Genomic DNA, 54,765 nt, shown 5'->3' with positions numbered 1-54,765 from the left:
TTCCAAGGTCAGCGAATACTGGATTTCCGATCCCCGTCGCACCTTCGAGGCGCAGACCCAGCTGATGTCCTCGTTCTTCGGCATCTGGATGCGCTCGATGCAGCGCGTGCAGGGCGAACCCCTGCCGCCCGAGCCCGACACCCGCAAGGACAAGCGCTTTTCGGACGAGGATTGGCAGAAAAATCCGTTCTTCGATTTCCTCCGCCAGGTCTATTTCGTCACGAGCGACTGGGTGGACAAGCTAGTGTCGGAGACCGACGGCCTCGACGAGCATACCAAGCACAAGGCTGGATTCTACGTGAAGCAGATCACGGCAGCCCTTTCGCCGAGCAACTTCATCGCTACCAACCCGCAGCTTTACCGCGAGACGATCGCAAGCAACGGCGAAAACCTGGTGCGCGGCATGAAGATGCTCGCCGAGGACATCGCTGCGGGCAACGGCGAGCTTCGCCTTCGACAGACCGACATGACAAAATTCGCTGTCGGCCGCGACATGGCGCTGACACCGGGCAAAGTCATCGCCCAGAATGATATCTGCCAGATCATCCAGTACGAAGCCTCGACCGAAACAGTTCTGAAGCGGCCGCTGCTGATCTGCCCGCCCTGGATCAACAAATTCTATATTCTTGACCTCAACCCGCAGAAATCCTTCATCAAATGGTGCGTGGACCAGGGCCAGACCGTCTTCGTCATATCCTGGGTCAACCCGGATGCGCGTCACGCCGAGAAGGACTGGGGGGCCTACGCCCGCGAGGGCGTCGATTTCGCGCTCGATACGATCGAGAAGGCGACCGGCGAGAAGGACGTCAACGCCGTCGGCTACTGCGTCGGCGGCACGCTGCTGGCGGCAACCTTGGCGCTGCACGCCAAGGAGAAAAACCGGCGCATCAAGACCGCCACGCTCTTCACAACGCAGGTTGATTTCACCCATGCCGGCGATCTCAAGGTCTTCGTCGACGAGGAGCAGCTTGCCGCGCTCGAAGAGCATATGAAGGCGGCCGGCTATCTCGACGGCACGAAGATGTCGATGGCCTTCAACATGCTGCGCGCTTCCGAGCTGATCTGGCCTTATTTCGTCAACAGCTACCTCAAGGGTCAGGAGCCCCTGCCCTTCGACCTGTTGTTCTGGAACGCCGATTCGACCCGCATGGCGGCGGCAAACCACGCCTTCTACCTGCGAAACTGCTATCTCCGCAATGCGTTGACGCAGAACGAGATGATCCTCGACGGCAAGCGCGTATCGCTGAAGGATGTGAAGATCCCGATCTATAATCTCGCCACGCGCGAGGACCACATCGCGCCTGCAAAATCGGTCTTCCTCGGCAGTCAGTTCTTCGGCGGCAAGGTGGAATTCGTCCTCACCGGCTCGGGACATATCGCTGGCGTCGTCAACCCGCCCGACAAGAAGAAATACCAGTTCTGGACGGGTGGCCCGGCCAAGGGCGACTACGAGACCTGGCTCGAGCGGGCCACCGAGACGGCGGGGTCGTGGTGGCCGCATTGGCAAGCCTGGATCGAGACGCAAGACGGCAGACGCGTTGCGGCCCGCAAACCCGGCGGCGATGCGCTGAACGCGATCGAAGAAGCACCGGGAAGTTATGTGATGGAACGCACCTGAGACGCCGGCAGGCATCTCTTTTTGAGACATCCCAAGAAACAGCGATATCGCGTAAACAAATTAGAAACCATAATTCGTCATCCTCGCGAAACAGTCGGAAGTCGCAAGCGGCCTAAATTCGGCCCCTTTGCGCCCTTACCGGCCCCGGCGAAGTTTTAGTCAGTCAGTGCCGCCGGCCTGCGTAGCGAGTTTGAAAGACGAGTGTAGTATGGCGTTTGCGGTAGGGACGTTGGATAACGTCGCCCCTCTTGGCGGATCTGCTTTGCGTTCGCACAGATCTCGCGGTTTTCTTTACGGTGTCATCGGCGCCGGGCTTTTAACCTCAACATGGCTGATCGCGACCTTGGCAACGATGCATTCGGTCGCGGCGCCCTTTTCTCCAGCCGATAGCCTGGCACAGATCCGGGCCGCCTCGAAGGCGGCGCCGTCAACTCGCCTTGAGAGGTTGATCCATGTCGGCAAGGGTGACCGGCTGACCGCCTTCAACGCGAAGCCGAAGATGCCGCTGACGGCAAGCCTCATCCAGTCTCACGCCGAAAAGACTGCCGCTGCCGCAACGGCATTGGCGGCTCTTACGAAGAACAATCGGCTCGTCATGGCTGCCGAGCAACCGGTCGTCGCCGCGATTTCCGACAGTGCCAAGTTCCGCAAGGATGATGCGATCGCGCCGCCGCCGGTCGAACTCGCCTCGGCAGAGATTGAAGAAGACGACGGCAACCGGATCATCGTTCCGTCAAAGGAGGCCGTCGCCGCGGCCCAACTCCAGGCAATGCTCGCGCTTGCTGATGCCGACCCCCGGCAGATCGCGCCCGCCCTGATCGAGCCGGCCGCCTCTCATGTCAGGACCGCCTCGGTTCCTGCAACAGAATCCGCACCGGTGGAGGTCGCAGCGGCGGAGGATCAACCCTTCGATCTCGTCCTGTCGCCCGATGCAGGTTCCGTGCCGTTGCCGATGGCGCGTCCGGACGGACTCGTGGGCAAACCGGCGCCGGCCGTCAAGGGTGCACAGCGCTCTGCCGGGCCTGTCCTGGCCTATGCCCAGCCGAACTCGCCGATCGAGGACGATGAGGACGATGCCGTGCCGCGCTACGACAAGCCGGTCTTCTCGCCAAAACTGCGGGCAGGTGTCGCGATCTACGACATCGAAAACAGCACCGTCTATCTGCCGAACGGCGAACGGCTGGAGGCTCATTCCGGTCTCGGCAAGATGCGCGACAATCCGCGTTACGTGGACAAGAAGATGCGCGGACCGACGCCGCCGCATACCTATGTCCTCACGATGCGCGAGGCCCTCTTTCACGGTGTCGAAGCGCTGCGCTTGACACCGGTGGAAGGCTCGGATGCCATCTATGACCGCGTCGGCCTGCTTGCCCACACCTATATGCTCGGCAAGAACGGCGATTCCAATGGCTGCGTTTCCTTCAAGGATTACAAACGCTTCCTGGCCGCCTACAAACGCGGCGAGATCAAGCAGCTCGTGGTGGTGCCGCGGCTGAACAACAAGCCCGCCTCGACCCTCGCCTCGCTGTTTTCGTCGCGTAGCTAATTTAAGGAGCAGGAGGCAAGCAGCCGCCTGCCCCGCAGCCCTACTTCAGCCAGACTGCTATCCGCTCCACCGCTTCGGCGATCTCTCCTTGCGAACCCGCATAGGAGAGACGCAGGGTTCGGTGTCCCTCCAGAGGATCGAAATCCAGGCCCGGCGTCGCCGCGACGTTGATTTCGGCCAACATGCGTTTGGCAAAGCCCATGCTGTCATTGGTGAAGCGCGAGACATCGACATAGGCGTAGAAGGCGCCGTCCATCGGCGAAGCGGGCGCAAGGCCGATCCTGGGCAGGCGGTCGAGCAGCAGCGCGCGGTTTGCGGCATAGCTCGCCCTGACATGATCGAGCTCTTCGCTTGCGCCAAGCGCAGCCACCGCTGCGATCTGGGAGAGCTCGGGCGGCGAGATATAGAGGCTCTGCGCCACCCGCTCGATCGGCCGCACCAGCCGTTCCGGTAGCACCATCCAGCCGATTCGCCAGCCGGTCATGCAGTAATATTTGGAGAAGGAGTTGATGACGATCGCCTCGTCCGTCAGCTCGAGCGCGCTCGCCTCCTCTCCCGCGAAGGTCAGCCCATGATAGATCTCATCGGAGATGAAGGCGATGGATTGGGCCGCGCAGTAATCCGCAAGCGCCTTCAACCCGTCACGGCCGGTCACGGTGCCGGTCGGATTGGCGGGGCTTGCAAGCAGCACACCTTTGAGCCTGACGCCGCTTTGCTGCTGCACCGCCTCGAGGCTCTCGGGTGTCAGGGTGAAGTGGGTCTCGGCCGTCACCGGCACTTCGAGAACCTTCAGCCCCAGCGCGCCGAGAATGTTGCGATAAGCGGGATAACCCGGTCTTGCGATCGCCACGGCATCGCCGGCATCAAAAAGCGTGAGGAAGGCGAGATTGAACCCTGCCGAGGAGCCTGTGGTTATGGCGATGCGCTTGGGATCGATCTCCAAGCCGTGACGGTCCCTGTAGTGCCAGGCCAGTGCGGATTTCAGCCGCGCCGTCCCCAGCGCATCCGTATAACCGATCCGGCCTTCGACAAGGGCGGCGCGTGCCGCTTGGAGCGCAGCTTGAGGCGCGGGATGCGAGGGCTGGCCGACCGCCATCGAGATGACGGCGTGGCCGGCTGCCCGCCGCTTCGTCGCCTCCGCCAACACGTCCATGGCATGAAAAGGCTCGACTTCGCTGCGTTTCGATATGGAAAACAAGATCGCTTCTCGCTCGGCTTCTTCGCTATTGGCCAGACAATTGCCGCATTAATCGGCTCATCACAATCCCGCGAGGGCGGCGCAGGGATGAAAATTCCTGTTTGAACAGAACTCGACACCCCGTACCTTGACGCGACGCGTTCAAGTCCATAACCCGGCGACGGTTTTCTCGACCAAGACCACATCGCCGATGACGAGGATATCATGGCCTTCTTCTCAAAAAGCTTCACCGCACTGGCGCTCGCCGCATCGATCGCGCTCCCGTTTCCGGCGGCAGCGCTCGACGATCAGCAGAAGAAGGAGTTCGGCGAATTCATCAAGCAATATCTGATCGAAAACCCGGAGATCATGCTCGACGTCCAGGACGCGCTGCAGAAGAAGCAGGAAGCCGCGCGGCTGGTGAAGGCCAATATGGCGATCGAGGAGAACACCGCGAACATCTTCAATTCAAAGGATGACGTCACGCTCGGCAATCCCAAGGGCGATGTGACCGTCGTCGAATTCTTCGATTACAATTGCACCTACTGCCGCCACGCGCTTCCCGACATGCAGGCGATGCTGAAGAAGGACACGAACGTCCGCTTCGTCCTCAAGGAATTCCCGATCCTCGGGCCGGATTCGGTTGCCGCCCACAAAGTGGCCGACGCCTTCCGCAGGCTGGCGCCTGCCAAATATGCCGATTTCCATGTCGCCCTTCTCAGCAGCGAAGGCCGCGCCTCGGAAGACAGTGCGATCGCTGTCGCAGGCTCTCTCGGCGTCAGCGAAGACAAGATTCGCGCCGAGATGGCGAAGAGCCCGAACGATGGGATCGTTCAGGCGACCTATCAGCTTGCCTCCAGCCTCGGCATCAGCGGCACGCCCTCTTATGTGATCGGCAACGAGCTGGTCCCGGGCGCCGTCGGGCTCGACGATCTCGAAGCCAAGGTGAAGAACATGCGCAGCTGCGGTAAGACCGCCTGCTGAGGAATCAGGCAGCCGACCGGCCGCTCATCAAATCGCCAGAATCGAAGCGTTTCAGCCATGTGGACAAATGTGGCGCGATTCCTGTCGGCCAACCCTTAAGGGCTTTCATTCAGCCCTCGCGGAGTCTATAGGTTGCCGTCGTGCATTTACGGAACATTCGATGACGCAAACGATTTTTGTCCTGAACGGCCCAAACCTGAACATGCTGGGTAAACGAGAGCCCGGCATTTATGGCGGCAAGACGCTCAAGGACATCGAGGCAGACTGCAAGGCAGCCGGGCGCGTACTCGGCTTTGATATCGACTTCCGTCAAAGCAACCACGAAGGCACGCTTGTGGACTGGTTCCACGAGGCCGACGAAAAGGCTGCCGGCGTCGCCATCAATGCAGGCGCCTATACGCATACGTCAGTCGCGCTGCACGACGCGATCCGCGCTATATCAATTCCCGTCATCGAACTCCACATATCCAACGTCCATGCACGGGAAGAATTTCGCCACAAGTCGATGATCGCGCCGGCATGCAAGGGCGTGATCTGCGGCTTCGGGCCTCACAGCTACATCCTGGCGCTGCATGCGCTGAAGAACATCACGGCATAAGAAGAAGACAGGGCAACACCATGGCTGAAAAGAAATCGGGTATCGATCAGGCACTGATCCGCGATCTCGCCAATATTCTCAACGAGACGGATCTGACGGAGATCGAGGTCGAGCAGGACGACTTGCGCATCCGCGTTTCGCGCGGCGGCACGCCGCAATACGTCCAGGCGCCGATTGCTGCACCGGCCTTTGCCGCCCCGGCCGCAGCCGCCGCTCCCGCAGCCGCCGCTGCCGCGCCCGCCGCAGCACCCGGCCGCAACCCGGCGAATGTCGTCAATGCGCCGATGGTCGGCACCGTCTACATGGCGCCGGCTCCGGGCGCACGTCCCTTCATCGAAATCGGCGCCACCGTCAAGGAAGGCCAGACGCTTATCATCATCGAAGCGATGAAGACGATGAACCAAATTCCTTCGCCAAAGTCAGGCAAGGTGACCGAGATCCTCGTCGACGACGGACATCCCGTCGAATACGGCCAAGCCCTCGTCGTCATCGAATAGGCCCAAGCCCATGATTTCGAAAATCCTCATCGCCAATCGCGGGGAAATCGCCCTTCGCGTGCTTAGGGCCTGCAAGGAGCTCGGCATTGCCTGCGTCGTGGTGCATTCCACCGCCGACGCCGATGCCATGCATGTGCGCCTTGCCGACGAAAGCGTCTGCATCGGTCCGCCCTCCTCGCGCGAGAGCTATCTCAATATCCACCAGATCGTCGCCGCCTGCGAGATCACCGGCGCCGACGCCGTGCATCCGGGCTATGGCTTCCTCTCCGAGAATGCCAAGTTCGCCGATATTCTCGACGCCCATGGCATCACCTTCATCGGGCCGACGGCGGATCACATCCGCATCATGGGCGACAAGATCACCGCCAAGACGACGGCGCTGGAACTCGGCATTCCCGTTGTTCCTGGCTCGGATGGCGAAGTGAAGACCGAAGAGGATGCGCTGCGGACAGCGGCCGAAATCGGCTATCCCGTGCTGATAAAGGCAACGGCCGGCGGCGGTGGGCGCGGCATGAAGGTCGCCAAGAGCGAGGCCGATCTGATCGAGGCCTGGTCGACGGCGCGCACGGAGGCGGCAGCCGCCTTCGGCAACGATGCCGTCTACATGGAAAAATATCTCGGCAAGCCGCGCCACATCGAAATCCAGGTCTTCGGTGACGGTGAAGGCAATGCCATCCATCTCGGCGAACGCGACTGCTCGCTGCAGCGCCGCCACCAGAAAGTCTGGGAAGAGGCGAATTCGCCGGCGCTCAACGTCGAGCAGCGCATGAAGATCGGCCAGATCTGCGCCGATGCCATGAAGAAGCTGAAATATCGCGGCGCCGGCACGATCGAATTCCTCTACGAGAACGGCGAGTTCTATTTCATCGAAATGAACACCCGCCTGCAGGTGGAACATCCGATCACCGAAGCGATCACCGGCATCGACCTGGTGCACGAGCAGATCCGCGTCGCCTCCGGCGGCGGTCTTTCCGTGACGCAGGACGAGGTGCATTTTTCCGGCCATGCGATCGAATGCCGGATCAATGCCGAGGACGCGCGCACCTTCGTGCCCTCCCCCGGCACGATCACGCATTTCCATGCGCCGGGCGGCCTTGGCGTGCGCATCGATTCCGGCGCCTATCAGGGTTATAAGATTCCGCCCTATTACGACAGCTTGATCGGCAAGCTGATCGTGCACGGCCGCACCCGTGTCGAATGCATGATGCGCCTGCGCCGCGCGCTCGACGAATTCGTCGTCGACGGCATCAAGACGACGCTGCCGTTGTTCCAGGATCTCGTCTCCAACCAGGATATCGCCAACGGCGACTACGATATCCACTGGCTGGAACATTACCTCGCCAACACGCCGGCGGCATAGGACAGGAATGGCAGGATCGCGCAGGAAGTCACCAGGCATAACCCCTGACATCCTCCTGCGCGCCTATTCCATCGGCCTCTTTCCGATGGCCGAGTCCGCCGATGACCCGGAGATCTTCTGGGTCGAACCGGAATTGCGCGGCGTCCTGCCGCTCGATGATTTCCATATCTCGAAAAGCCTCGCAAAAACGGTGCGCAGGAAACCGTTCGAAATCCGCTTCGATCACGATTTCGACCAGGTGATCGCGGCTTGCGCGGAGGAAACATCGGGACGCCCGAGCACCTGGATCAACCAGACGATCCGATCGCTTTATTCCACGCTGTTCGAAATCGGTCATGCCCATACCGTCGAAGCCTGGGACGGCGATCAACTGGTCGGCGGCCTCTACGGCGTCTCGCTTGGCTCGGCCTTCTTCGGCGAAAGCATGTTTTCACGCCGGACGGACGCCTCGAAAATCTGCCTTGTACACCTGGTCGACCGGCTGAGGGAAAAGGGCTTCACGCTGCTCGATACGCAATTTACCACCGAGCACCTGAAGACGTTCGGAGCGATCGACGTGCCGAAGACCGAATATGCGTTGTTGCTTGCCAACGCGATGGAATCGCCACACCTGAAGTTTTAAATGTGATCGTTTCATCCTTGCGTTGATTTTCAGGCCGATTTGAATAGGCTCGGCCATGCAACGGGGGATAGAATTTTGAAACGATATTTTGCGGCCGCAATCCTTTTCGCCTTGTTCACGGGTCAAGCCGGGGCACGCCCTTACCAGGAGATGTTCCCTGCCAGGGCTTTTTCGGACGCAGAAAAACCACTGCTGCAAAAGCTCGATTTTCAACAGGGTGCAATCAAGCTGCCTGCTGCAAAGGCAATGCTGAACGTGCCCGAAGGCTTCTACTATCTCAATTCCGCAGATACGAAGAAGGTGCTGGTCGATATCTGGGGAAATCCGCCGCAGGCTGCTGAGGGAACGATGGGGATGATCTTCCCGGCGAAATACGCGCCGACCGATATCGCGGCCTGGGGTTCCATTGTCGAATACAGCGCCGACGGCTATGTCTCAGACGCCGATGCCGCCACGACCGATTACGATGAACTGCTGCAGAACATCAAGGATTCCATTCGGGAAAACAACGTCGAGCGCGAAAAGCAGGGTTTTCAAAAGATCACGCTTGTCGGCTGGGCCTCGACGCCGCATTACGACAAATCTGCGCATGCGATGCATTGGGCGCGCGATCTGCTTTTCGGTGATGATGCGCAAGCCCCACATACGCTTAACTACTCCGTGCGCGTTCTTGGTCGCCAGGGCGTATTCGAGTTCGATTTCGTGGCTGGCCTGAACCAGTTGAAGGAGATCGAGCAGGTCATTCCGACCGTCACGACGCTCGTGCAGTTCGACAAGGGAATGGCCTATACCGACTTCGTCGAAGGCGACAAGATCGCGGCCTACGGAATGGCCGGCATGATCGCCGCGGGTGCGGGCGCCAAGATCGCCGCAAAGGTGGGGCTCCTGGCGCTTGCCGCCGCCTTTCTGAAAAAGGCCGGTATCCTTATTGTCATCGTGCTTGGCGGTGCGCTTCGGTTTGCCAAAGGTCTTTTCACGCGAAACAAGACACCCACGGCATAGGCTCGCGGCTTAACCAGGAGACGGCGCCGAAATTGTGAAGCTTTTTTGGCGTCTGCCTAGCTGATATCAATCAGCGAGCCGGCGCCTTGGCGCTGTCGGGTTCCGGGACGTCCGAGCTTGTCTTGCAGTCCTTCAGCCAGACGTCGTAGATCGGATGCTCGACGGCGTTGAGGCCGGGGCTGTCGGCGAACATCCAGCCGGTGAAGATGCGGCGGATCTTGCGGTCGAGGGTGATTTCGTCGACTTCGACAAAGCCGTCGATCTTCTGCGCTTCCGCCTGGTCGCGCGAATAGCAGGCCTTCGGCGTCACCTGCAGGGCGCCGAACTGTACCGTCTCATTGACATAGACATCGAACGTCGTGATGCGGCCGGTGATCTTGTCGAGACCAGAGAAGACGGCAACCGGATTGTCAATGCGGGCGGCATGCGCCGCAACCGGTGGAAGCAGAGCCGAGAGCGCCAGCAGCGATCCGGCGCCACGCAGGACCATGTACCGCGTGAAGAGCTTCATATGCACCCGTCTCCAGACATTTTCGGTTCACGGCCGCTGTCAAGCGCGGCCAACCTGCGGGTAAAGGTCAATTGTGGCCAAAAGCCGGGCTTGCGATCGCCCGGTCGGGCCGTCTCAGTTGCCGGGCGTCCAGGCGTCGTAATCGCCGGTGACACGCGGCCGCTCGCCCGGAACCGCGAGCGAGCCCGGCGGACGGTAGGCCTGTGGCGAACCGGTGAGGTTCGGACGATGCGTCTTCTGCCATTCCTTGGCGACGTAGTCTTCCTTGGACGGCGGAACATCGGTGCGATGATGCATCCAACCATGCCAGCCCGGCGGAATGGCGGAGGCTTCGGCATAACCCTTGTAGATCACCCAGCGCTTCGGCAGGCCATAGGAAGACATGCCGCCTTCATAATAGACGTTGCCGAACTCATCCTCGCCGACGCGCTTGCCAAAACGCCAGGTCGCAAAACGCGTGCCTATCGTCTGACTGTTCCACCAGGTGAAGATTTGAACCAGAAGATTCCGCATGTCTTTTCCTTGTGCCCGCCAGTGCGGGCCAAACCAGAATTTAGCTCCTCGCTTATGCCGTCGCCAAGCCGAATTGTCCAGCGATTCCACGAGAGGCAAGGGTCATTTCAAGGCCATCTTGAAGCCGAGATGCGAAGGCTTGAAGCCAAGCCTTTCATAGAAACGATGGGCATCCTTGCGTATGGCATTCGAGGTCAGCTGTACCAGCCGCACGCCGCGGCCTTTTGCCTCTGATATGGCGAATTCGATCATTCCAGTGCCGATGCCCTGCCCGCGCATGTCGGCCCGCGTCTGCACCGCCTCGATGATCATCGTCGAAGAACCACGGCCTGTCAGCGAGGTCGTGAGCATCGTCTGGAACGTGCCGACCACTTCGCCGCCGCACTCTGCGACATAAAGCGTCTGGTTCAGCGAAGCCTCAATGACGGCGAAGGCCTTGGCATAATCGGCAAAAGCCTCGGCATCCGACGTATCGCCGTGACCGCCGAGAGCATCGGCGGCAAACATCGCCACAAGCGCCGGCAGATCGTCCCCCTGCGCTTGGCGAATGAGAATATCGGATAACTCGACCGCCACGGTCTTAATGCCCTTCCAGCGGTTTTTCGAAAATCAGCGAGGGAATGCCGGATTGTCCGGGTGCGCTGTTCTCGTTGCGGCCGATTTCGGTGAAATCATGCGCCCGGTAGAAGGCGATCGCCGCCGCATTCTGCGGCTCGACTTCCAGACGCATGATCTCAGCGTCCGGAAAGCAGGTTTCGAGCTCGGCGAAGATATCGCGGCCGATGCCCTGGCGCTGCAGCGACGGATTGACGTAGAGGAGATGCAGCATGACCGTCTTCGTCAACGCTTGCGACATCGCTGCATACCCCACGCCGCCGATGTTGCGGCCATTATCGGCGACGAGGAACTCGGCATCCTTGCGCGCCAGCCGCGCCTTCAGCGCTGCCGGCGTAAAGAGATGGGCGATCAGATCGTCCACCTTTGTTTTGCCGTGGAGTTCGTCATAGGTGGCGTGAAAGCTCTCCACCAGAAGAGCGCGCACCTTCTCGAGGTCGCGCTCTCCGGCGGTGCGGACGAAATACACGGTTATTCCTCGATGCCGAGCTTCGCCTTGACGAGCGCCTGGACCGCCTGCGGATTGGCCTTGCCGCCGGTCGCCTTCATCACCTGGCCGACGAACCATGCCGCCATGGTCGGCTTCGCCTTGACCTTTTCGACCTGTTCGGGATTGGCGGCGATGATCTCGTCCACGGCCTTTTCGATGGCGCCGGTATCCGTCACCTGCTTCATGCCGCGCGATTCGACGATCTCGGCGGGATCGCCGCCTTCGGTCAGCACGATCTCGAAAAGGTCTTTGGCGATCTTGCCGGAGATGGTTCCGGCCTTGATGAGGTCGATGATCGCGCCGAGCTGAGCCGGCGAGACCGGCGTCTGTTCGATGTCCTTGCCGGTACGGTTGAGCGCACCGAGCAGGTCGTTGATCACCCAGTTTGCCGCCGTCTTGCCGTCGCGGCCGGCGGCCACTGCCTCGAAATAATCGGCGATCGCCTTTTCGGAAACGAGCACGGAGGCATCGTAGACCGACAGGCCGAGTTCACGCACGAAGCGCTCCTTCTTGTCGTCGGGCAGTTCCGGCAGATCGGCTTCGAGCGCCTTGACGAAGGCATCGTCGAATTCGAGGGGCAGCAGATCCGGATCGGGGAAGTAGCGGTAATCATGCGCGTCTTCCTTGGAGCGCATGGAACGGGTCTCGCCCTTGTTCGGGTCGAAGAGGCGTGTCTCCTGATCGATCGTGCCACCGTCTTCCAGAATGCCGATCTGGCGGCGCGCTTCGTATTCGATCGCCTGGCCGATGAAGCGGATCGAATTGACGTTCTTGATTTCGCAGCGCGTGCCGAAAGCCTCGCCCGGACGGCGCACGGAGACGTTGACGTCGGCGCGCATCGAGCCTTCGTCCATGTTGCCGTCGCAGGTTCCGAGATAGCGCACGATCGAACGCAGCTTGGTCATATAGGCCTTGGCTTCATCGGATGAGCGCATGTCGGGTTTGGAGACGATCTCCATCAGCGCCACGCCGGAACGGTTCAGATCGACATAGGACATGGTCGCGTGCTGGTCGTGCATCGACTTGCCGGCATCCTGCTCGAGGTGCAGGCGCTCGATGCCGATTTCGATATCCTCGAACTGGCCCTGGCGATCCGGTCCGAGCGAAATGACGATCTTGCCCTCGCCGACGATCGGATCCTTGTATTGCGAGATTTGATAGCCCTGCGGCAGGTCGGGGTAGAAGTAGTTCTTGCGGTCGAAGAGCGAACGCTTGTTGATCTCAGCTTTGAGGCCGAGACCGGTGCGCACGGCCTGCTTGACGCATTCCTCGTTGATGACGGGCAGCATGCCGGGCATGGCGGCATCGACCAGCGATACGTTCGAATTCTGCGGCTTGCCGAATTCCGTCGAAGCGCCGGAGAAGAGCTTCGAATTGGACAGCACCTGGGCGTGGACTTCCATGCCGACAATGACCTCCCAGTCGCCGGTGGCGCCGGGGATGAAGCGTTTCGGATCGGGCGTGCGGACGTCGACAATGGTCATCTGATGCTCTTTGCAGGCTGTTCTTTTCCACTGGTGAGGTAAAGGAAATGGCATTCCGGTGCAAGGCTTTCCCCATCGCACACGGCGGTTTGACGAAGGGCGGCGACATTTGCCTTGGGTTAACCGGGGCATGGCAGTGTAGCCGCATGACGATGACCGACATCACCAAATTGGCCGCACTGTTTCTGGCGCTGAACCTGATCGTCTTTTCGGTCTATTTCCTCGACAAGCAGGCGGCGCGCCAGGGCGGGTGGCGCATCAGCGAGCGTACGCTTCTGACCCTTGCGCTGATCGGCGGCAGCCTCGGTGCGGTGGCGGCACAGCAGCTCCTGCGCCACAAGACGAGGAAGGAGCCGTTCCGGTCGATGCTGGCGGCGATCCTGGTCCTCCACGGCGCCTTGGCCGCGGCGCTGGTCTTCGCGCCGTTATGGGCCCCTCGCCTTCATCTGGATTTTTAAACTTCAGAATTCCTGCCCATAGCCGCCTGGGCTGCCCGAAACCAGCGGCTTCGTCAGCCCGACAGAGGGCACGTCGCGGTCAAGCTTCGGATTATAGGCGACCGACAGCCAGTGGATGCCGTAACCGTGCTTCCGAAAAAAGCCGATTGCCTCGCTATTGCCGGAATGAGTCTGCACCGCCGCCGTCTCGAAGCCTCGGCCGGCGATATCCTTCTCGATGCGTTCGAGAAGGGCTGAGCCGAGTCCCTGCCGGGTGAAGATGGGATCGATCCAGAAATCCGAGATGGTTTCGTCCAATCCCTCGCGTGCAGCCCAGCCTGCGACCTGGCCGTTCTGCTCGATGACCGTGATGGTCAGCCAGTCATTCTCCACGAAGTGGCGAAAGGCGTTGCGCGCCGCGTCGATCATCGCATCCGATTCGCCGATCGAGGCCATCGCCTTCTGCCAGGCCCTGAGCCCGATCTCGCTCAAGAGCTCCGCTTCCCCGTCTCGGGCATTGCGAATGTGGATCAACGACACCTCCGCGTTACCCCTCTAGCTAGATCACTGAGTCGCGGAATTTACCAGTAGCTGCAAAGGGATGATCAACCGAAACCAGTGTTTTTGACCGGTTTTCACCGACAAGGATGCTCTTGACCGCTTTTTCCGGGCTGAATAATAGATCTTGTCGAGGTGTTTTATGTTGAGCCTGCCTGAGACCCGGTAAAGGCCCTGCCCGCAAGTTGTCTTGCGCGCATGGGCCCGAAAAAAACGAAGCCCTGACGTTCGAATGAGCGCCAGATCGTTTTTGTGCGCCCCTACGGCGCGATACCGGATCTCACAACATGGACATTTCCCGCACGGAGCAGCGCATCCTGCATCTCATGGCCCAAGGCGGCCGCATCGAAATTACCCGCGACGACTACAGAAAGATCGAAAACGTCAGTTGCTTCACCCGCGACGGCTGGCTCTATCCCGGCGTCGACCTCGATCTCTTCAGGAGATTGAAACGGCTGAAGGCGATCAGGTCTTCAGGCGGCCAGCCCTACCGGATCACCGAAAGGGGGCTGAGGCTGGTCAGATCGCAGTTGGACAACAGATAGGTCAAGTGCCCAACCCTGGTCGCGCCTCAGACCGGCGCGGTCGGGGGCCCAGCTTCTACTCGCAGGCGACCTATGGGGTGACACTCGACAACCGATTGGCGCCGTCCCAGGTCAGTGTGCGGCTGCCGTTGAGACCATGTTGCCGTTGGCGTCATAGTCGCATAGTCGATGGTCTTGGCGCCGATCTGCGTTGCCGCATGCGGACGGATCGCTCATGCCGTCATTGATAGACATAGGCGCCGATCCGTGCGCGTAAGAGAGGATTGTGATTGGTGTCGTAGCTGTAGGTCTCGTCGAGGGTGTTGTCGCCGGCATTGTCGGCTCCGGCCACGCGAGAGAGATCGTCATAGCCATAGCTCCAGTTTTCGTTGCGTGTCAGGCCGGGGATGGTCTTGTTCCTGCCTAGTTTGTCACGGCTGTGGTTTAGGAGCTGACGCCGTCATTACTTCTTACGCCAGGAGTTAATTTCCTTAGCGAGTTGCGGGTCGTGTCGTAACTCGTCAACCGCATCTTTGCTGATAGCAGCCTTCGAGCGTCTTAAAGGTCCGATCAGCAAGAGGCGGCTTTCTCCATGGGCGGGATCTTTTGCCAGCTCAATAAGCTGGGGGAGCGTGTCTTCAGTTGCTGATCCGGAAAGCGCACAAGCTAACGCCTCCTTAAAACCCAGCACGAATTCCGTCTCCTCACCGGGGAAAACGGGGCCTTTGCCCTGTTTTGCGTTGATGTATTGCTGAACAAGGAAATCCCAATATTCACTGGCCGCGGGAACCGCTAGAGCTCTGGCAATCCCATTTCGTGTTCGATCGGAATAAGGTAATTGCAAATGCTTCATCAAGATCGGCACCAGGGTTGGATGTCCACTCCTGCTGTTAACCAGGTCCCAAACAGACGTGATGTTCGCGCCCGCCTCCCGCAGGTCATTGACAATAGGTTGCTCCTCTTCAAGCAACCGAGCATCGCGAATGGCCCAAATATCCATTTCATTCTCCTATATCTGACCCACTCCTTCAATAATCACCGTTCTATGTCCCTTCGATTATAAAGCCGTCTTCAATTGCCCTTCGGAGAGGCCCTGATCTCTGTGTCGTTGGTCGGTCGAACAGATCGAAGCGCAAACCCCGAGAAATGGCAATGTCGATGTAATCTCTCAACTACTGGGTGAAATTCAGCTTTCCGACGTTTTCACCTCTGACAGCGTTGATCGCGTGATCCCATCAGGAATTCGAACCCTTCCATTTACGGTGATTTTCTCCTTCGCCCCAATGTCAACCTGAGCGCGGACAGCGGCTTCACCATCTCGCCCAATCGAGCCGGGATAGGCGCCGATCCGGCTGCGCGCGAGAAGATTGTGATTGGTGTCGTAGCTGTAGGTCTCGTCGAGGCTGTTGTCGCCGCCGGTTAGACGGGAGAGATCGTCATAGGTATAGGTCCAGTTGTCGTTGGCCGCCAGGCCGGTAATCGTCTTGATTCGGCCGAGCCGGTCGCGGCCGTACTGATTGTCCATCAGCACCGTTGTAGCCAGCGCCGCGTCGGCGAATAGCTGAAGCTCGTCGTCACGCCATTGCTATAGGCGATCGACGTCGTCTGGCCATCGGCTTCATAGCTCGTCGCATCGACCAGTCCGGGAATGCTCGATAGCGGGTCGGCCTCGTTATAGAGCCAGGGCGACATCGTCTCACCGACGGCGACAGTCGTCGGCGAATAGCTCATCGCCGTCGTCTTGCCGGTCGGCCCGTGCTCAACCGTGGTGGTGTTCGTCGCTCCGTCGATCGTCGTGCTGGTGATGCTCTTGTCACCGGCGCCATCGTAGAAGCGGCTGTAGGTCACCGTCGCATTGGCATTCTCAGCCTTGGTCAGCATGCCGGCATTGTGCAACGAACCGCTGGCGGCGGGCTCGTCATAGCTGTTCTCAGCCAGCAGCGTCGGCACCGTCGCACCCGGTTCCGTCACCTCCTTGCGGAGCACCCGGCCCATCTGGTCGTAGGCGATCGTCGTCACCGCGCCGCGCATCCGTCTGGCGGATCAGCCGGCCGGCATCGTCATAGTCATAGGACCAGTTGCCGAGATCCGGATCGCTTGCCGTCAGCCGGTTGCCGAGCAGATCGTAGGTGTAGGTCCATTGCGCGCCTTCGGGTCACGCACTCCCAGCAGACGGCCGAGTGGGTCGTAGGCGCGATACTCATAGCTCGATCCAAAGGTCAACAGCACATACCGCTACGTGTGTAGTCCCGGAGAGTAACGGCGGTAGACTACGCATGACTTACCACTGAGACAAACAGGTATGAATGGCCAGACCTGAAGCGCGGCCATCCTAATCGGCGCTTAATTATTGCTTCCCGACAGTTCTCAGCCAGGCGCCTCCAACTTCAGCACGCTCAGCTTCCCACTCTGGCGGAAGATCTGCGATTTGATTAAGCGTCGAGTCGGCATCGAGCAAGACGCCGACGCTAACGTGATATGGTTCAAGCGGATCACTGTGATCAACACCCCCGCATAAAAACTGCCAGTCACCCTCTTCTCTAATAACGAGGCGCGCAGGCCGTTCACGCCGGAACATATGGCCGCAGCAGTAGACGCCCAATCGCGGATCTTCGAACTTTGAACTGCCCATCCCATACTCCTTATCTGTAGCGAGGTGGTAACGAGAGAGATCGTCATAGCCATAGGTCCAGTTGTCGTTGCCTGCCAGACCGGTGATCGTCTTGATCCGGCCTAGTTTGTCACGAGTGTACTGATTGTCCATCAGCACCGTCGTGCCCATAGCCGTCGTCACCCGATCCAGCCAGCGCCGGGTCGGCGGATAGCTGAAGATGGTCGTCACGCATTGGATGTAGGCGATCGATATCGTCTGGCCGTCGGCTTCGTAGCTGGTGGAGTCGTTCAGTCCCGCATTCCGACCTTTTCTGAATAACGGTAGGTGCCCACGATTTTTAGTCTTGAAGCAGGTTGAAGACTGTCGCCCATAGCGCATCCTTTGACGCGGGAGACAAGAAGCCCATAGCAGCTGGGGGCAGTCAGATTGCAGCCGGACATAAATAGGGCTAGGCGACCAACTCACTTTGGCCGCGCCTTAAACCGACACGGTCAGGGCAAAGCTCAAGCCTTTGCGGACAATTCCGCCCGCATCGCCGCCCACTCGTCGACCATTGCGCCCGAGCCGCGCGTCTTGCCGGCGCGGCGATACCAGTAGTCGGCATTCCAGTCGTCACCCTCGATGCGATGGCAGAGGGCGTGGCCCCAGTCGAACGGCTGTTCGCCTTCGTGGCGCTGACAAATATCGTGAACCGCCTGCCAATCCGCGCCCATGGCGAAGCCGCCGGCGGCAAGGCGATCGATTGCCTCGATCAGGCGCATAAGATCATTGCCTGCCATGAAGCCCTCCAGTTTCGGCTATTGTTCAGCCTAGCAGCTTCTCCAGATGCACCTTTTCGAGTGGGACGCCCATGCTCCTCGAGAATTCGATGCCGTGCCAGATGATGGTGAAACCACAGCGTTTGTAAAGCCGGATCGCGCCCAGGTTTCTGGCATGCGTGTCGATCCGGACGGTCGTCAGTCCTTCGGCCGCCATCAGCTCGCACAGATGCAACAGCAGAGCCCCGCCCACCCCCTTGGCCTGATGAGTGGGATGCACCCAGAGATCGGACACATAGTTGGGTTCGCCTTCACGAGCGCCCCAGCCAACGATCTCCGCGTCGAGCTCGGCCACGAAGATCTCACCCTTTGTCTCTCGCGGAAAAACGCTGAATTCGTGTCTGACTTTGGCAATCACCTCAGGGTCGCGATAACTGTCGTCGAAGGCGTCGGCTGCGGCCCATGCCGCGAAGCCGACGGCGCCGACCGTTTCGTGGTCGGCGGATGTCATCTTTCGGATCGTGAGACCCGTTACCACCACTTGGCCGGCGTAAACTTGCCGGCGGCCTGCTCAATGACGTAGGCGGTCTTGAAGAGGGTCTCCTCGTCGAAGGCCTTGCCGATGAGCTGCAGGCCGAGCGGCAGGCCCTTATGGTCGAGGCCGGCAGGCACGGCGATGCCGGGCAGGCCCGCCATGTTGACCGTCACCGTGAAGATGTCGTTCAGGTACATCTTCACCGGATCGGCCGCGAGGTTTTCGTCAGCAACACCGAAGGCGGAGGACGGCGTTGCCGGGGTGAGGATGGCGTCGACGCCGGCATCGAAGGCCAGTTCGAAATCGCGCTTGATCAGCGTGCGGACCTTCTGGGCACGGATGTAATAGGCGTCGTAATAGCCGGCCGACAGCACATAGGTGCCGATCATGATGCGGCGCTTGACTTCCTTGCCGAAGCCGGCTGCACGCGTCTTTTCGTACATGTCGACAATATCCTTGCCGTCGACGCGCAGGCCGTAGCGCACGCCGTCGTAACGCGCGAGGTTCGAGGACGCCTCGGCAGGCGCGACGATGTAATAGGCGGGAAGCGCGTATTTGGTGTGCGGCAGGGAGATATCGACGATTTCGGCGCCGGCATCCTTCAGCCAGGCGATGCCCTGGCGCCAGAGGGTCTCGATTTCCTCGGGCATGCCATCGACGCGGTATTCATTCGGAATGCCGATCTTCATGCCCTTCAGCGACTGGCCGAGGACGGCTTCATAATCCGGTACCGGCAGATCGACGGACGTGGTGTCCTTCGCGTCGACGCTTGCCATCGACTTCAGCAGGATAGCGGCATCACGCACATCACGGGCGATCGGGCCCGCCTGGTCGAGCGAGGAGGCGAAGGCGACGGTGCCCCAGCGCGAGCAGCGGCCATAGGTCGGCTTGATGCCGACGGTGCCGGTGAAGGCGGCCGGCTGGCGGATCGAGCCGCCGGTATCGGTCGCGGTGGCGCCGGCGCAAAGATGGGCGGCAACAGCAGCGGCCGAGCCGCCGGAGGAGCCGCCCGGGACGAGTTGCTGGTTGGAGCCCTCTGCCCGCCAGGGATTGATCACCGGACCGTAATAGGACGTCTCGTTTGACGAGCCCATGGCGAACTCGTCCATGTTCAGCTTGCCGAGCATGACGGCGCCATCATCCCAGAGGTTCTGCGTCACGGTCGATTCATAACGCGGCTCGAAACCATCGAGAATATGGCTGCAGGCCTGGGTGTGGACGCCGACGGTGGCGAAGAGATCCTTAATGCCAAGCGGAATGCCTTCGAGCTCGCCCGCCGTGCCGGCGGCGATCCGCTCGTCCGATTTTCTCGCCATGACGCGGGCCAGATCAGGCGTGACCTTCACATAGGCGTTCAGCCGCTCATTGGCCGCATCGATCGCCGAAATATAGGCTTCGGTCAGCTCGATTGCGGTGATTTCCTTGGCGCGCAGCTTCTCGCGGGCTTCGGCAATGGTCAGGCTGGTGAGTTCGCTCATCGTGTTTTCGCTTCAGATCTTGAAAATGGCAACAGGGTCGGAAAGAGGCTTTCGAAGCCTTATTCGACGACTTTCGGCACCAGGAAGAAATTATGGTCGGTGACGGGCGCATTGGCGACGATATCGGCGGCCTTGTTGCCGTCGGTCACCTCGTCGGTCCGCTTCTTCATCGCCATCGGCGTCACCGATGTCATCGCCTCGACGCCATCGACATTGACCTCGGAAAGCTGCTCGACGAAGCCCAAAATGCCGTTCAGCTCGCCGACCATGCGATTTGCCTCATCCTCAGAGACGGCAATACGGGCAAGTTTGGCGACGCGCTTCACGGTGGCAAGATCGACGGACATGGCATTCTCCGGATAGGATTTTTCCTACCCGCTATAAAGGCCATGTCCGCCCGGTGCAACGGGGTTTCGTCAGATCGACAGGCTCTCGGCAGGCTTCAGCGCCCTCGCCTCAGTCTTCGATCCCTCCATGCCGGCAACGAATTTATCGGGCGTCTGGTCGATGATCGGGAAGGTGCCGAAATGGCAGGGGATCGCGGTCTTGAAGCTGAAATAGCGCTGGCAGGCGAGTGCCGCCACCGCGCCACCCATGGTGAAGCGGTCGCCGATCGGCACGAAGCCGATGTCGGGCTGGTGCAACTCGTTGATCAGCGCCATGTCGGAGAAGATGTCGGTGTCGCCCATGGCAAAGATCGAGGCTTCGTCGTCGAAATGCAGCATCAGACCATTGGCGCTGCCGAGCGCATGTGAGACGCCGTCCTCGGTGATCTGGGCCGAGGAATGCAGCGCATTGGTGAACGTGGCGGAGAAGCCGCCGAACGTGACCGTCCCGCCGGTATTGCCCATCTCGATCCTGTCGACGCCCTTGGAGCCGAGCCACGCGGCGAGATCGGCATTTGCAAGAACGACGGCGCCGGTTTCCTTGGCAAGCGCTACGGTATCGCCGACATGGTCGCCATGGCCATGGGTCAGCAGGATATGGGTGATGCCTGCGGACACATCCTTGATGTCCTGGCCGGAAAAGGAGGCGTTATGGCTGAGGAAGGGATCGAGCAGGATCTTCGCCTTTGATGTCTCGATGCGGAAGGCGGAATGGCCAAGCCAGGTGATCTTCATGAAATCTCTCCTTACGTGATGCAAAATCTGATTTCGATGGTAAGGACATATCTCATGCCCCGGCAAAGGAAAGCGGCGGCGGCTTCAATTTCTTTTGACGGGATGAAACGGCAATGACGGTGCTGACGATCGAGGAAATGGCTGAAACCCTTGCCCCCGGGCAGGCGATCGCCGGGCTCGATCTCGGCACCAAAACGATCGGGCTTTCGATGTCCGATCTCGGCCGGCGCTTCGCCACGCCGCGACCGGTGATCCGCCGCGTCAAGTTCACAATCGATGCGCAGGCGCTGCTGGACTTCGCGACGGCGGAAAAGGTTGCCGGCTTCATCATCGGCCTGCCGATGAATATGGACGGATCGGCGGGGCCGCGCGTACAGGCGACGCGCGCTTTCGTGCGCAATATGGAGCAGAAAACGGTGCTGCCCTTCGTCTATTGGGACGAACGGCTTTCGACGGTCGCGGCCGAACGGACGCTCATCGAAATGGACGTCTCTCGTGCCAAGCGAGCCGAACGGATCGATTCGGCCGCGGCAAGCTTCATCCTTCAGGGGGCCCTCGACAGGCTGTCCTCGCTCGCAAGGTCTGCGGGAGACGAATTCAGCGCCTGACGCGCCTTCCACCAAGCGGCGATCAACTTACGCTTTCTGAAGCCCAGGATGGCGAAGACGACGAGACTGTCCACCGCAATGGCGCGGGCAACGAGCGGCGGAATGGTTTCCGGCGGAATGCCGAGGGCTTCGCCATAAATCGCGAAAGTCAGGTCATGGACCTGCCGTGTCAGCATGAAGATGCCGAAATTCATGTCGTAATAGGAGAGCCAGTACCATGCGCCCAGAAAGACGATAGGACCGGCCCAGAAGACTAGAAACCACTTCATGCGGCTTCTCCTCCCTGCTTGCGGGCGATGGGCAGATCGAGGGAAACCAGCCAGGTCGACAACGCCATGATGCAAAGCACCAGCGTGGGAATTGCAATATCCAGCGCCAGGATTGCGAAGAACATCATTGCCGTCACCAGAATTGTGGCTTTCGCGATCTTGCTTCCCATGGGCGTCAACTCGGGACTCTCACTCGTACCATCTCTGCTCCCCGCCACACTGTCGGGTTAACCAGCCCCACGCAACGTAAACCATTCGTTAAGGTTAACGCCGGGCCTCCTCCCTGTGGATGAATGGAGCCTATGGATGAAAGGGTGTCAGCCGTACACGCCGCGCACGAGACGCTTCAGTGCCGTCGCTGCCTTCTCCCAGTCCTTCGACGTCTTCAGCGATAGGCCGGCGCACTGGCCGCCGGCTGCGCCGGAAAGCACGAGGTGCTGGATCGCCGCGATCACGACGGCATTGACGGCTGCCGCATCCACGCCCTTCGGTGGCGCCAGCGAACCGCGCATGCGATCCAGCCAAAGGGCAAGAGCCTTCGAACGGGCCTCGGACAGCCGCCTCACCTGCTCGGTATTTTCCGATACTTCCCAGGCGAGGATGCGGCGCATCAGCGGATCATTTCTCAAGGCGTCGAGCAGCAGAAGCGCCAGCCGCTCCATCAGATCGCCGTAGGTGAGCATGAACATGCCGCCGGCATCTTCCGGAATGCGATCCCTCACCCATGTGCCGAGATCCGCGCCGATCGCCTCGACCAAACCGTCAAGGCCGCCATAGTAGCGGTAGATCAACTGCTTGTCGCAGCCGGCGCGGCGGGCGACCGCATTGATGCCGAAATTCTGGAAGCCCTCCTGCGCCAGCAGGCTCTTGGCGGCGGCAAGGATGGCGCGCTCGGTGGCGCCGCGATCGCGCACGCGCCGTTCCGCCTCCGCACCAACCCCGGGCGAATTATCAAGATTTTCAGCTTCACTCAGCATGACCGACCCTTCCCCGCTGTCACCAATCGGTGAGTAGCGGGGAGACCTTATCCGATCAATCCTATCCCCTTGGGAAGATTGTGGATATTTCTTCCATGCACTCAGAATCCGGCGTCGGATGGGCGCGGGAGACGGCGCGAATCCTTTCAGAAATCTCGTCCCGACGGTTGATCGCGATGGACGAACCCCGCATAGCTGCATTATGAACAAATCTAACAATCTCCGCTAAGGCCCTGCAATGGTGAATTATATCGAAGCCTCCTCCGCGCCGCCGAAGAATACGGGTGCCATCCGGCTTTACGATGGGCAGGCGTTCGAAGGCATGCGCAGGGCGTGCCAGCTGACCGCGCGCTGCCTCGATGCGCTTGCCGATATCGTCAGGCCCGGCCTGCTTACCGACGAGATCGACCGATTCGTATTCGATTTCGGCATGGACCACGGCGCGTATCCGGCGACGCTGAATTATCGCGGCTATACCAAATCCACCTGCACCTCGATCAATCACGTCGTCTGCCACGGCATTCCAAACGACAAGCCGCTGCGCGAGGGCGATATCGTCAATATCGACGTTACCTTCGTGCTCGACGGCTGGCATGGCGATTCGAGCCGGATGTATCCGGTCGGCACGATCAAGCGCGCCGCCGAGCGGCTGCTCGAGGTCACCTATGAATCCCTGATGCGCGGCATATCAGCCGTCAGGCCCGGCGCCCGCACCGGCGCGATCGGCGAGGCGATCCAGGCCTATGCGGAGGCCGAGCGCTGTTCGGTGGTGCGCGATTTCTGCGGCCACGGCGTCGGCCGGCTGTTTCACGATTCGCCGAACATCCTGCATTATGGCCGCGCCAATGAAGGGCCGGAGCTGCGTGAAGGCATGATCTTCACCATCGAGCCGATGATCAATCTCGGCCGGCCGCATGTGAAGGTGCTCGCCGACGGCTGGACGGCCGTGACCCGCGACCGCTCGCTTTCGGCGCAGTATGAACACACGGTCGGCGTCACCGCCGATGGCTGCGAAATCTTCACGCTGTCACCGGGTGGCCTCGACCGGCCCGGACTGCCGCCGCTTGCCAGGTGACGATCTGATGGCGAAGCGGCCTGTTGCGACATCTTCCGACGACAAGCTGCTTTTCGAGACTGAAGAGCCTGTTGTCGACGAACGCTCGTTCTTCGGCGGCCGGCCGCAAAAATCAGCCGCGCCGAACGCCCGGACCGCCCTACCCGCCTCGCTTTCCAGGCCGGAACATTATCACGGTCATCGCGAGCGGCTGCGTGACCGCTTCCGCGAACTCGGCGATACGGCGCTTGCCGATTACGAAATCCTCGAACTCCTACTTTTCCGGCTGATCCCGCGACGCGACACCAAGCCGATCGCCAAGGCGCTCATCGAACGATTCGGCTCTCTCGCCGGCGTCTTTGGCGCGCCGGCGGCGCTACTGACGGAGGTGAAGGGCGTCGGCGAGAATGTCGCCCTCGACCTGAAACTGATCGCCACCGTCGCTCACCGGACCCTGAAGAGCGAGATCAGAAGCAAGCAGGTTCTATCCTCCTGGTCCTCGGTTATCCAGTATTGCCACGCCGCCATGGCGCACGAGACACGCGAACAGTTCCGCATCCTCTTCCTCGACAAGCGCAACGTGCTGATCGCTGATGAGGTGCAGGGCCGCGGCACGGTCGACCATACGCCGGTCTATCCCCGCGAGGTGGTCAAACGCGCGCTCGAGCTTTCGGCAACAGCGATCATCCTCGTCCACAACCACCCCTCCGGCGACCCGACGCCCTCACGCACCGACATCGACATGACGAAGGTGATCATCGAGGCGGCCAAGGCCCTCGACATCACCGTCCACGACCACATCATCATCGGCAAGGACGGCCATGTCAGCCTCAAGGGGCTGAAGCTGATCTGATAAGCACTGGGGCTGATCGCCGACGGGATGCAGAGCCCGGCCTGCCGATAATGTCACGGCCTGTCCGCGCGATGCCGCCGATCCCGCGAGGTCGCCAGATAGCATTCGAGGCGAGCGGAGATTGAGCAAGGCTGGATTGAAGCCGAACCGAACCGATCGCCCGCTCGAACTCGCGCGTGCTTTTGTCCAGCGGGTCCAGCATCAGGCGGCGAAGCCCCCATCGACAGCATAGTCCGAACCGGTGACGAAGCTTGCTTGATCCGAAGCGAGAAACGCCACGACAGACGCGACTTCTTCTACCGTACCAAAGCGCCCCATCGGCACGATCTGCTTCACTCTGTCGATGTGTGCCTGAGCCTCTTCCGGCGATTGGTCCGTCTTCTCGTAAATCGGTGTTTCGATCGGGCCGACGCCCACCGAGTTCACGCGGACGCCATCCTTGGCCAATTCCTTCGCCCACACCCGGGTAAACATATTCACCGAAGCCTTGCTGGCCGCGTAGGTGGACATATTTGGCAGAGGTTTGGCCACGACCGAGGTGGAGATATTAATGACGTTGCCCTTGGCCTGCTTCAGCAGCGGCAGCGACTGTTTCGTCAAATCCACCAAGCCGCGCACATTGACCAGGAAGACATTGTCATACTCGCTCATGTCTAGTTCGGAAAACGGCGTCACCGGCGCTACGCCGGCATTGTTGACCAGAATGTCCAGTTTCCCATGGCGTGCGCTGATTTCCGACAGGACACGCGCGATATCCGCAGGCTTGCCGATGTCGGCCGTGACATAGAAAATCCTGTCGTGCTGGCTTGCTGATTCCTTGAGAGCGCTTTCCGTGCGACCAATGATAATCACGTCGACGCCTTCGTGCGCCAGGCGCTTTGCGATACCGCGGCCAATTCCCGTGCCGCCACCTGTGACGAGCGCCGTCTTACCGTTCAAACCAACCATCATGTTTTGCTCCTCTGTTGCTCAAAGCTCAGTGACGCCCTATGCACTGCGGACGCGTGCGGCTTTGCGGTCTGTATTTGCTCAAGCCATCCGGCCAGCAGTTCATCTGCCCGTCCGCTTCCGAATTGTCTTAACGTCATTGACTCCCGCATCGGGGCAGCCCGCTCGTTACAATCGAGCACGTCGATGGTACATTTCCCCATTTGGTGCTGCGAGACTTCGCTGGAGAAGTACGACCACCTCCCGGAGCCAACAAAGTTGCTTGTTTGCCAGAGCAGATCGCCGGTGCCTTAAGGTCGGCTCCGGAGGCCCCCTGATTATTTCGCCGCGGAAGCCGGATCGCTGTTGAAGATGTCGGCGATGATCTTCCACTGGCCATCGATCTTCTGCCAGACGAGAACATACTTGCCCGTGTCCTTGATCGGGCCTTGCGGGAGGGGCGCCGCGAAATCATAGGTTCCGCGATCATGCGCCAGATCCCCCGACGCGGAGACGATCAATTGCTCCGTGCGCAAGCTGAACTTGAGATCTTGCAGTCCGAATTGGCGGGCCCATCGCGCGCCAATTCCATCGTTGCCCACGACTGCCTTTTCGCCGGGCGCCATAAGCACGGCGTCGCCTGCATAAAGTTGCTTAATCGCATCCGCATCCTGACCTTGGACCAGCCCGGCCATGCGTTCATGAATATTGCGGATCGCCTGCTCGTCCATCGCTGGGCCGCTTTCGGCGGCCACAGCCGCTTGAGCCAGACTGAACGTTGCGAACGCCGGCGCTAAAGCGATTGCCGCCGCGAGAAGTAGTTTGCGCATGATCTTTCCTTGCACACGAGGGTGAGTTGCTTCTCAGGTTTTGGTATGTCGGGAGGACGGATGGACGCGCCACCGGTCTCACTTGCGGCGGCAATCCGCTTAGGGAACGAGGTAGAGCTTTCCCTTCGCCCGCCGGTTTTCGATGTCCTGATGCGCATCTGCGGTGCGGTCCAGAGGATAGCCGGTTGCTTCGTCCAGCTTCAGCCATCCTGCCTGAACGGCCGCGATCACGTCCGAGGCTCGCTTTTGCAATTCCGCGGGATCGGCCACATAGGAGAACACCGATCCCCCGGCAAGCCGCAGGCCACGCAGGGTAAGCACGGTCGGATTGACCATTGGAATCGGGCCGGAGGCTGAGCCGATCGCCACGACGGTACCGCCGCGAGCAAGCGTTGTGATCGTCTTGAGAAGCGTCTTCTCGCCCAAACTGTCAATCGCCAGATCCACGCCCTTGCCATCCGTGAGTTTCGCAAGCTGGTCGACGAAATCGTAGTCGTCGCCGTAGACGATCACGGCGTCGGCTCCCAGCGCGCGAATGATCTCCGCTTTGCGGTCGCTGGAAGTGGTGCCGACGACCCAGGCGCCAAGATGCTTGAACCATTGGACGAGAAGCTGTCCCAGTCCGCCGGCTGCCGCATGGATCAGCACGCGATCACCCGGCTGGATGTCCCGGTATTCGTGAACCAGATAGTGAGCGGTCAATGCCTGAAACAGCAGACCTTCACTGATGGTGAAGTTATCCGGGATCTGGATCGCCCGCTCGGCGGGAACGACCGCCTGGCTCGCATAGGAGCCGCGCGCATCCATCCAGGAAACGCGAGCACCCACCTTGAGGCCGGAAGATGCTGCGACACCGTCGCCCAATGCCCGCACGCTACCGACGCCTTCCAGACCCAGCACGGTTGGAAGCTCGATAAGATGCACTCGCGATGCGCCGCTGCGTTGCGTGAGGTCAAGGTAATTGATCCCGGCGGCTTCGACATCGACCAGGATCTGGCCGGGACCAGGGTGTAAGTCCTCGGCGGTCTCGACAATTAGCTGCTCGGGACCACCGAATTCTTTGAGTACAACTTTCCGCATCTGTCTCTCCTCAGGCATAGTGCCTGCTTTTGATTGTGTTGAAGGCTTGCCGGGCGCGAGAAACACAGGGTGAGCGCGCACTCAGGCAGCTTTTCGATTGTCTTACGCCGGCTGCAGCGCTGCTCGGCCTGCCTGGAAAGACTTGGCGATTTCGGCTACGCGCTTGCCGAGGTTGACCGCAGTCCGCAGGTCGGGGGCGCCGGGGCTAATTTCCGGAGGTTCCAAGTAGTTGGACTGCGCCATCGCGCCCAGCCAACCGCCGAGGTAGTTGTCCTCTTCGCGACTGAGGCTCGCAAACTGGTCTACGCCAACCCAGATCATGGCATGCTGGGCGGCAAACAGCGCCATCGAAATCAAAGTGCTCAGCTTGTCGCCCGATGGAGCGCCTGAGTTCGCGAATCCTGCGGCTATTTTGTTGCGCCACGCCTTGGTAACGTAGGCCGGCTTGCTCGAATCCTCCATAAACTGATTCAGGCGAGCCGAAAGCGAGCCGTTGAAGGTGGGGGAGCCAAAGATGATCGCATCACAGGTTTCCAGGTAGTCCCAAGGAATGCCATCGGTGACCGGGAGCAGTCTCGCCTCGGCGCCGGGGACTAACCCGACACCCTCGGCGACAGACTGTGCTTGCTTGGCGGTGTGCCCCATTTGGCTGTCGTACACGATCGCTATCTGCATCTGTTCTTCCGTTGCTCTTTGAAAATCGCAACGAAGCTGTGCCTCGATGCCATCTGGCATTTATAATCGTCGCACTGTAGTGTCGCTTCAAGGTTTACATTGGGCGATATTTTCTCCTCTACATGTAGCGAAAATTTCTACAGGAGCGCTTTGTGCGGAACAGTCTGGATGGTGTCCCGGTCTTTGTGGAAGCGGTTGAAGCCGGAGGGTTCGCGCGTGCGGCAGAGCGACTGGCGCTTTCGCGCTCCGCGGTGGGCAAGACGATTGCGCGTTTGGAGGCGCGCTTGGGCGTCCGCCTGTTTCACCGGACGACAAGCAGCTTGAGTCTCACAGAGGACGGCCAAGTCTACTACGAGCGGTGTCTGCGTGCCCTGGAAGAGCTTCGAGCGGGAGAAGTCCTGCTCGAATCCGGAAGACGTGAAGTCGGAGGCAAGCTGAAAGTCACGATGCCTGTATTGTTTGGCCGATACTGCGCTGAACCGATCCTTCTCGACTTGGCCCAACAGCACCCGGCTCTCGAACTCGATCTGCGCTTCAGCGATTCTGTCGTTGATCTCATTGGGGAGCGCTTTGATCTTGCAATTCGCAATCATACGCCCGGCGACAGCAAGGGACTGAGCAGTCGAAGGATATTCACTCAGAGCAAGGTCGTATGTGCAGCGCCGTCCTATCTCGCCACGCATGGCGAACCGGCAGATATCGAAAGCTTGGGCGAGCATGAAGCCCTGGTCTACTGGCGCAACGAACAGCCTTTTCCGTGGCCTTTGATCGATGCGAATGGCGTGGAAACCGAACCGCGCCTCAAGTGGCGGCTGCAATTCGATAACCAGGAAGCCATCGTCGATGCGGCGGTGCGTGGCATAGGTATTGCCTCCCTGCCAGGCTGGCTCGTCCAAGATCATATCGAGACTGGACGGCTGATCCCCATTCTCAAGCAATATTCCTCGCGCAGCCTCGACACCTATGCGGTCTGGCCAACCGCACCATACGTCCCCATGCGTTTGCGTGTCGTCATTGACACTCTCGCAACGCAACTTTCCTCGCTGTCGGGCGCACCCATCACGTCAGCCTGAAGGGGCTGAAGCTGATCTGAAAAGCACCGGGGCTGATCGCCGGCGGGATGCAGAGCCCTTCGCGCCGACAATGTCACGGCCTGTCCTGGCGAAGCCGCCGATCCAGCGAGGTCGCAAGATAGCATTCGAGCCGAGCGAAGATTGAGCAAGGCTGGAGTTGACAGCAGTCGGTGGTGCGCGATTGTATGCAATCAGCGCCCCATTCGCTGAACAATGCCCGCCGGGGACCAAGAAGATAAACCTCATGACGATCCGCAGCGGTAACACTGATCGATCGACCCGGCTCTGCCGCGATGCGCTCTGCCTCGATGACTTTGAAATGAGGGCGCGGCGACATCTGCCGAAGCCTCTGTTCGGTTATATCGCCGGCGCGACCGAGACCAATGCGTCGCTGCGGCATAACGCAGAGGCCTTCCAGGCCTATGCCTTTCGGCCCCGTGTACTTCGGGACGTCTCGAGGCGCAGCACCGAGACGAGCCTCTTCGGCAAGACCCATGCCGCACCATTCGGCATCGCGCCGATGGGGATCAGCGCGCTGATGGCCTATCGGGGGGACATCGTGCTCGCGCAAGGCGCGGACCAATCGGGTATCCCGATGATCATCAGCGGTTCGTCACTCATCCCCCTGGAAGAGATCGCTGCGGCCTCCCCGCAGGCATGGTTTCAGGCCTATCTGCCCGGCGAACCCGATCGTATCGATGCTCTGATCGATCGCGTCGCGGCGGCCGGCATCGACACGCTTCTGCTGACCGTGGACACGGCGACGCTGCCCAACCGCGAAAACAATGTCAGGGCCGGGTTTTCGACGCCTTTGCGTCCCGGGCTCCGTTTGGCATGGCAGGGCATCTCGCATCCCCGCTGGACTACCGGTACATTCCTGCGCACGATCGTCCGGCACGGCATTCCGCATTTTGAAAATTCCTACGCCACAAGAGGCGCGCCGATCATCTCCTCGAACGTCACGCGCGATTTCGGCAAGCGTGACCATCTCAACTGGAGCCACTTGGAGCGGATACGCAAGCGCTGGGCCGGCAAGCTCGTGGTCAAGGGGATCATGCACCCTGACGACGCGGCACGGGCTGCAGATACCGGGGCGGATGGGGTGATCGTCTCCAATCATGGCGGTCGCCAGCTCGACGGCACCGCATCTCCCCTTCAGGTCCTTCCGGAGATTGCCGCACGTGTTGGAGACAGCATTGCCGTCATGATCGACGGCGGCATCCGGCGTGGAACGGATATCATGAAGGCCCTCGCGCTTGGCGCCTGTTTCGTGTTCGTGGGCAGGCCATTCCTTTATGCTGCAGCCGTCGCGGGGCTACCGGGCGTGCTCAGAGCGGCGGATATCCTGAAGACGGAACTGCATAGCAATATGGCGTTACTCGGGGTCACTGGGGTGAGCGATATTTCCGCGGACTACATCACTCGCGCATGAACAACCGTCGCGCGCTGACATCGATATGACGAAGGTGATCATCGACGCGGCGAAGGCACTTGATATCACTGTCCACGACCCCATCATCATCGGCAAGGACGACTATGTCAGCCTGAAAGGGCTGAAGCTGATCTGAAAAACACAGTCCGGCTGAATCGGCAGCCGTAAAACAATCTGTAACATTGACCGGCTACCGATAGAAGAGCGACATTTTTGTCGCAAAATGATTCCATTTCCAATCCGAGGCTAGAGGATGTTTCAGTACGATCTCGTTGTGGTAGGTAGCGGTCCCGCAGGGCGCCGCGGCGCGATCCAGGCTGCGAAACTCGGCAAGAAAGTGCTTGTCATCGAACAGGGCAAGCGCGTCGGCGGCGTGTCCGTCCATACCGGCACAATCCCTTCGAAGACGCTGCGCGAGACCGCGCTCAATCTCTCCGGCTGGCGCGAGCGCGGCTTCTACGGGCGATCCTACCGCGTCAAGCAGGAGATCAGTGCGGAAGACCTGCGTCGCCGCCTGCTGATTACGCTCAACCATGAAGTGGAAGTGCTCGAGCATCAGTTCGCTCGCAACCGTGTCCACCACATGCGCGGCAAGGCGAGTTTCGTCGATTCCACCACCTTGCAGGTCATCAAGGATGACGGCGAAGCGCTGACGGTGAGCGGCGCCAGCATTCTGCTTGCGGTGGGCACGAAACCTTTCCGCCCGGATTACATGCCATTCGATGGCAGGACCGTGCTCGACAGCGACGAGCTGCTTGATATCGAAGAGCTGCCGCGCACCATGGTTGTCATCGGCGCCGGCGTTATCGGCATCGAATACGCGACGATCTTCTCGGCGCTTGATACTGCCGTGACCGTGATCGATCCAAAGTCGACGATGCTCGACTTTATCGACAAGGAAATCGTCGAGGATTTCACCTATCAGCTGCGCGACCGCAACATGAAGCTGCTGCTCGGCACGACGGCCGAGAAGGTCGAACGGCTGGATAGCGGCAAGGTCCAGCTGACGCTCGACAACGGCCGTCATCTAGTGACCGACATGGTGCTCTTTGCCGCCGGACGCATGGGAGCGACCGACGCGCTGAACCTTCCGGCCATCGGACTTGAGGCCGACAGCCGTGGCCGTCTCAAGGTCAATCCGGAGACCTTCCAGACATCGGTTGCCAACGTCTATGCCGCCGGCGACGTCGTCGGCTTCCCGAGCCTCGCCTCGACCTCGATGGAACAGGGCCGCATCGCCGCGCGAGTGGCGATCGGCGCAGTCGCCAAGGAGCCGCAGAAATATTTCCCCTACGGCATCTATGCCGTGCCGGAAATTTCGACCTGCGGCCTGACCGAAGAAGAAATGAAGGAGCGCGGCATTCCCTATGAATGCGGTATTGCCCGCTTTCGCGAGACCTCACGCGGCCACATCATGGGCCTCGATACCGGTTTGTTAAAGCTGATCTTCTCGCTGAAGACGCGCCGACTGCTCGGCGTGCATATCGTCGGCGAAGGCGCCACCGAGTTGGTGCACATCGGCCAGGCGGTGCTCAACCTCAAAGGCACGGTCGAGTATTTCGTCGAAAACACCTTCAACTATCCGACGCTCGCCGAAGCCTACAAGATTGCCGGCCTCGACGCCTGGAACCGGATGGGTGACATCAAGTCGGAACTCTGAAGGCGGCGCCACCATCTGATTCCGCCAGCTATAAGATGGAGCCGAGAGCTTGCGCATCATTTCGCTGAATGCATGGGGCGGCCGACTGCACGAGGCCCTGATCGCCTATGTCAAGCAGGCCGACCCTGATGTGCTGTGCCTGCAGGAGGTGCTGCGGGCGCCGAATGCGGATAGCGGATGGTCGACATACCGGGATGCGGGGCTGGAACTGCCGCAACGTGTCAATCTGTTTCAGGAAATCAGCGCCGCCCTGCCCGGCCACGACGCCTTCTTCTGCCCGACATCGAGAGGTGAGCTTTTCGATGGCGACGCCGCCATTGTCGCGGAATTCGGGTTGGCGACCTTCGTCCGAAAATCGCATTCCGTCATCGCCCAGGCGCTGGACTTCGTGCATGGCAGTTTTTCCGCCGATGGCTGGGGTGACCATCCCAGACCGCGCAACGCCCATTGCATCCGCCTCTTCAACCATGCGCACGACCGCATCGTGACGATCGCCCATATGCATGGTCTGCGCGATCCGGCCGGCAAAGGCGATACGGCGCAGCGCGAACAGCAGGCGCTGGCATTGGCCGGCCTCATCGGGCGGATCTGGCCCGGCGACGAAGGACTCGTGGTCTGCGGCGACTTCAATGTGCTGCCCGGCAGCGCGACCTTTCGGGTCCTTGCCCGGTTGGGTCTTTCCGATCTCGTCACGGGAAACGGCCTTGTCGACACGCGAACCTCCCACTATCTGAAGCAGGGCCGCTTTGCGGACTACATGCTGATTACGTCTGACGTGGAGGTTGCCAAGTTCGAGGTGGTCGAGGCGCCCGAGGTCTCCGACCACCGCGCATTGCTGCTCGATATCGCGTAGTATATTGAGGGATGCGCTGTGCGAAACTTCTGCGCGCAGTTTCCTGTTTTTACGCCTTAGTTTGAACCCTGATCAATCGCATTGATACGCCGTGCCTGATTTGTGCCTTCAACGCCATTTTGCCTCCGGGCAGACGTTTCTAAAGAAAGATAGATACTCTTGCCCCATGCTTCGGAAACCGTGCGCAGACGTTTTCAACTCATCCTGATCAAGCCGTCGCATTATGACGATGACGGCTACGTCATCCGCTGGTGGCGGGCGATGATCCCTTCCAATTCGCTCGCGGCCATATACGGCATCGCTGCCGAATGCGCCGAGCGCAAGGTGCTCGGGCCAGATACCGCGATCGACATTACCGTGATCGATGAAACGAATACGCGAATCGATTTTGCCGGGCTGCTCGCCCAGTTCAGGCGCCACGGCAATTTCGGCATGGTCGCGCTGGTCGGCGTCCAGTCCAACCAATATCCGCGCGCCCTCGATATTGCCCGCCCCTTCCGCAATGCCGGCCTGCCGGTTTCGATGGGCGGCTTCCACGTGTCCGGCTGCCTGTCGATGCTCGACGGCCAGGCGGTCGGGCTCGACGCCTGCCGCGACATGGGCATCTCGATGTTCGCCGGCGAGGCCGAGGGGCGGCTGGACATGGTGTTGCGCGATGCTGCTGCCGGCGAGCTGAAGCCGCTCTATAATTTCATGAACGACCTTCCCGGCATTGGCGGCACGCCGGTTCCTTTCCTGCCGAAGGACAACATCCAGCGCACGCTCGGCCTCAGCACCAGCTTCGATGCCGGACGCGGCTGTCCCTACCAGTGCTCGTTCTGCACCATCATCAACGTGCAGGGTCGCAAATCGCGCTTCCGCTCGGCCGACGACGTCGAAAAACTCGTGCGGATGAACTGGGCGCAGGGCATCCACAAGTTCTTCATTACCGACGATAACTTCGCCCGCAACAAGGACTGGGAGGCGATCTTCGACCGCTTGATCGAGCTCAAGGAGCGGGACGGCATTCCGCTCGGCCTGATGATCCAGGTCGACACGCTCTGTCACAAGATCCCCAATTTCATCGAAAAGTCCAAGCGCGCCGGCGTCACCCGCGTCTTCATCGGCCTCGAAAATGTCAATCCGGACAATCTGACCGCCGCCAAGAAGAACCAGAACAAGATCACCGAATATCGCAAGATGCTGCTCGCCTGGAAGGCGCAGGGCATCATGACGCTTGCCGGCTATATCCTGGGCTTTCCTGCCGATACGCCGGAATCGATCCGCCGCGACATCGCCATCATCCAGGAAGAGCTGCCGCTCGACGTGATCGAATTCTTCATCTTGACGCCGCTGCCCGGTTCCGAGGACCATCAAGTTCTCTGGAAGAAGGGTGTCGAGATGAATGATGATCTCAACATCTACGATGTCGAGCATGTCTGCACCGCCCACCCCAAAATGAGCAAGCAGGAATGGGAAGACATCTACCATGAGGCCTGGTCGCTCTATTATTCGCCTCATCATATGAAGACGTTGCTGCGCCGCGCCGTGGCGACCGGGGTGCCGCTGGCAAGGCTCGTCAAGGTTCTCGTCTCCTTCGCAACCACGGTGCCGCTGGAAAACGTGCATCCGCTGCAGAGCGGCCTCTTTCGCCTGAAGACGCCGTCGGAGCGGCGTCCGGAACTCCCGCGCGAACATCCGCTGCTTTTCTGGCCGCGCTTTGCATGGGAAACCGTCCGCAAACATGCTTCACTCGCCGGCACGATCATCGGTCTGACGATCTCGGCGTTCCTGATCTCAAGAGATGCGAAATCGAAGAGCTACATGGATCAGGCGCTGACGCCGGTCGCCGATGATGAGGAAGACACGCTCAGCCTCTTCACCAAAACATCCGGCGGAACCGCAGCCGTCAGTCATGTCAGGAAAGTCGCGCAACTGACACGAAGCGCGAATTGAGTTGCAATTCACGCAACGGCGGCTGATGCCAGCTGATCCGAAATCGCAGCGGCGTCAAGGTCGAAGCCCGGAAGCTCCGGTCTTGCAGGCGTCTAAGCGATCTGGATCATCTGGGTCGTCTCGGCCACTTGCAGCGTGTCGACGAATTCGACGATCTTGACCGGTTTTCCATCCCTGAAATGAATCTTGTCGACGAATTCCGTATAGAAGCTCACACCCGACGGAATGTGCCTTACTTCACCCTCGCGATGGGCGAAGACCATATCCTCGTCCTCGTCGACATAGATGCCGGCTGTCCTGACGTTGGATAGATCCCACGCTGTGATAAGCTGCGTTATCGCCTGACGAAAGGCATTCCCGCTCGCTTCAGTCGAAAAAGGCGCCAGCCGTGTATTGCCGACCATTCGGAAAGTGCAATCGTCGCCGATCAGCGTGAGCGTACCCTCTACATCGCCGCGGTCGCGCACAGCATAGATTTCCTCTACCAGTTTCTTCATGTCTTGCTTGGCAGTCATTTTCAGGCCCTCCCCGCCACCTAGTAAATCTGCATCGAATTATAGTTTATTTCAACTATTTGTTGTTGCAGCTAGGGATGACTCCATCGTGGAGAAGGGAAGGAATTGTCCGGGTAGTCGGAAAAGGAAAAGGCCCCGCACGATTGGCGGGGCCTTCCAAACTTTCAGAACGGGCGAGCGATTACTCGGCGCCGTCCTCGGAAGCCTTCTTCTTCGGAGCGGCCTTCTTCTTCGGAGCAGCTTCCTCGCCTTCGCCGGCATCAGCAGCTTCAGCCTTGGCGGCAGCCTTCTTCTTCGGGGCGGCCTTCTTGGTTTCAGCCTTGGCTTCGCCTTCTTCCTCGGCGAGTAGTTCTTCCTTCGTCACCTTCTTGTCGGTGACGTCGATTTCGGTCAGCAGGTGATCGATGACCTTCTCTTCGAAGATCGGCGCGCGGATCGAAGCGGCGGCACCCGGCTGGCTGCGGAAGAATTCGAGGATCTGCTTTTCCTGGCCGGGATACTGGCGCAGCTGGTCGTAGATGGCGCGCTGCATCTCGTCTTCGGTGACTTCGACGCCGGCCTTTTCGCCGATTTCGGAGAGGACAAGACCGAGGCGGACGCGACGCTCTGCGAGCGTCTTGTATTCCTCACGGGCCTTCTCCTCGGTTGTGTCTTCGTCCTCGAAGGTCTTGCCTGATTGAGCGAGGTCGTTGTTCACCTGGCTCCAGATGCCGTTGTATTCGGCGTCGACGAGCGAAGCCGGGGTCTCGAACTTGTACATCTCGTCGAGCTGGTCGAGGATCTGACGCTTCAGCTTCTGGCGGGTCAGCGAGCCGTACTGCGATTCGATCTGGCCGCGGACGATCTCCTTCAGGCGGTCGGCGGATTCGATGCCGAGCTTGGAGGCGAGTTCGTCGTTGATTTCGACAGCGCCGGGGGCTGCGACATCCTTGACCGTGATGTCGAAGGTCGCTTCCTTGCCGGCGAGGTTCTTGGCCGGATAGTCGGCCGGGAAGGTCACGGTGATGGTCTTCTCTTCGCTAGCCTTGACGCCGACGAGTTGGTCTTCGAAGCCGGGGATGAAGCGGCCGGAGCCGATCACGAGTTCAGCGCCCTGGTCGGTGCCGCCTTCGAAGGCTTCGCCGTCGACCTTGCCGACATAATCCATGGTGATGCGGTCGCCGTTTGCGGCCTTGCCGGTCTTGCTCTCGTAGGAGCGGGCGCTTTCGGCGACCTTCAGGACCTGTTCGTTGACTTCGTCATCGGAGATATCGATGACTTCGCGCGTGACCTTGATGCCCTTGACCGACTTCAGCTCGATCGGCGGCAGCACTTCATAGGAGAGCGTGAATTCGAAATCCTGCTGGGCGGTGAGGATCTTGTCGGCCTCGTCCTTGTCTTCCGTCATGGCGATTTCCGGCTGCGTGGCCGACTTTTCGCCGCGGCTGGACAGGATGGCGGCGGGCTGTTCGCGGACGATCTCGTTGACGAGATCGGCCATGATCGACTTGCCATAGACCTTCTTCAGGTGAGCAGCGGGGACCTTGCCCGGACGGAAGCCGTTGATGCGGACCTTGTCCTTCACATCGGCAAGACGCTCATTCATCTTGTCTTCCATGTCCTTGGCCGGGATAACGACCTTGATTTCGCGCTTCAGCCCTTCAGCGAGCGTTTCGATAACCTGCATGTCTTCCTACCTTCATGTCGTGGCGGCCGTGCCCAGACGCCGTTCGTTTCCTTGAGCACGACGCCGGCTGCGTGCCGCGCGTGGCTTTTCCCAATTCCTGCATCATTCCGCCCAAGGGGGAACGGCATTCGCTTCCGGGTATCGGGGGACTAAATTTTCTTAGCCTCCCCCTGCAAACAGCCTGGTGCGGGTAGAGAGACTTGAACTCCCACGCCTTGCGGCACCAGAACCTAAATCTGGCGTGTCTACCAATTTCACCATACCCGCGTTCACAGAACCGCATGCCTATGCCTGCGCATGAGGCCTTCCGGAGCGCGGCGTCTCTATATCACCCGATTTGGTCGAGGCAAAGGAAAAATGAACGTCCAATGACAGGCTATTCAAGGCCCAAAAGCCGCCCTGCCCCGAAGGCTTGCGGGATCAGTAAAGCGGTTCGTCGTAAACCGGCTTGCCATCGACCAGCAGGCTGCGGATCTGCGCCCTTCCGTCCGCCGAAACGCGCACCGCGATGGCGACGTTGCCATCATTGCGCTCCTCCTCCAGCGGTTTACCCTGACCCTCGGGGACGTAATAACGTTCGATGCCGTATTCGACGCGGATGCTGTCGCCCGCGGCCAGCCCGCCGCTGTAGAAAGGCCTGCTGCGCAGGATCACCGTCTCCGGCTGCGGCGGCAGCGCCTGGAAAGACGATTCGGTCACCGTCCAGAAACCGTCCGCCTGCTTCTTCAACCGGACCCACAGCGTGCGTTCGCCGGGTTCTGCGGGAATGCCACCGGAGACCGTCTGCACCGGCACGGTGGAAATGTCGTAATTCAAGACGACATAATCACCGCGCAGGAAATCGCGAGGATCGACCGGGGCGGTCTTCAGCAGGACCTCAGCGCCGCTGCTGAGGATCGACGCACGGCTCTGGATGATCGTGCCGAGTATTAAAGTCTGCAAGCCGGCGACGATGATCGCCGAAATGAGATATCCCTTGCCGGACTGCAGCCTTGCCATCAACGAGCTCATGCGCGCGCCTCCCGTGAAAAGCGTCGCTCGAGACGGATGACGATCCAGGCGACGAGCGCCACCACGAGACCGGAGAACAGGAAGAGGCTCGACGTGCCGAGGATCGATCCGACCGTGACGGAGGCGAGATAGAGCATCTCGGCGGCAAAGGTCGTATAGGCGACATAACGCACCGCGCCGTTATCCCTGCCATGCAGCGCGATCGCCAGCACGGCAGCGGCGAGCGTCGCCACCCCGAGCACCACCAGCCGCCAGCCTTGCTCGATCTCGATATGCAGCAGCAGCAAGCCGATCACGGCGATAAGGAAGCTGTAGAAAGCCGGCGCTGCGCCGGCACTCCTGACGAGGGAAGCGATACGGGGGTGCGGCAACGCCGTCAGCGCGAAAACCGCCATGCCGCCGATTGCGAAGGCCAGCGCCACCGCGATCTCCTCATAAAGAGTGTAGAGCCAGGCGAGCCAGCCGATCAGCAGCAGATAGGCGAGATGACGGGCCCGCTCGGCACCGGTATAACGCACCAGCGCGATTGTGATCACCGCCATGACCGGCGCCGTCCAGGGATCAAATCCGATCCAATGCGTGTCGTTGTTCTCGAGGTAGACGGCGAAGGACGCCCAGGAGAGAAAGCCCGCGACGACGACCACCGCGCCCGAACGGAACAGGATCGCCGAGATCGTCGCGATCGCGAACCAGAGATACATCACGGTCTGCTCGTCGCCGGAGAGATGATACATCTGCCCGACCAGCGAAATCGCGCCACCGAAGCTTATCGTGCCGATGACCAGCAGCCCGCTTGCTGCCGCTGTCGCACCCCGGGCAAACGTGGAGGCGGCGGCAATGTGCACAGACCAAATCAGCGCGAGGATGGCGCCGACGCGAACGAGGCGCGGAATGGCCTCCCAATTGGAGGCGACGACCAGCAGAACGGCAGCAGCAAGCAGCACCGCCGCCAGCGCCATCAGCACCCGGCCGAGGCTGAAGCTGGCCGGGCGGCTGTCATATTCGGCGAGAAGCGCGCCGGCCGTTTCCTCTCCAAGCAGACCCTTGCCCACCCAGAGCGAGAGATCCCGCTCCAATCTGCCGCGATACATGCTTCCACCCCTCAGTTCCGCGACGCTCGCTCCGGCGCTGCGGCTACCGACATTTATAGACGCAGCAGGCGGCTTCGCAAACGCCTCAGCGTCAAATATGCAAATTCCTCATTGGTCTAATTTGGGTCAGGTGTTAACCGGGCGCTAACGTCGGAACCGCTAATATGAGCATATGAAGGAACAGGTATGCACGCTTCGCATACCAATCATGTATTTATTGCACTGCAAAATATCAATTAGTCATACTATTTACAGAAATATCGAAGCACGGGGATGGCGCCCCGGCCCGGCACCGCCGGACGCCCGCGGATTGCTTTGTCCGTGACGAGATTCGCAGCCGCGCACTCCTCCTCCCAAGCGCGCTGCGATGGACTGGCAACACTCCTCCTCCCAGTTGCCGGTCACTATAATGCGCCCGCCGGATCCTCCCCCGGCGGGCGTTTTATTTGATGACAATATTATATACAGTTTCAAGGCGTTAGCACACGCGTGGCGGGCTGCGCCGTGCCACCGGAAAAGCAAGGTCCACCGGATTTTTCTTCACCTCAAGTCGCGGCGCCGCATTCGTGATCGCGCCGCTTTGCGGGGCCATCGCAACGACTGACAGCTTGTCGAACCGGCGACGAACCGCCTGTCCAGCGCCTAACCCGCCAGAGGCTGGGGTATTTCCTCGTCGCAACCTCGCGCGGCTTCAAAAGTCGAGTACTCCCTAGAGTCACTTTGCCTATTCGTTGGCCACACTGCGGTAACATTGTATAAAGCATTGCATAAGTCGCATAGGTGACCTGAAAACTTGGCTGTTTTCCTTCTTTGCACCGCAACATATATTCCGGTCATCAAATAGAGGTCAGCGCCGATGGGTGGCTGCTGGCAGATCAAACCCTCGGAAAGGGGCTTAACATGAACATCACTCGCTCTTTCAACAACTGGCGCAAGTATCGTCAGACGGTCACCGAACTCGGCCGCATGACCAACCGCGAATTGCATGACCTCGGCATCGACCGTTCGGACATCCATCGCGTCGCCCGCGAAGCGTCTTCGCGTTAATTCAAAGGTTTCTGCTTCCTTCCAAGCAGATCCGCCCAAGCTTAAAACGCCCGCTGTACCGCAGCGGGCGTTTTCGTTTACGGCGATTGCCGGCCGTCGCGGTTGCAGGATCTTTCCGGGTTCTTTGGCCGCTCAAAAAATGTTCACCGCTTATTTCTCAAGCATCATATTGCACATTTGCATGGCAGACGCCTTTTATTTGCACTGCACAATGAGAGGGTTTTCGCCTATATAAACATCAACCGCAGAGAGACAGGCGATCCCGCCGTCAAGCGGACTTTTGTTCGAGGAAGATGACAATGAACCCGATCCGCATTGCAAAGAGCTGGATTAGCTACCGCCGTACGCTCAACGAACTCGGCAGCCTGTCCAACCAGACCCTGTCCGACATCGGCGTCAGCCGCTACGACATCCGCAATATCGCATCCCGCTCGTTCCGCTAATAGCGGGTAACCGGCACGATGCTTCAAGACGGCGCCATCAGGCGCCGTTTTTGATTCCAGGTGTTGGATCGCATCTGCCGACATGATATCAGCCCGGAATGAACACGATTTCCTATGCTCCTATTCACGTCGTCGGCGGTGGGCTTGCCGGTTCGGAAGCCGCCTGGCAGATCGCCAGTTCCGGCGTTCCCGTCATTTTGCATGAAATGCGCGGCGTGCGCGGCACGGATGCGCACAAAACCGACGGCCTCGCCGAACTCGTCTGCTCCAACTCCTTCCGGTCCGACGATGCGACCAGCAATGCCGTCGGCGTTATCCATGCCGAGATGCGCATGGCGGGCTCGCTGATCATGGCAGCCGCCGATCGCCATCAGGTGCCGGCCGGCGGCGCGCTGGCCGTCGATCGCGACGGCTTTTCCGAAGCCGTGACCAAGGCGATCCACGACCACCCGCTGATCACCGTCGTGCGCGAGGAAATCACCGGCCTGCCGCCGCGCGACTGGGATCTTGCCATCGTCGCCACCGGACCGCTGACAGCGCCGTCGCTTGCCAGCGCCATCCAGGCCCAGACGGGCGAGGATTCGCTTGCTTTCTTCGACGCTATCGCGCCGATCGTCTACCGAGAGAGCATCGACATGGATATCTGCTGGTATCAGTCGCGCTACGACAAGGTCGGTCCCGGCGGCACGGGCAAGGATTACATCAACTGCCCGATGGACGAAGCGCAATACAACGCCTTCGTCGACGCGTTGATCGCTGGCGATACTGTCGGCTTCAAGGAATGGGAAGGCACGCCCTATTTCGACGGCTGCCTGCCGATCGAAGTGATGGCCGAGCGCGGCCGCGAGACGCTGCGCCACGGGCCGATGAAGCCGATGGGGCTGACCAACGCGCATAATCCGACGGTCAAGGCCTATGCCGTTGTGCAGCTGCGCCAGGACAATGCGCTCGGCACGCTCTACAACATGGTCGGCTTTCAGACGAAGCTGAAATACGGCGCGCAGGCGGAAATCTTCCGGATGATCCCAGGTCTGGAAAATGCGGAGTTTGCCCGTCTCGGCGGCCTGCACCGCAACACCTACGTCAACTCGCCGACATTGCTCGATCCGTCGCTGACGTTGAAATCGCGGCCCGGCCTGCGCTTTGCCGGCCAGATCACCGGCTGCGAGGGTTATGTGGAAAGCGCCAGCGTCGGGCTGATGGCCGGGCGTTTCGCCGCTGCCGAACGCAAGGGCGAGGCGATTTCGCTGCCGCCGGCGACGACGGCACTCGGTTCGCTGCTCGGTCATATAACCGGCGGACACATCGTGACCGACGAGGAGCCCGGCAAGCGATCGTTCCAGCCGATGAACATCAATTTTGGGCTGTTTCCGGAGCTCGAGCCCGGCTCGATCGTCAAGCCCGAAGGCGTCAAGCGCTTTCGCGGCAAGGACAAAACGATCATGAAACGGCAGTTGATCGCGCGTCGGGCGCTTGCAGACTGCGCCGCCTGGCTCGGTCAGACACCGACCTTTGCCGAGAGTGCCTAAGCAGCTGTTCTACTGCTTGTTGGCGGCGGAAATACTGTCGGACGGCAGATCCTTATCCGGCTCGGCGATGTAATTGCCGAGCAGCCAGAGCGCCACTTCGGAAGCCTCCTTCGGCGAAGCAAACTCGAATCTGCCGTTGTGACTGGGCGCATCCAGAAATTCGATCATCAACCCCTTGCCCGTCTCCGTGCTTACGGCACGCACACGGCCGGGCTCGATCAGATGACAGGAGAAATGGCGTGCCATGTTGCGCATGAGGCCGGCCTTGTTGTCGTGCAGGCGCACGAAGATCGCCTGACTGTTTTCCGTCGCCTGCAGCTGACGGATCGCCTCGTTGGGAAAGGCGCGGCCGAACTCGATAATGGCCAGACCGGTGTCGTGCAGACTGTCTTCCTTGTTCTGCGCGGCCATGCGTGTGGCCACGAAAGCAAAGAAGATGACGATGGCGAAAAGGACGAACCAGACGATAATGCCCACGCCGAGTCTCCGTTCAAAGCATAGTGGTGAGGGCCTTGTAGCGCGCGAGACTTGCGCGAATTTGACCTATATCAGATTTTCCGGCGGCCCGCCGCCAGCGCCATTCTGAGCTGGCGGCGCCATTGCGGCGACTGCAGCGGCCGGTCGAACAGGAGAGCGCCCCGCCTCTGCGCCTTCAGCAGCACCGGTTCGGCCAGGGTCGCGGGCAGGAAGGCAGGGAACACGGCTGGCGCAATCGACCCTGCCCCTCTCGCCTTTGCCAGATGCTCAAGGCCGAGACCGGCGAAGGCCTCGATGGCGGCGGAGACGCGCGGCCGGTCTTCGCCGGCGAGAAAGGCACCGCGGTCGAGCCCGGTGGCGGAAAGGATCTGCAGCGGAATATAGAGCTGGCCGCGGCGGCGATGCAGCGGCATCAGCAGCAACAGCCCGGCAATCGCCTGTGCGACGCCGGCATGGCCGGCCGCATTCGCTGATCGCGGGGCCTCCTCCGGCGAAAGCACGAGGCTTGCGAGCTGGATCAGCGCGGAGGCCGTTTCGCCGGCATAACCTTCGAGCGAGATCCGCGTCTCCATTGGATCGTCGTAGAGGTCGAAGGTGCGAGCCTCGATCATATCGAGCAGCGTCTTGCGCGGCAGGCGATGGGTTTCGATCGCGGTCAGAAGTGCGGCGGCGACGGGATTGGCCGCCGTCGAGCCATGCGCGCTGCCTTCCAGCAGGTCACGCCAGTATTGCATGCGCACTTCACCCGGCAGCGGCTCGTGCACCAGGTCGCGGATGCGGGCAAGCTCGGCATTGAATGCGTAAAGCGCCGCAAGCGCGCCGCGCTTGTCCTGCGGTGACAAAAGGCAGGCGAGATAACGGTCGCGATCATTGTCGCGCAACATCGCCAGGCAGATATCCTGGTTCGTCGCGATATTTTCTTCCGCCATCGTCAGACCGCAATCAATGCCGCCGCGACGGCGCGCTGCTCGGCGAGCATGATGTTGAAGGTGCGCACTGCGGCACCCGTACTCATCGGATCGGAGGCGATACCGCGCGCCTTCAGCGCCTGCTTCAATTCCTCGGGCAGACGGCGAAGCTCAGTTCCTGTGCCGACGAGCAGAACCTCGATATCGGCGGCCTCCTCCAGCACGCGGCGAAAATTTTCAGGCGACAGCGGCTTCGACATGTCCATGTCCCAGCCGTGAATGCCGGAGGGCAGGCAAAGGATCGAGCCGCGATGCGACATGTCGGCAAAACGGAAACCGCCATTGCCGTAAGTATCGATCGGGGCGCGCCCGGGAAAATGCGCGGCGCGGATTTCTATGCCTTTGGCCATGTTTTCAAACCACCGTGCCGGATTTTACACCGGCATCCGTCTTGTTGCTCTCCTCCCCGTCCGGGCTCTCCGGCCGCAGCCGGAAGACGATCAGCACGGGAGCGGCGATATAGATCGAAGAGAAAGTGCCGAGAGCGACGCCGAAGAGCATCGCAAAGGCGAATGAGCGCATGACGTCGCCGCCGAACAGGTAGAGCGCCAGCAAGGCAAGCAGCGTCGTCGCTGCCGTCAGGACGGTGCGCGACAGCGTCTGGTTGATCGAGGCATCGATCAGGATCGGCAGCGGCATCTTCGTGTATCGCTTCAGGTTCTCGCGCATCCGGTCATAGACGACGACAGTGTCGTTCAGGGAATAGCCGACGATCGTCAGGACCGCGGCGATGCTCGTCAGATTGAATTCGATGCCAGTCAGCACGAAAAACCCCAGCATGATGATGACGTCGTGCAGCGTTGCGACGATGGCGCCGACGGCAAACTGCCACTCGAAGCGGATCCAGATGTAGAGCAGGATTGCCGCGAGCGCGGCAACGATGCCGAGCGTCGCCATCATCGTCAATTCGCCCGAGATGGCGGGGCCGACGACTTCGACGCGGCGGAAATCATAATCCGCCTCGAGCTCGCCGCGCACCAGCGTCGCTGCCGATTGCTCGGCATTCTCTCCGCCGCCCTGGGAGGCGATGCGGATCCGCGCGTTCGCCGGGCCGCCGGTGCGTTCGACCCCGACCTCGCCGAGATTGAGATCGTTGAGGCGCGATCTGAGATCGGCGATGTCGGCATTGCCCTGTTTCGCCGTCACCTCGATGAGCGAGCCGCCGGTGAAGTCGATGCCGAGCTGCAGGCCGACGGTGGCAAAAGCCGCCATGGCGATCAGCGAAATCGCAGCCGACGCGGTGAAGACATAGCGGCGGATCCCCATGAACCGGACATTGGCGTGCTCGAAGAGATGGGTGAGGACGCTTTTTGGCAGGTGCCGGGGGTGGCGTCGCGCCAGCCAGACGGCGACGATCGAGCGGGTCAGCGTGAATGCCGTGAAGACGGTCGTCAGAATGCCAACCGCCAGCGTCACGGCGAATCCACGAATGGCTTCACTCCCGAGGAAAAAGAGAATGACGGCGGCGATGAAGATCGTGACATTCGCATCGACGATCGTCGCAAAGGCACGCGAGAAACCGCGACCGACGGCCTCGGCAAAGGAATGGGCGGTTTTCTCTTCTTCGCGGATGCGCTCGTAAATCAGCACGTTCGAATCGACCGCCATGCCGACGATAAGAACGATGCCGGCAATGCCGGGCAAGGTGAGCGTCGCGCCGGCAAGGCTGAGCGCCGCGATTATGAGGATCAGATTGAAGAAGAGCGAAACGACAGCAATGACGCCGAGGATGCGGTAGAGCGCGATCATCAGCGCTGCGACCAACACGACGGCGACGAGGCCGGCAACAAGGCCGGAGACGATGGATTCGCCGCCGAAGGTCGGGCTGACGCTGCGCTCCTCGACGCTCGTCAGCGTCGCCGGCAAGGCCCCGGCACGCAGCATCACGGCAAGGTCGCGAACACCGTCTTCGGAGAAATTCGCAGAAATCCGGCCCTCGCCGTTGGTGATGGCGGCATCGATGACGGGCGCCGACATGACCTGATCGTCGAAGACGATGGCAAGGTGCTTGCCAATATTCTGTCCCGTCACCTCAGCCAACCGCTTGGTGCCTTCGGCATCGAGACGATAGGCGATGGAGGTATCCTGCGTCTGCGGATCGACGACCGGCTGGATATCGACCATGTTGCCGGCGCTGGCGAAAGCCGTGCGATCGACAAGATAGGGAACCGGCGGATCGTCCAGCGAATAGAGCACTTGCGATGTCGCCGGCCAGCGGCCGTTCAGCGCCTCCTGCCCCGACATGCTTTCATCGATCAAATGAAAAGAAAGCTTGGCCGGCTGGTTGAGGAGATTCTTCAGCCGCTCGGCATCGACCGATCCCAGCACCTGCACGGTGATCCGGTCGTCGCCCTCGGGACGAACGAGGAAATTCTCGTAGCCGAATCCGGCGATGCGGCGGCCGACAATATCCAGCGACCGGGTTCGGGCGGAGGCAACGTCAGCGTTAATGCCGGCGTCGGAAATCCGCAGCGAAAGCTGCCCTTCGCCGCCCTGCTGCAGCGTGAGCTCGGGCGCGGAATCTCTGCCGGTCGTCGTCAGGGATTTCAGACGATCGACCGCTTTCTGCGTCTCAGCAGGATCGGTGATCCGGACACTAACGGTCCGGTCGTTGCCGGTCAGCCCGGTATAGCGGATGCCGGCGCCGCGCAGCGCGTCGCGCACATTCGCGACTGCCTCTTCCAGGCGATCCTTGACGATATCGGAACGCTCGACCTTCAGAACGATATGCGAACCGCCCTGCAGATCGAGGCCGAGCATTACGCGATCGTGTCGCAGCCAGTCCGGCAGCGAGGCACGCTGTGCCTCGCTCAGCAGATTGGGCGCAGCGATGACGACGGCCGCAAACGCAACCAGCCAAATCAGAAGTGTTTTCCAGCGGGAAAAATGCAACATTCTCTCGACGATCTTCCGATCCGGCGGTTTGCCGCTATCGCTTGTTACGCCGCGTCGGCCTTGACAGGTTCACCCTTGACGCGAACTTCCGAAATGCCACTGCGGACGATACGCACGCGAACGCCTTCGGCAATCTCGACTTCGACTTCCTTGTCGTCGACGACCTTCGTCACCTTGCCGACGAGACCGCCGCCGGTCACGACCTGGTCGCCGCGACGGATCGCCTTCAGGGTTTCCTCACGCTTCTTGGCCTGCGCGCGCTGCGGACGGATCAGCAGGAAGTACCAGACGACCATCAGCGGCACGAACAGAATGATCATTTCGAAACCGGAGCCGCCGAAACCGGTTGCGGTATCGGTCGCACTCTGGGCGAATGCCGGGGTGATGAACATGCTAAACTCCTCAGGCTTGGCGGCGGAACTGCGCCTCATTTTTCAGGTTGCCGGACTATAGTTGCCGCTTCGATGAATGCAACAGAAACAGCCGGAAACAGCACCGATTCCCCTGCCTCATAACCTTTCCGGCGACAAAACGCCATGCTACCCCGCATCGAAAGATAAAGCGGATTGCCGCAGCAAGAAATCAGGAGGAGCTTGCTATGACCGAGGAAATCAACACCGCCCTGCTTGGCGAGCTCAAACGGCTCGCTGATGCCGTCCAGCGCCTTGCCGGACCGGCACCCGCCGTCAATGACTGGGACGCGGCCGACTGTTTCGTCTGGGCGCCGCAGCGCCAGCATCTGCAACCCGTCAAGAAACCCAACCGGGTGGCGCTGAAACTCATCCGCGGCGTCGACCATGTGCGCGATATCCTGCACGAAAATACGGTGCGTTTCGCTGAAGGTTATGTGGCCAATAACGTTTTGCTCTGGGGTGCGCGCGGCATGGGCAAATCATCGCTGGTCAAGGCCGTGCACGAGGATGTCAGGCGCGAAAGCGGCGTCGCGCTGAAGCTGGTCGAAGTTCACCGCGAGGATATTGCCAGCCTTCCCAACCTGCTCGACCTCCTGAAAGACACGCCGTATCGCGTCATCGTCTTCTGCGACGATCTCTCCTTCGATCACGACGACACCGCCTACAAGTCGCTGAAGGCGGCGCTCGACGGCGGCGTCGAAGGGCGGCCGGACAATGTGCTCTTCTACGCCACCTCGAACCGGCGCCATCTGCTGCCGCGTCACATGATGGAAAACGAACAGTCGACAGCGATCAATCCGTCCGAAGCCGTCGAGGAGAAGGTTTCGCTGTCCGATCGTTTCGGTCTTTGGCTCGGCTTCCATAAATGCAGCCAGGAAGACTATCTCGGCATGATCGACGGCTATGCCGATCACTTCAAGCTCGGGCTCGCGCGCGACACGCTGCACGCCGAGGCGCTGGAATGGGCAACGACGCGCGGTGCGCGCTCGGGCCGCGTTGCCTGGCAATACATCCAGGATCTGGCGGGGCGCATGCGCGTTCATATCGACCGGGCGTAGACAGGCTTCCGGTTCGATACAAGACGGTCCAAAATGACAAAAGCCCGGCTGGTGGCCGGGCTTTTGCGCCTCCTGGTACGCTCTACCTATTCCAGGAAAGTCATCGGGTTGACCGGGGATGCATCCTTGCGCACCTCGAAATGGACCTGCGGCTGCTTGACGTCGCCGCTCATGCCGGAGACGGCGACGGTCTGACCGCGCTGGATCTTCTGGCCGCGGGCCACGCTCAGCGTGTCGGCATTGCCATAGACGGTGACGGTACCGTCGTCGTGACGGACGAGAACCGTGTTGCCGAGTTCCTTCAGGCCGTTGCCGGCATAGATAACGACGCCGTTTTCGGCGGCCTTGATCGGCGTGCCCTGCGGGACCGAAATATCGATGCCGTCATTGCGGCTGCCGTTGACGTTGGCGCCATAGGCGGCAATGACCTGGCCGCGTACCGGCCAGCGGTATTTGCCGATGCCGGTCGATTCCGGCGCGTCCGAGCTGACGTCGGCCTTCTTTTCGACCTCGTCGACGGTCTGGGTGGCGGCCGGCGCCTTATAGGGCGCGGGCTGAACGGACGCCGTCTGCTGGGCAGGCGCCGGATCAGCCGGCTTCGACTCGACCTTCTCTGCCGGGATCGAGGCGGTCTTGATCGTGTCGGTTTTGCCGTTCGGGATGTTCAGGGCCTGGCCGACACGCAGCGTGGTCGCCGAGATATTGTTGGCGGCCTTGAGATCGTCGATATTGGCGCCGGTCGCCTTGGCGATCTTTGCCAGCGAATCGCCCTGCTTGACCACATAAGTACCGGCAGCCGCCTTCGGATCCTTGCCAGCGCCGGCGGGAACCTTTGCGGCCGGATCGGCACTCGCCATGGTCTTGTCGCGGGCGGAATTGGCGCCAGGGACGACGGCCACCTTCTGCTCCGGCGCCTTGGTCGGCTCCGGCATATTGCCGGGCTTGGCAAGATCGGCCGCCTGCGACGCCGCCTTGGCGGCATTGCCGCCATTGAAGGTCGGGATCAGGATCGCCTGGCCGGGTTGAGCGGCAGAGGCGGTTTTCAGATTGTTGATGCGCAGGATTTCCTTTTCCGGAACACCAAAGCGCCGGGACAGCGTGGCGATGTTTTCACCCGGGCGCAGCGTCACCGAAGGTGCATTGGTCGAGGACCAGCCGGAAATCTTCGGCGTCGTGCCTGTTGTCAACGAATCGGGCGTTGCCTTCGGTGCCGCCGGCGCTACGAGCCGCGGCTTTTGAGCCTGCGGCGAAGCCGGGAACGGCTGGGCCAGCGCCACTTCCTTTTCCCGCTGGCGGGATGGCGCGACAGCCGTCGGCGCGGCAAGCTCGGAACGCTGGATCGAGACCGGCGAAGAAGCCAGGCGTGCGTTGGACGGACGGACCGGCTCGTAACCCGGGTTCGCCGAATAGGGCTGGTTCATCGCATTGTTGCCGCCATAGCCGGACCGGCTGGCGACAGCCGAACCGCCGAGATCGGCGCGCGGCACCGGATCGCCCTGAACGCCGCCCCGGCGCGGAATGGAACTTGTGGTGATCTGGTCCTGCCCGGAGGAGGAAAACAAACCGCCAAACCGTGTCACATCGGAACTGCAGCCCGTTGCGGCACTCGCCAGCAGGCCCACAACCAGAAGATTACCGGCCGACTTACCGAACTTCGGCGAAAGACTGAAACGCATTGACTCGACCCACTGAGAACGCAACCATTTGTGGGTCTATTAAAACGCGTTAGTATTACCACGCGGTTAAGACGCTGGAATCAGTGCAATATTTTTGAGAAGTTGATAACCATAGCTTACGGGTGAAAAATCGCAGTGCCTTGAGCATGATGCCGGGAATTGGCAGCGTGTTTCTGGAAAGCGGCATGCAGCCGTTTATTCGCAGGCTCGCCGCACCGATGGCGCGACCTCAGTGCCAAGCAATTCGATTGAGCGAGCCATGGCTGCCGTTTCGAGCGCGGCGGTACTCATCTGAAACGTCACTCTGGAAACGCCGCCCAATGCCACGCTCGCTGCGAGCGTCTTGGTGACGACCGTCTGCGGACTGCCGATCAGGAATGCTCCCTGAGGGCCGCACGTCGCCTCGAACTGGGCGCGGGACGGCGGCAGCCAGCCTCGCTCCTTGCCGGCTTGGGACATCATCTGCTGCCAGCCGGGAAAGAAGGCGTCCTTGGCGGCTTCGTCAGTGTCGCCGACGAAGCCCATTGCGTGCACGCCGACCCGTTGCTGTTCGGGCGGATGGCCGGCGGCAGCCCAGGCGTGCCGATAAAGATCGACGAGAGGTCGAAAGCGCTCGAAGCTGCCGCCTATGATGGCGACCATCAGTGGCAGGCCGAGGGTACCTGCGCGGGCAAAAGATTCGGGCGTGCCGCCGACGCCGAGCCAGACAGGCAGGCGGTCCTGATGCGGACGCGGATAGACCCCCTCGCCATTCAGCGGAGGACGGAAGCGGCCCTGCCATTTGATATGCGCCGCCTCATTGAGCTTGAGCAGGAGATCGAGCTTTTCGACGAACAAAGCGTCATAGTTCCTGAGATCGTAACCGAAAAGCGGATAGGCATCGATGAAGGAGCCGCGGCCGACCACCAGTTCGGCACGTCCCCGGGAGATAAGATCGAGAGTCGCAAACTCCTGAAAGACGCGCACCGGATCGGCAGCACTGATGACAGCAACAGCACTTGTCAGCCTGATCCTTTTCGTTCGCGCGGCCGCAGCAGCAAGGATGACCGCAGGAGCCGAATCGAGCGCGTTCTCGCGGTGATGCTCACCCATGCCGAAGACGTCGAGACCGACGCGATCAGCGAGTTCCACCTCGGCAAGCACACTTTCCATACGGTCGGCTGCAGACTGCATCCGTCCCGCTTTCGGGTCATTCGCAAGCATAGCAAAACTGTCGATACCGATTTCCACTGCTCAGTCCTTCGGGTTCGGTTGTTCGGATATACGCATCCCATTCAATAGGCACTGGGAGTGCGCTGCGGTTCTGGCCAGCCGAGCCACTGGCCAAACTGCGTCGTGTGACATCCGGCGACGGAGACGCAAACAAGCAGGAGGATGGCGAAGCGAAACATTGAAGCCTCGAAGAAAGGCTGCGGCGTTAACGGGACCGACGCAACTTGGCGTCCTGGCTCAGCGGAACGGGTCAAGGATCGTTGCGAAGGCGCGACGGTGCAGCCACACAACCGTGCCCGTGAGCAGAAGCAGAAGAATAGCCGGCACGGGACTACCGCCAATGACGAAGAGATGGGTCAACACGGCGAAGATCATGGTGACAGCAAGGACTAAGGCGCCGAATGCAGCCGTCGTCGGAGCCAGAAGGGCAATCGCGCCGCAGACTTCCACGGCCCCCGTAAGGATGCGGAGCCACTGACCGGCGCCGATCTGATCAAAGATCGCGACCATCATCGACACGCCCGCGAGCTTGGCGCCGCCGGCCGCGAGAAACGCGGCAGCGGCAAGACCGCGGAAGCTCCAGGAGACGATCTTTTCAGTTTTGTTCAATTGAGCCGATGATGCCAACTTCGGTGACCTTTTCCTGTGTTGCCGCGTATTGGCGCGGTTGGTGCGCTTCAACCGGAGGCCGGCTCGGGTATTTCCGAGCCGCGACGCTCGCGTGGCGTTTCGATGCCACGATTGCACCCAACCGAAAAGCCGTTATTTTCTTAGACAATCTATCGGTTGGTCCGATACATGCTAGTGTGGCCGCAGGAATCCATCATCAATGTTACCGGAGATCGGCTGTGCTGGATGGTTTGTCGCTTGATCAATTACGGACATTTATTGCTGCCGTTGACGAAGGCAGCTTTTCCGCCGCTGCGCGCAAGCTCGGGCGAGCCCAATCGGCCGTCAGCGAACTGGTTCGCAACCTCGAGACGCAACTCCGCGTCACCCTCTTTGACCGAAGTGGCCGCTATCCTCAGCTGACGGCAGCCGGAAATATGCTGGTCGCGACTGCCCGTGAGGTCGTCGCCAAGGTCGATTTCTTCAAATCGCAGGCAAAGGGTATGGCTGCGGGACTCGAACCGGAGCTGTCCGTCGTCGTCGACGTATTTTTCCCCATTCATGTCGTCGCGGAGGCCGCTAAGGATTTCCGGCAGCAGTTTCCCGAGGTGCCGCTGCGGCTGTTCGTGGAGGCGCTCGGCGGTACCGTCCAACCCGTTCTCGAACAACGAGCCAATTTCGGCATCGTGGGCTCCTTGCCTGCAATGCCGCCCGGCGTCGTGACGGAGCCGCTTGCCGGCGTAACGTTCCTGGTCGTTGCTGCGGCGGATCATCCGCTTGCCGCTATCAAGGGAACAATCCCCCGAAGCGAACTCGCCAAGCATGTCCAGCTCGTGCTGACCGATCGAACCGAGCTGTCGAAGGGGCGTGAGTTCGGTGTAATGTCGCCTCATACTTGGCGACTGGCCGACCTGTTCGCCAAACATACGTTCCTGATCAACGGACTTGGCTGGGGCGGAATGCCTGAGCATGCAGTCAGGGCGGAGATCGAGGCCGGGCGTCTCTTGGAACTCGCGGTCGAAGAAATACCTGTCGGCGGGCTGAGGCTGCCGATGTCGGCGGCTTATCGCTCGGATGGTCCACCAGGGCCTGCAGGCCGTTGGCTGATCGAGCGATTGAAGATTTGCTCCGGCAGCGGGGACCAGTAACCTTCCCTTGCAGCTCGCCATCCGTTGCGGAAAGTCCGCACGGCGAGCACCGACGTAAGTCCCGAAAAAAGCCTAATTTAGAGCAGCGAGGCAAGCCGCGGAATGATCGGCAGATAAGGCGCTTCGAACAATTCCTCGCGTTCGAAGCGGCTGCCGGTTTTCGTCAGTCGCACCATGCGACACTCGTTTTCGGAAATCATCAGCGGCGCGATCATGGAGCCACCGGAAACGAGCTGGTCGGTATAGAAGCGCGGCATCGCATTGAAGGCCGCCGTCACCAGGATACGGTCGAAGGTGCCCTCCCCCTGCATGCCGGCGCTGCCGTCGGCATGGCGGATGACGACGTTGCGCATGCCAAGCGATTCCATGCGCCGCTGCGCTGCCGACGTCAGCGACTTGTAGCGGTCGATGGACAGCACACGCTCGGCCAGGCGCCCCATGACGGCGGCAGTGAAACCGCTGCCGGTGCCGATTTCCAGGACGCGCTGCCCCGGCTTGAGCTTCAGGTGATGCAGGATGCGGACGGCAAAATCGACGCCTTCGAGGAAGGAGCCGCATTCGATCGGAATCGTGCGGCTCGAATAGGCATCGTCGGCAAATTGCGCCGGCACGAACAGCGAGCGCTGCGTCTGCTCGACCGCCGTCAGCAGATCGAGGTCGGAGATGCCTTCGGCACGTAATCTGAGGACGAGCGCCGCAAAGCCCTCCTTCTCCGCCAGTCTTGCCGTCAAACCTGTGCTCCGTATCCCAGGGCCCGCGCCACGCGGTCCGTCACGGAATAATCGGTCAAATCCAGTTTCAAAGGCGTTACCGAAATCTTGTTATGCTTCAGAGCGTGAATATCGGTGCCTTCGATGAAGGCGCCGGCGCGTTCGCCGAATTTCAGCCAGTAATAGGGAAAGCCGCGGCCGTCGGAGCGAGCATCGACCTGCAGATTGAAGGCCAGCTTGCCCTGCATCGTCACTTCGGCGCCGTCGACCTCGCCGGGACGGCAGTTCGGGAAGTTGAGGTTGAGGAACGTGCCCTCCGGCAGGTCCAGATCCATCAGCTTTTCCAGAAGAGCCGGGGCATGTGTCTCGCAGACTTCCCACGGCACGATGCGTGCGCCGTCCTCGTAGAGATAGGCCTGGCTGAGTGCGAAGGAGCGCACGCCCTGCATGGTGCCTTCGATGGCACCGGCGATCGTGCCGGAATAGGTCACGTCGTCGGCGACGTTCGAGCCCGAATTGACGCCGGAGAGAACGAGATCGGGCTTGATGTCCATCACCTGCCGGATGCCCATGATGACGCAATCGGTCGGCGTGCCGCGCAAGGCGAAATGCTTGTCAGAGATTTTGCGCAGCCGCAGAGGTTCGGAGAGGCTCAGCGAATGGGCAAGACCGCTCTGGTCGGTCTCGGGGGCGACGATCCAGACGTCATCGGACAGCGTGCGGGCGATCCGCTCCAGCGCGGCCAAGCCTTCCGCATGAATGCCGTCGTCATTCGTAAGCAGGATGCGCATCGCCTCAGGCCGCCCGTTTGATCTTGGTCAGTCCGCCCATATAAGGCAGCAAAACGTCCGGAATCGTGACGGAACCATCCTCGTTCAAATAATTTTCGAGGACAGCGATCAGGCAGCGTCCGACGGCGGTGCCGGAACCGTTCAGCGTGTGGACGAACCTGTTGGTCTTGTCGTCCTTGCCGCGGTAGCGCGCATTCATCCGGCGCGCCTGGAAATCGCCGCAGACCGAGCAGGAGGA

The 54,765-nt window shown here is 60.6% G+C and carries 61 protein-coding genes, 1 tRNA gene and 1 pseudogene (2 of these 63 cut by a window edge); 24 read left to right on the top strand and 39 right to left on the bottom strand.

Annotation, left to right across the window (positions count from 1 at the left end; genetic code table 11):
* On the top strand, positions 1 to 1,618 hold the 3' portion of the coding sequence (locus AMK02_RS09550; protein ID WP_237350471.1) for a PHA/PHB synthase family protein. It extends 233 nt beyond the left edge of the window; 1,618 of the gene's 1,851 nt are visible here — the last part of the coding sequence; the start codon falls outside the window, past its left edge; it ends in the stop codon at positions 1,616 to 1,618.
* A gap of 208 nt (positions 1,619 to 1,826) precedes the next feature.
* Positions 1,827 to 3,164 carry a DUF2778 domain-containing protein gene (locus AMK02_RS09545; protein ID WP_064802215.1) on the top strand — a complete coding sequence of 446 codons (1,338 nt, stop codon included), beginning with the start codon at positions 1,827 to 1,829 and terminating at the stop codon, positions 3,162 to 3,164.
* A gap of 40 nt (positions 3,165 to 3,204) precedes the next feature.
* Here the strand turns inward: AMK02_RS09545 and AMK02_RS09540 are convergent, their stop codons facing one another.
* On the bottom strand, positions 3,205 to 4,362 hold the full coding sequence (locus tag AMK02_RS09540) for a pyridoxal phosphate-dependent aminotransferase (RefSeq protein WP_064802214.1): 1,158 nt from the start codon (positions 4,360 to 4,362) through the stop codon (positions 3,205 to 3,207).
* Between the two features lie 204 nt (positions 4,363 to 4,566).
* On the opposite strand from AMK02_RS09540, the gene AMK02_RS09535 reads away from it, so the two are divergent.
* The 6 genes from AMK02_RS09535 to AMK02_RS09510 all read left to right on the top strand — a co-directional run bounded on the left by AMK02_RS09535 (position 4,567) and on the right by AMK02_RS09510 (position 9,404).
* Positions 4,567 to 5,325 (top strand): DsbA family protein, encoded by a 759-nt coding sequence (locus tag AMK02_RS09535; RefSeq protein WP_064802212.1) that lies wholly within the window; start codon positions 4,567 to 4,569, stop codon positions 5,323 to 5,325.
* A 160-nt stretch (positions 5,326 to 5,485) separates the two neighbouring features.
* Positions 5,486 to 5,923, top strand: a complete 438-nt coding sequence (gene aroQ / locus AMK02_RS09530; protein WP_064802210.1) for a type II 3-dehydroquinate dehydratase — start codon at positions 5,486 to 5,488, stop codon at positions 5,921 to 5,923.
* 20 nt (positions 5,924 to 5,943) lie between these two features.
* Positions 5,944 to 6,420: an acetyl-CoA carboxylase biotin carboxyl carrier protein gene (gene accB / locus AMK02_RS09525; protein WP_064802208.1), complete on the top strand. Its 477-nt coding sequence runs from the start codon at positions 5,944 to 5,946 to the stop codon at positions 6,418 to 6,420.
* Between the two features lie 10 nt (positions 6,421 to 6,430).
* Positions 6,431 to 7,780, top strand: coding sequence for an acetyl-CoA carboxylase biotin carboxylase subunit (gene accC / locus AMK02_RS09520; protein WP_064802207.1), 1,350 nt, complete (start codon positions 6,431 to 6,433; stop codon positions 7,778 to 7,780).
* A 7-nt stretch (positions 7,781 to 7,787) separates the two neighbouring features.
* A complete protein-coding gene (gene aat, locus AMK02_RS09515) occupies positions 7,788 to 8,402 on the top strand; it encodes a leucyl/phenylalanyl-tRNA--protein transferase (protein WP_064802205.1) in 615 nt (204 codons plus the stop codon).
* 75 nt (positions 8,403 to 8,477) lie between these two features.
* A complete protein-coding gene (locus AMK02_RS09510; protein WP_064802203.1) occupies positions 8,478 to 9,404 on the top strand; it encodes a DUF2167 domain-containing protein in 927 nt (308 codons plus the stop codon).
* A 70-nt stretch (positions 9,405 to 9,474) separates the two neighbouring features.
* Here the strand turns inward: AMK02_RS09510 and AMK02_RS09505 are convergent, their stop codons facing one another.
* The 5 genes from AMK02_RS09505 to gatB form a co-directional block, all read right to left on the bottom strand.
* Positions 9,475 to 9,915, bottom strand: a complete 441-nt coding sequence (locus AMK02_RS09505) for a DUF2155 domain-containing protein (protein ID WP_064802201.1) — start codon at positions 9,913 to 9,915, stop codon at positions 9,475 to 9,477.
* Positions 9,916 to 10,029: 114 nt separating this feature from the next.
* A complete protein-coding gene (locus AMK02_RS09500) occupies positions 10,030 to 10,428 on the bottom strand; it encodes an NADH:ubiquinone oxidoreductase subunit NDUFA12 (RefSeq protein WP_064802199.1) in 399 nt (132 codons plus the stop codon).
* Between the two features lie 102 nt (positions 10,429 to 10,530).
* A complete protein-coding gene (locus AMK02_RS09495; protein WP_064802197.1) occupies positions 10,531 to 11,004 on the bottom strand; it encodes a GNAT family N-acetyltransferase in 474 nt (157 codons plus the stop codon).
* 4 nt (positions 11,005 to 11,008) lie between these two features.
* On the bottom strand, positions 11,009 to 11,512 hold the full coding sequence (locus AMK02_RS09490) for a GNAT family N-acetyltransferase (RefSeq protein WP_064802194.1): 504 nt from the start codon (positions 11,510 to 11,512) through the stop codon (positions 11,009 to 11,011).
* 2 nt (positions 11,513 to 11,514) lie between these two features.
* A complete protein-coding gene (gene gatB / locus AMK02_RS09485; RefSeq protein ID WP_064802192.1) occupies positions 11,515 to 13,017 on the bottom strand; it encodes an Asp-tRNA(Asn)/Glu-tRNA(Gln) amidotransferase subunit GatB in 1,503 nt (500 codons plus the stop codon).
* A gap of 146 nt (positions 13,018 to 13,163) precedes the next feature.
* On the opposite strand from gatB, the gene AMK02_RS09480 reads away from it, so the two are divergent.
* Positions 13,164 to 13,475 (top strand): DUF1294 domain-containing protein, encoded by a 312-nt coding sequence (locus AMK02_RS09480; RefSeq protein ID WP_064802190.1) that lies wholly within the window; start codon positions 13,164 to 13,166, stop codon positions 13,473 to 13,475.
* Positions 13,476 to 13,478: 3 nt separating this feature from the next.
* Here the strand turns inward: AMK02_RS09480 and AMK02_RS09475 are convergent, their stop codons facing one another.
* Complete coding sequence (locus AMK02_RS09475) at positions 13,479 to 13,988, bottom strand: GNAT family N-acetyltransferase (protein WP_064802188.1); 510 nt, start codon at positions 13,986 to 13,988, stop codon at positions 13,479 to 13,481.
* 311 nt (positions 13,989 to 14,299) lie between these two features.
* Here AMK02_RS09475 and AMK02_RS09470 point away from each other — a divergent pair, with 311 nt between their 5' ends.
* Positions 14,300 to 14,557 (top strand): YjhX family toxin, encoded by a 258-nt coding sequence (locus tag AMK02_RS09470; RefSeq protein WP_064802186.1) that lies wholly within the window; start codon positions 14,300 to 14,302, stop codon positions 14,555 to 14,557.
* A 442-nt stretch (positions 14,558 to 14,999) separates the two neighbouring features.
* Here AMK02_RS09470 and AMK02_RS09465 read toward each other — a convergent pair whose 3' ends face one another.
* The 9 genes from AMK02_RS09465 to AMK02_RS09425 all read right to left on the bottom strand — a co-directional run bounded on the left by AMK02_RS09465 (position 15,000) and on the right by AMK02_RS09425 (position 21,042).
* Positions 15,000 to 15,536 carry a hypothetical protein gene (locus AMK02_RS09465; RefSeq protein ID WP_064802184.1) on the bottom strand — a complete coding sequence of 179 codons (537 nt, stop codon included), beginning with the start codon at positions 15,534 to 15,536 and terminating at the stop codon, positions 15,000 to 15,002.
* 186 nt (positions 15,537 to 15,722) lie between these two features.
* Positions 15,723 to 16,067, bottom strand: coding sequence for a hypothetical protein (locus tag AMK02_RS09460; protein ID WP_145924224.1), 345 nt, complete (start codon positions 16,065 to 16,067; stop codon positions 15,723 to 15,725).
* Complete coding sequence (locus AMK02_RS31105; RefSeq protein WP_145924223.1) at positions 16,061 to 16,555, bottom strand: hypothetical protein; 495 nt, start codon at positions 16,553 to 16,555, stop codon at positions 16,061 to 16,063. Before AMK02_RS31105 ends, AMK02_RS09460 begins: the two co-directional genes overlap by 7 nt.
* Before the next feature lie 328 nt (positions 16,556 to 16,883).
* Positions 16,884 to 17,378, bottom strand: a complete 495-nt coding sequence (locus AMK02_RS31100; RefSeq protein WP_145924222.1) for a hypothetical protein — start codon at positions 17,376 to 17,378, stop codon at positions 16,884 to 16,886.
* Positions 17,379 to 17,653: 275 nt separating this feature from the next.
* Positions 17,654 to 17,929: a hypothetical protein gene (locus AMK02_RS09445; protein ID WP_064802178.1), complete on the bottom strand. Its 276-nt coding sequence runs from the start codon at positions 17,927 to 17,929 to the stop codon at positions 17,654 to 17,656.
* Between the two features lie 25 nt (positions 17,930 to 17,954).
* Positions 17,955 to 18,419 (bottom strand): GNAT family N-acetyltransferase, encoded by a 465-nt coding sequence (locus AMK02_RS09440; protein WP_064802176.1) that lies wholly within the window; start codon positions 18,417 to 18,419, stop codon positions 17,955 to 17,957.
* Between the two features lie 20 nt (positions 18,420 to 18,439).
* Entirely contained in the window at positions 18,440 to 19,921 is a 1,482-nt protein-coding gene (gene gatA, locus AMK02_RS09435) for an Asp-tRNA(Asn)/Glu-tRNA(Gln) amidotransferase subunit GatA (protein WP_020921154.1), read from the bottom strand.
* 59 nt (positions 19,922 to 19,980) lie between these two features.
* A complete protein-coding gene (gatC, locus tag AMK02_RS09430; RefSeq protein ID WP_009992749.1) occupies positions 19,981 to 20,268 on the bottom strand; it encodes an Asp-tRNA(Asn)/Glu-tRNA(Gln) amidotransferase subunit GatC in 288 nt (95 codons plus the stop codon).
* A 69-nt stretch (positions 20,269 to 20,337) separates the two neighbouring features.
* Positions 20,338 to 21,042, bottom strand: a complete 705-nt coding sequence (locus tag AMK02_RS09425; RefSeq protein WP_064802174.1) for a metal-dependent hydrolase — start codon at positions 21,040 to 21,042, stop codon at positions 20,338 to 20,340.
* Positions 21,043 to 21,155: 113 nt separating this feature from the next.
* On the opposite strand from AMK02_RS09425, the gene ruvX reads away from it, so the two are divergent.
* A complete protein-coding gene (gene ruvX / locus AMK02_RS09420; protein WP_064802172.1) occupies positions 21,156 to 21,650 on the top strand; it encodes a Holliday junction resolvase RuvX in 495 nt (164 codons plus the stop codon).
* Here the strand turns inward: ruvX and AMK02_RS09415 are convergent.
* From AMK02_RS09415 to AMK02_RS09410, 3 genes are all read right to left on the bottom strand, one after another.
* Complete coding sequence (locus AMK02_RS09415; RefSeq protein WP_064802170.1) at positions 21,587 to 21,919, bottom strand: DUF6105 family protein; 333 nt, start codon at positions 21,917 to 21,919, stop codon at positions 21,587 to 21,589. The genes ruvX and AMK02_RS09415 overlap by 64 nt on opposite strands.
* The gene (locus AMK02_RS31695) at positions 21,916 to 22,089 is read right to left on the bottom strand and encodes a hypothetical protein (protein ID WP_189637010.1); all 174 of its coding nucleotides are present in this window, start codon (positions 22,087 to 22,089) and stop codon (positions 21,916 to 21,918) included. Before AMK02_RS31695 ends, AMK02_RS09415 begins: the two co-directional genes overlap by 4 nt.
* 147 nt (positions 22,090 to 22,236) lie before the next feature.
* Positions 22,237 to 22,896: a TetR/AcrR family transcriptional regulator gene (locus tag AMK02_RS09410; RefSeq protein WP_064802168.1), complete on the bottom strand. Its 660-nt coding sequence runs from the start codon at positions 22,894 to 22,896 to the stop codon at positions 22,237 to 22,239.
* A gap of 238 nt (positions 22,897 to 23,134) precedes the next feature.
* Between AMK02_RS09410 and map the strand changes: the two genes are divergently transcribed.
* Positions 23,135 to 23,971, top strand: a complete 837-nt coding sequence (gene map, locus AMK02_RS09405; protein ID WP_064802166.1) for a type I methionyl aminopeptidase — start codon at positions 23,135 to 23,137, stop codon at positions 23,969 to 23,971.
* Between the two features lie 7 nt (positions 23,972 to 23,978).
* Positions 23,979 to 24,803 (top strand): RadC family protein, encoded by an 825-nt coding sequence (radC, locus tag AMK02_RS09400; protein ID WP_064806101.1) that lies wholly within the window; start codon positions 23,979 to 23,981, stop codon positions 24,801 to 24,803.
* A 201-nt stretch (positions 24,804 to 25,004) separates the two neighbouring features.
* On the opposite strand, the gene AMK02_RS09395 is transcribed toward radC, so the two are convergent.
* The 4 genes from AMK02_RS09395 to AMK02_RS09380 all read right to left on the bottom strand — a co-directional run bounded on the left by AMK02_RS09395 (position 25,005) and on the right by AMK02_RS09380 (position 28,375).
* Positions 25,005 to 25,754, bottom strand: coding sequence for an SDR family NAD(P)-dependent oxidoreductase (locus tag AMK02_RS09395; RefSeq protein ID WP_064802163.1), 750 nt, complete (start codon positions 25,752 to 25,754; stop codon positions 25,005 to 25,007).
* A 314-nt stretch (positions 25,755 to 26,068) separates the two neighbouring features.
* Positions 26,069 to 26,560, bottom strand: a complete 492-nt coding sequence (locus AMK02_RS09390; RefSeq protein WP_064802161.1) for a YybH family protein — start codon at positions 26,558 to 26,560, stop codon at positions 26,069 to 26,071.
* A 99-nt stretch (positions 26,561 to 26,659) separates the two neighbouring features.
* Positions 26,660 to 27,640, bottom strand: a complete 981-nt coding sequence (locus AMK02_RS09385) for a quinone oxidoreductase family protein (protein ID WP_189637009.1) — start codon at positions 27,638 to 27,640, stop codon at positions 26,660 to 26,662.
* A gap of 102 nt (positions 27,641 to 27,742) precedes the next feature.
* Positions 27,743 to 28,375: a flavodoxin family protein gene (locus AMK02_RS09380; protein WP_237358342.1), complete on the bottom strand. Its 633-nt coding sequence runs from the start codon at positions 28,373 to 28,375 to the stop codon at positions 27,743 to 27,745.
* A 92-nt stretch (positions 28,376 to 28,467) separates the two neighbouring features.
* Between AMK02_RS09380 and AMK02_RS09375 the strand changes: the two genes are divergently transcribed.
* The 6 genes and pseudogenes from AMK02_RS09375 to AMK02_RS09355 all read left to right on the top strand — a co-directional run bounded on the left by AMK02_RS09375 (position 28,468) and on the right by AMK02_RS09355 (position 35,268).
* On the top strand, positions 28,468 to 29,388 hold the full coding sequence (locus tag AMK02_RS09375; RefSeq protein WP_064802155.1) for a LysR family transcriptional regulator: 921 nt from the start codon (positions 28,468 to 28,470) through the stop codon (positions 29,386 to 29,388).
* Between the two features lie 244 nt (positions 29,389 to 29,632).
* Positions 29,633 to 30,820: an alpha-hydroxy acid oxidase gene (locus tag AMK02_RS09370; protein WP_064802153.1), complete on the top strand. Its 1,188-nt coding sequence runs from the start codon at positions 29,633 to 29,635 to the stop codon at positions 30,818 to 30,820.
* Between the two features lie 4 nt (positions 30,821 to 30,824).
* A pseudogene (locus AMK02_RS30000) lies at positions 30,825 to 30,956 on the top strand (JAB domain-containing protein); the annotation flags it as partial.
* Positions 30,957 to 31,073: 117 nt separating this feature from the next.
* Positions 31,074 to 32,480 (top strand): Si-specific NAD(P)(+) transhydrogenase, encoded by a 1,407-nt coding sequence (gene sthA / locus AMK02_RS09365; protein ID WP_064802151.1) that lies wholly within the window; start codon positions 31,074 to 31,076, stop codon positions 32,478 to 32,480.
* A 49-nt stretch (positions 32,481 to 32,529) separates the two neighbouring features.
* Entirely contained in the window at positions 32,530 to 33,333 is an 804-nt protein-coding gene (locus AMK02_RS09360) for an endonuclease/exonuclease/phosphatase family protein (RefSeq protein ID WP_064802149.1), read from the top strand.
* 159 nt (positions 33,334 to 33,492) lie between these two features.
* Entirely contained in the window at positions 33,493 to 35,268 is a 1,776-nt protein-coding gene (locus AMK02_RS09355) for a B12-binding domain-containing radical SAM protein (protein WP_064802147.1), read from the top strand.
* A gap of 92 nt (positions 35,269 to 35,360) precedes the next feature.
* Here the strand turns inward: AMK02_RS09355 and AMK02_RS09350 are convergent, their stop codons facing one another.
* From AMK02_RS09350 to AMK02_RS09330, 5 genes are all read right to left on the bottom strand, one after another.
* On the bottom strand, positions 35,361 to 35,783 hold the full coding sequence (locus AMK02_RS09350; RefSeq protein WP_064802145.1) for a nuclear transport factor 2 family protein: 423 nt from the start codon (positions 35,781 to 35,783) through the stop codon (positions 35,361 to 35,363).
* Between the two features lie 181 nt (positions 35,784 to 35,964).
* Positions 35,965 to 37,449, bottom strand: a complete 1,485-nt coding sequence (tig, locus tag AMK02_RS09345) for a trigger factor (RefSeq protein WP_064802144.1) — start codon at positions 37,447 to 37,449, stop codon at positions 35,965 to 35,967.
* Between the two features lie 182 nt (positions 37,450 to 37,631).
* A tRNA-Leu gene (locus AMK02_RS09340) sits at positions 37,632 to 37,716 on the bottom strand.
* A 153-nt stretch (positions 37,717 to 37,869) separates the two neighbouring features.
* On the bottom strand, positions 37,870 to 38,460 hold the full coding sequence (locus AMK02_RS09335; RefSeq protein ID WP_064802142.1) for a GDYXXLXY domain-containing protein: 591 nt from the start codon (positions 38,458 to 38,460) through the stop codon (positions 37,870 to 37,872).
* Positions 38,457 to 39,551 (bottom strand): DUF2157 domain-containing protein, encoded by a 1,095-nt coding sequence (locus AMK02_RS09330; RefSeq protein ID WP_064802141.1) that lies wholly within the window; start codon positions 39,549 to 39,551, stop codon positions 38,457 to 38,459. The genes AMK02_RS09335 and AMK02_RS09330 overlap by 4 nt, the downstream gene beginning before the upstream one ends.
* A 900-nt stretch (positions 39,552 to 40,451) precedes the next feature.
* Here AMK02_RS09330 and AMK02_RS09325 point away from each other — a divergent pair.
* The 3 genes from AMK02_RS09325 to trmFO all read left to right on the top strand — a co-directional run bounded on the left by AMK02_RS09325 (position 40,452) and on the right by trmFO (position 42,570).
* On the top strand, positions 40,452 to 40,598 hold the full coding sequence (locus AMK02_RS09325) for a DUF1127 domain-containing protein (protein ID WP_004678838.1): 147 nt from the start codon (positions 40,452 to 40,454) through the stop codon (positions 40,596 to 40,598).
* A 299-nt stretch (positions 40,599 to 40,897) separates the two neighbouring features.
* Complete coding sequence (locus AMK02_RS32680) at positions 40,898 to 41,041, top strand: DUF1127 domain-containing protein (RefSeq protein WP_064802139.1); 144 nt, start codon at positions 40,898 to 40,900, stop codon at positions 41,039 to 41,041.
* Between the two features lie 98 nt (positions 41,042 to 41,139).
* Positions 41,140 to 42,570, top strand: coding sequence for a methylenetetrahydrofolate--tRNA-(uracil(54)-C(5))-methyltransferase (FADH(2)-oxidizing) TrmFO (gene trmFO, locus AMK02_RS09315; protein WP_064802136.1), 1,431 nt, complete (start codon positions 41,140 to 41,142; stop codon positions 42,568 to 42,570).
* 9 nt (positions 42,571 to 42,579) lie between these two features.
* On the opposite strand, the gene AMK02_RS09310 is transcribed toward trmFO, so the two are convergent.
* The 5 genes from AMK02_RS09310 to yajC all read right to left on the bottom strand — a co-directional run bounded on the left by AMK02_RS09310 (position 42,580) and on the right by yajC (position 47,302).
* Complete coding sequence (locus tag AMK02_RS09310) at positions 42,580 to 43,047, bottom strand: hypothetical protein (RefSeq protein WP_064802135.1); 468 nt, start codon at positions 43,045 to 43,047, stop codon at positions 42,580 to 42,582.
* 71 nt (positions 43,048 to 43,118) lie between these two features.
* Positions 43,119 to 43,976: a phytoene/squalene synthase family protein gene (locus tag AMK02_RS09305; protein WP_064802133.1), complete on the bottom strand. Its 858-nt coding sequence runs from the start codon at positions 43,974 to 43,976 to the stop codon at positions 43,119 to 43,121.
* A 2-nt stretch (positions 43,977 to 43,978) separates the two neighbouring features.
* Positions 43,979 to 44,365: an Mth938-like domain-containing protein gene (locus tag AMK02_RS09300; protein ID WP_004678846.1), complete on the bottom strand. Its 387-nt coding sequence runs from the start codon at positions 44,363 to 44,365 to the stop codon at positions 43,979 to 43,981.
* Between the two features lie 4 nt (positions 44,366 to 44,369).
* Positions 44,370 to 46,910 (bottom strand): protein translocase subunit SecDF, encoded by a 2,541-nt coding sequence (gene secDF, locus AMK02_RS09295; protein ID WP_064802131.1) that lies wholly within the window; start codon positions 46,908 to 46,910, stop codon positions 44,370 to 44,372.
* A gap of 44 nt (positions 46,911 to 46,954) precedes the next feature.
* A complete protein-coding gene (gene yajC / locus AMK02_RS09290; protein ID WP_004678848.1) occupies positions 46,955 to 47,302 on the bottom strand; it encodes a preprotein translocase subunit YajC in 348 nt (115 codons plus the stop codon).
* A 206-nt stretch (positions 47,303 to 47,508) separates the two neighbouring features.
* Here yajC and AMK02_RS09285 point away from each other — a divergent pair, with 206 nt between their 5' ends.
* Positions 47,509 to 48,381, top strand: coding sequence for an ATP-binding protein (locus AMK02_RS09285; protein WP_064802129.1), 873 nt, complete (start codon positions 47,509 to 47,511; stop codon positions 48,379 to 48,381).
* Positions 48,382 to 48,467: 86 nt separating this feature from the next.
* On the opposite strand, the gene AMK02_RS09280 is transcribed toward AMK02_RS09285, so the two are convergent.
* From AMK02_RS09280 to AMK02_RS09270, 3 genes are all read right to left on the bottom strand, one after another.
* Complete coding sequence (locus AMK02_RS09280; RefSeq protein WP_064802127.1) at positions 48,468 to 50,057, bottom strand: M23 family metallopeptidase; 1,590 nt, start codon at positions 50,055 to 50,057, stop codon at positions 48,468 to 48,470.
* Between the two features lie 195 nt (positions 50,058 to 50,252).
* Positions 50,253 to 51,287: an LLM class flavin-dependent oxidoreductase gene (locus AMK02_RS09275; protein ID WP_064802125.1), complete on the bottom strand. Its 1,035-nt coding sequence runs from the start codon at positions 51,285 to 51,287 to the stop codon at positions 50,253 to 50,255.
* Positions 51,288 to 51,506: 219 nt separating this feature from the next.
* Positions 51,507 to 51,878, bottom strand: a complete 372-nt coding sequence (locus tag AMK02_RS09270) for a DoxX family protein (RefSeq protein ID WP_237358341.1) — start codon at positions 51,876 to 51,878, stop codon at positions 51,507 to 51,509.
* 239 nt (positions 51,879 to 52,117) lie between these two features.
* Between AMK02_RS09270 and AMK02_RS09265 the strand changes: the two genes are divergently transcribed.
* A complete protein-coding gene (locus AMK02_RS09265) occupies positions 52,118 to 53,026 on the top strand; it encodes a LysR family transcriptional regulator (RefSeq protein ID WP_064802121.1) in 909 nt (302 codons plus the stop codon).
* 77 nt (positions 53,027 to 53,103) lie between these two features.
* On the opposite strand, the gene AMK02_RS09260 is transcribed toward AMK02_RS09265, so the two are convergent.
* The 3 genes in view from AMK02_RS09260 to serS are tightly spaced (at most 4 nt apart) and all read right to left on the bottom strand, a layout consistent with a single transcriptional unit that may run on beyond the window.
* Positions 53,104 to 53,757 carry a protein-L-isoaspartate(D-aspartate) O-methyltransferase gene (locus AMK02_RS09260; protein WP_064802119.1) on the bottom strand — a complete coding sequence of 218 codons (654 nt, stop codon included), beginning with the start codon at positions 53,755 to 53,757 and terminating at the stop codon, positions 53,104 to 53,106.
* Complete coding sequence (gene surE, locus AMK02_RS09255) at positions 53,754 to 54,527, bottom strand: 5'/3'-nucleotidase SurE (protein WP_004678859.1); 774 nt, start codon at positions 54,525 to 54,527, stop codon at positions 53,754 to 53,756. The genes AMK02_RS09260 and surE overlap by 4 nt, the downstream gene beginning before the upstream one ends.
* Before the next feature lie 4 nt (positions 54,528 to 54,531).
* Positions 54,532 to 54,765: the final stretch of a serine--tRNA ligase gene (gene serS, locus AMK02_RS09250; RefSeq protein WP_064802117.1), read on the bottom strand. 1,050 nt of this gene lie beyond the right edge of the window; 234 of the gene's 1,284 nt are visible here — the last part of the coding sequence; its start codon lies beyond the right edge, outside the window; its stop codon occupies positions 54,532 to 54,534.

The organism is Rhizobium sp. N731, from assembly GCF_001664145.1.
Lineage (GTDB): Bacteria > Pseudomonadota > Alphaproteobacteria > Rhizobiales > Rhizobiaceae > Rhizobium > Rhizobium esperanzae.
This window is presented reverse-complemented; position numbering and strand designations above follow the sequence as displayed.

What these genes read in the sequence shown, in the direction of transcription:
- radC (WP_064806101.1), top strand. Translation starts at nt 23,979, where the DNA reads ATGGCGAAGCGGCCTGTTGCGACATCTTCCGACGACAAGCTGCTTTTC.
- AMK02_RS09380 (WP_237358342.1), bottom strand. Translation starts at nt 28,375, where the DNA reads ATGCCAGATGGCATCGAGGCACAGCTTCGTTGCGATTTTCAAAGAGCA.
- AMK02_RS09465 (WP_064802184.1), bottom strand. Translation starts at nt 15,536, where the DNA reads ATGGATATTTGGGCCATTCGCGATGCTCGGTTGCTTGAAGAGGAGCAA.
- AMK02_RS09445 (WP_064802178.1), bottom strand. Translation starts at nt 17,929, where the DNA reads ATGGCAGGCAATGATCTTATGCGCCTGATCGAGGCAATCGATCGCCTT.
- ruvX (WP_064802172.1), top strand. Translation starts at nt 21,156, where the DNA reads ATGACGGTGCTGACGATCGAGGAAATGGCTGAAACCCTTGCCCCCGGG.
- accB (WP_064802208.1), top strand. Translation starts at nt 5,944, where the DNA reads ATGGCTGAAAAGAAATCGGGTATCGATCAGGCACTGATCCGCGATCTC.
- surE (WP_004678859.1), bottom strand. Translation starts at nt 54,527, where the DNA reads ATGCGCATCCTGCTTACGAATGACGACGGCATTCATGCGGAAGGCTTG.
- secDF (WP_064802131.1), bottom strand. Translation starts at nt 46,910, where the DNA reads ATGTTGCATTTTTCCCGCTGGAAAACACTTCTGATTTGGCTGGTTGCG.
- AMK02_RS09440 (WP_064802176.1), bottom strand. Translation starts at nt 18,419, where the DNA reads ATGACATCCGCCGACCACGAAACGGTCGGCGCCGTCGGCTTCGCGGCA.
- AMK02_RS09385 (WP_189637009.1), bottom strand. Translation starts at nt 27,640, where the DNA reads ATGCGGAAAGTTGTACTCAAAGAATTCGGTGGTCCCGAGCAGCTAATT.
- gatC (WP_009992749.1), bottom strand. Translation starts at nt 20,268, where the DNA reads ATGTCCGTCGATCTTGCCACCGTGAAGCGCGTCGCCAAACTTGCCCGT.
- AMK02_RS09330 (WP_064802141.1), bottom strand. Translation starts at nt 39,551, where the DNA reads ATGTATCGCGGCAGATTGGAGCGGGATCTCTCGCTCTGGGTGGGCAAG.
- AMK02_RS32680 (WP_064802139.1), top strand. Translation starts at nt 40,898, where the DNA reads ATGAACCCGATCCGCATTGCAAAGAGCTGGATTAGCTACCGCCGTACG.
- AMK02_RS09410 (WP_064802168.1), bottom strand. Translation starts at nt 22,896, where the DNA reads ATGCTGAGTGAAGCTGAAAATCTTGATAATTCGCCCGGGGTTGGTGCG.
- AMK02_RS09500 (WP_064802199.1), bottom strand. Translation starts at nt 10,428, where the DNA reads ATGCGGAATCTTCTGGTTCAAATCTTCACCTGGTGGAACAGTCAGACG.
- yajC (WP_004678848.1), bottom strand. Translation starts at nt 47,302, where the DNA reads ATGTTCATCACCCCGGCATTCGCCCAGAGTGCGACCGATACCGCAACC.
- AMK02_RS09470 (WP_064802186.1), top strand. Translation starts at nt 14,300, where the DNA reads ATGGACATTTCCCGCACGGAGCAGCGCATCCTGCATCTCATGGCCCAA.
- AMK02_RS09425 (WP_064802174.1), bottom strand. Translation starts at nt 21,042, where the DNA reads ATGAAGATCACCTGGCTTGGCCATTCCGCCTTCCGCATCGAGACATCA.
- AMK02_RS09335 (WP_064802142.1), bottom strand. Translation starts at nt 38,460, where the DNA reads ATGAGCTCGTTGATGGCAAGGCTGCAGTCCGGCAAGGGATATCTCATT.
- AMK02_RS09370 (WP_064802153.1), top strand. Translation starts at nt 29,633, where the DNA reads ATGACGATCCGCAGCGGTAACACTGATCGATCGACCCGGCTCTGCCGC.
- AMK02_RS09280 (WP_064802127.1), bottom strand. Translation starts at nt 50,057, where the DNA reads ATGCGTTTCAGTCTTTCGCCGAAGTTCGGTAAGTCGGCCGGTAATCTT.
- AMK02_RS09350 (WP_064802145.1), bottom strand. Translation starts at nt 35,783, where the DNA reads ATGACTGCCAAGCAAGACATGAAGAAACTGGTAGAGGAAATCTATGCT.
- AMK02_RS09395 (WP_064802163.1), bottom strand. Translation starts at nt 25,754, where the DNA reads ATGATGGTTGGTTTGAACGGTAAGACGGCGCTCGTCACAGGTGGCGGC.
- AMK02_RS09545 (WP_064802215.1), top strand. Translation starts at nt 1,827, where the DNA reads ATGGCGTTTGCGGTAGGGACGTTGGATAACGTCGCCCCTCTTGGCGGA.
- aat (WP_064802205.1), top strand. Translation starts at nt 7,788, where the DNA reads ATGGCAGGATCGCGCAGGAAGTCACCAGGCATAACCCCTGACATCCTC.
- AMK02_RS09285 (WP_064802129.1), top strand. Translation starts at nt 47,509, where the DNA reads ATGACCGAGGAAATCAACACCGCCCTGCTTGGCGAGCTCAAACGGCTC.
- trmFO (WP_064802136.1), top strand. Translation starts at nt 41,140, where the DNA reads ATGAACACGATTTCCTATGCTCCTATTCACGTCGTCGGCGGTGGGCTT.
- gatA (WP_020921154.1), bottom strand. Translation starts at nt 19,921, where the DNA reads ATGAGCGAACTCACCAGCCTGACCATTGCCGAAGCCCGCGAGAAGCTG.
- AMK02_RS31695 (WP_189637010.1), bottom strand. Translation starts at nt 22,089, where the DNA reads ATGGGAAGCAAGATCGCGAAAGCCACAATTCTGGTGACGGCAATGATG.
- map (WP_064802166.1), top strand. Translation starts at nt 23,135, where the DNA reads ATGGTGAATTATATCGAAGCCTCCTCCGCGCCGCCGAAGAATACGGGT.
- AMK02_RS09300 (WP_004678846.1), bottom strand. Translation starts at nt 44,365, where the DNA reads ATGGCCAAAGGCATAGAAATCCGCGCCGCGCATTTTCCCGGGCGCGCC.
- AMK02_RS09415 (WP_064802170.1), bottom strand. Translation starts at nt 21,919, where the DNA reads ATGAAGTGGTTTCTAGTCTTCTGGGCCGGTCCTATCGTCTTTCTGGGC.
- AMK02_RS09535 (WP_064802212.1), top strand. Translation starts at nt 4,567, where the DNA reads ATGGCCTTCTTCTCAAAAAGCTTCACCGCACTGGCGCTCGCCGCATCG.
- AMK02_RS09305 (WP_064802133.1), bottom strand. Translation starts at nt 43,976, where the DNA reads ATGGCGGAAGAAAATATCGCGACGAACCAGGATATCTGCCTGGCGATG.
- AMK02_RS09325 (WP_004678838.1), top strand. Translation starts at nt 40,452, where the DNA reads ATGAACATCACTCGCTCTTTCAACAACTGGCGCAAGTATCGTCAGACG.
- AMK02_RS09505 (WP_064802201.1), bottom strand. Translation starts at nt 9,915, where the DNA reads ATGAAGCTCTTCACGCGGTACATGGTCCTGCGTGGCGCCGGATCGCTG.
- accC (WP_064802207.1), top strand. Translation starts at nt 6,431, where the DNA reads ATGATTTCGAAAATCCTCATCGCCAATCGCGGGGAAATCGCCCTTCGC.
- aroQ (WP_064802210.1), top strand. Translation starts at nt 5,486, where the DNA reads ATGACGCAAACGATTTTTGTCCTGAACGGCCCAAACCTGAACATGCTG.
- AMK02_RS09480 (WP_064802190.1), top strand. Translation starts at nt 13,164, where the DNA reads ATGACGATGACCGACATCACCAAATTGGCCGCACTGTTTCTGGCGCTG.
- gatB (WP_064802192.1), bottom strand. Translation starts at nt 13,017, where the DNA reads ATGACCATTGTCGACGTCCGCACGCCCGATCCGAAACGCTTCATCCCC.
- AMK02_RS09390 (WP_064802161.1), bottom strand. Translation starts at nt 26,560, where the DNA reads ATGCGCAAACTACTTCTCGCGGCGGCAATCGCTTTAGCGCCGGCGTTC.
- sthA (WP_064802151.1), top strand. Translation starts at nt 31,074, where the DNA reads ATGTTTCAGTACGATCTCGTTGTGGTAGGTAGCGGTCCCGCAGGGCGC.
- tig (WP_064802144.1), bottom strand. Translation starts at nt 37,449, where the DNA reads ATGCAGGTTATCGAAACGCTCGCTGAAGGGCTGAAGCGCGAAATCAAG.